Source organism: Pseudoalteromonas sp. SG43-7, assembly GCF_014164295.1.
Taxonomy (GTDB): domain Bacteria; phylum Pseudomonadota; class Gammaproteobacteria; order Enterobacterales; family Alteromonadaceae; genus Pseudoalteromonas; species Pseudoalteromonas rhizosphaerae.
In genome coordinates, this window is sequence record NZ_JACJEY010000044.1 from 1 (window position 1) to 41397 (window position 41397).

At 40.9% G+C, this 41397-nt stretch carries 38 protein-coding genes and 10 tRNA genes; 29 read left to right on the forward strand and 19 right to left on the reverse strand.

Annotation, left to right across the window (positions count from 1 at the left end):
* Positions 1-46: 46 nt before the first annotated feature.
* From H5200_RS17100 to lolB, 16 genes are all read right to left on the reverse strand, one after another.
* Positions 47-121: transfer RNA gene (locus H5200_RS17100), tRNA-Gln, on the reverse strand.
* A gap of 38 nt (positions 122-159) precedes the next feature.
* A tRNA-Leu gene (locus H5200_RS17105) sits at positions 160-244 on the reverse strand.
* An 85-nt stretch (positions 245-329) separates the two neighbouring features.
* A tRNA-Gln gene (locus H5200_RS17110) sits at positions 330-404 on the reverse strand.
* Between the two features lie 40 nt (positions 405-444).
* A tRNA-Leu gene (locus H5200_RS17115) sits at positions 445-529 on the reverse strand.
* Between the two features lie 84 nt (positions 530-613).
* Positions 614-688 (reverse strand) — tRNA-Gln (locus tag H5200_RS17120).
* A 40-nt stretch (positions 689-728) separates the two neighbouring features.
* A tRNA-Leu gene (locus H5200_RS17125) sits at positions 729-813 on the reverse strand.
* Positions 814-908: 95 nt separating this feature from the next.
* Positions 909-985, reverse strand: a tRNA-Met gene (locus H5200_RS17130).
* A 5-nt stretch (positions 986-990) separates the two neighbouring features.
* A tRNA-Gln gene (locus tag H5200_RS17135) sits at positions 991-1065 on the reverse strand.
* A 38-nt stretch (positions 1066-1103) separates the two neighbouring features.
* Positions 1104-1188: transfer RNA gene (locus H5200_RS17140), tRNA-Leu, on the reverse strand.
* 63 nt (positions 1189-1251) lie between these two features.
* Positions 1252-1328 (reverse strand) — tRNA-Met (locus tag H5200_RS17145).
* Positions 1329-1606: 278 nt separating this feature from the next.
* Positions 1607-2698 (reverse strand): redox-regulated ATPase YchF, encoded by a 1092-nt coding sequence (gene ychF, locus H5200_RS17150; protein ID WP_145240629.1) that lies wholly within the window; start codon positions 2696-2698, stop codon positions 1607-1609.
* Between the two features lie 34 nt (positions 2699-2732).
* On the reverse strand, positions 2733-3317 hold the full coding sequence (pth, locus tag H5200_RS17155) for an aminoacyl-tRNA hydrolase (RefSeq protein WP_182761972.1): 585 nt from the start codon (positions 3315-3317) through the stop codon (positions 2733-2735).
* Between the two features lie 17 nt (positions 3318-3334).
* The gene (locus tag H5200_RS17160; RefSeq protein ID WP_145240633.1) at positions 3335-3940 is read right to left on the reverse strand and encodes a 50S ribosomal protein L25/general stress protein Ctc; all 606 of its coding nucleotides are present in this window, start codon (positions 3938-3940) and stop codon (positions 3335-3337) included.
* A 160-nt stretch (positions 3941-4100) separates the two neighbouring features.
* Positions 4101-5048 carry a ribose-phosphate pyrophosphokinase gene (locus tag H5200_RS17165; RefSeq protein ID WP_145240635.1) on the reverse strand — a complete coding sequence of 316 codons (948 nt, stop codon included), beginning with the start codon at positions 5046-5048 and terminating at the stop codon, positions 4101-4103.
* A 100-nt stretch (positions 5049-5148) separates the two neighbouring features.
* Positions 5149-6006, reverse strand: a complete 858-nt coding sequence (gene ispE / locus H5200_RS17170; RefSeq protein WP_257325560.1) for a 4-(cytidine 5'-diphospho)-2-C-methyl-D-erythritol kinase — start codon at positions 6004-6006, stop codon at positions 5149-5151.
* 1 nt (position 6007) lies between these two features.
* Positions 6008-6595, reverse strand: a complete 588-nt coding sequence (gene lolB / locus H5200_RS17175) for a lipoprotein insertase outer membrane protein LolB (RefSeq protein ID WP_149980714.1) — start codon at positions 6593-6595, stop codon at positions 6008-6010.
* 83 nt (positions 6596-6678) lie between these two features.
* Between lolB and hemA the strand changes: the two genes are divergently transcribed.
* The 13 genes from hemA to H5200_RS17240 all read left to right on the forward strand — a co-directional run bounded on the left by hemA (position 6679) and on the right by H5200_RS17240 (position 18739).
* Positions 6679-7935 carry a glutamyl-tRNA reductase gene (hemA, locus tag H5200_RS17180; protein WP_182719176.1) on the forward strand — a complete coding sequence of 419 codons (1257 nt, stop codon included), beginning with the start codon at positions 6679-6681 and terminating at the stop codon, positions 7933-7935.
* Between the two features lie 7 nt (positions 7936-7942).
* Complete coding sequence (gene prfA / locus H5200_RS17185; RefSeq protein WP_145240641.1) at positions 7943-9028, forward strand: peptide chain release factor 1; 1086 nt, start codon at positions 7943-7945, stop codon at positions 9026-9028.
* Positions 9029-9030: 2 nt separating this feature from the next.
* On the forward strand, positions 9031-9873 hold the full coding sequence (gene prmC, locus H5200_RS17190) for a peptide chain release factor N(5)-glutamine methyltransferase (RefSeq protein ID WP_182719177.1): 843 nt from the start codon (positions 9031-9033) through the stop codon (positions 9871-9873).
* Positions 9874-9923: 50 nt separating this feature from the next.
* Positions 9924-11465: a response regulator gene (locus H5200_RS17195; RefSeq protein WP_182761974.1), complete on the forward strand. Its 1542-nt coding sequence runs from the start codon at positions 9924-9926 to the stop codon at positions 11463-11465.
* Positions 11466-11575: 110 nt separating this feature from the next.
* On the forward strand, positions 11576-11950 hold the full coding sequence (locus H5200_RS17200; protein ID WP_145240645.1) for a SirB2 family protein: 375 nt from the start codon (positions 11576-11578) through the stop codon (positions 11948-11950).
* A 124-nt stretch (positions 11951-12074) separates the two neighbouring features.
* Positions 12075-12902, forward strand: coding sequence for a tetratricopeptide repeat protein (locus tag H5200_RS17205; RefSeq protein WP_145240647.1), 828 nt, complete (start codon positions 12075-12077; stop codon positions 12900-12902).
* Between the two features lie 16 nt (positions 12903-12918).
* Complete coding sequence (locus H5200_RS17210; protein WP_145240649.1) at positions 12919-14172, forward strand: DUF819 domain-containing protein; 1254 nt, start codon at positions 12919-12921, stop codon at positions 14170-14172.
* A gap of 9 nt (positions 14173-14181) precedes the next feature.
* Positions 14182-15036, forward strand: coding sequence for a 3-deoxy-8-phosphooctulonate synthase (gene kdsA / locus H5200_RS17215; protein WP_145240651.1), 855 nt, complete (start codon positions 14182-14184; stop codon positions 15034-15036).
* 119 nt (positions 15037-15155) lie between these two features.
* The gene (locus H5200_RS17220) at positions 15156-16052 is read left to right on the forward strand and encodes a transcriptional regulator GcvA (protein ID WP_145240653.1); all 897 of its coding nucleotides are present in this window, start codon (positions 15156-15158) and stop codon (positions 16050-16052) included.
* A 1-nt stretch (position 16053) separates the two neighbouring features.
* Positions 16054-16692 (forward strand): alpha/beta family hydrolase, encoded by a 639-nt coding sequence (locus tag H5200_RS17225; protein ID WP_182761976.1) that lies wholly within the window; start codon positions 16054-16056, stop codon positions 16690-16692.
* Positions 16693-16716: 24 nt separating this feature from the next.
* Positions 16717-17085, forward strand: coding sequence for a DUF423 domain-containing protein (locus H5200_RS17230; RefSeq protein ID WP_179959144.1), 369 nt, complete (start codon positions 16717-16719; stop codon positions 17083-17085).
* 38 nt (positions 17086-17123) lie between these two features.
* Positions 17124-18209, forward strand: a complete 1086-nt coding sequence (gene rlmM / locus H5200_RS17235) for a 23S rRNA (cytidine(2498)-2'-O)-methyltransferase RlmM (protein ID WP_182740340.1) — start codon at positions 17124-17126, stop codon at positions 18207-18209.
* A 176-nt stretch (positions 18210-18385) separates the two neighbouring features.
* Complete coding sequence (locus tag H5200_RS17240) at positions 18386-18739, forward strand: YkgJ family cysteine cluster protein (RefSeq protein ID WP_145240659.1); 354 nt, start codon at positions 18386-18388, stop codon at positions 18737-18739.
* A 58-nt stretch (positions 18740-18797) separates the two neighbouring features.
* Here H5200_RS17240 and cysZ read toward each other — a convergent pair whose 3' ends face one another.
* On the reverse strand, positions 18798-19508 hold the full coding sequence (gene cysZ / locus H5200_RS17245) for a sulfate transporter CysZ (protein ID WP_220493291.1): 711 nt from the start codon (positions 19506-19508) through the stop codon (positions 18798-18800).
* 275 nt (positions 19509-19783) lie between these two features.
* Between cysZ and H5200_RS17250 the strand changes: the two genes are divergently transcribed.
* Both H5200_RS17250 and H5200_RS17255 read left to right on the forward strand, forming a co-directional pair.
* Positions 19784-20257, forward strand: a complete 474-nt coding sequence (locus tag H5200_RS17250) for a nuclear transport factor 2 family protein (protein ID WP_259398179.1) — start codon at positions 19784-19786, stop codon at positions 20255-20257.
* A 102-nt stretch (positions 20258-20359) separates the two neighbouring features.
* Positions 20360-20980: a sulfotransferase gene (locus tag H5200_RS17255; protein ID WP_182761978.1), complete on the forward strand. Its 621-nt coding sequence runs from the start codon at positions 20360-20362 to the stop codon at positions 20978-20980.
* Here H5200_RS17255 and H5200_RS17260 read toward each other — a convergent pair.
* Positions 20971-22362 (reverse strand): hypothetical protein, encoded by a 1392-nt coding sequence (locus H5200_RS17260; RefSeq protein WP_182761979.1) that lies wholly within the window; start codon positions 22360-22362, stop codon positions 20971-20973. The genes H5200_RS17255 and H5200_RS17260 overlap by 10 nt on opposite strands.
* 298 nt (positions 22363-22660) lie before the next feature.
* On the opposite strand from H5200_RS17260, the gene H5200_RS17265 reads away from it, so the two are divergent.
* The 14 genes from H5200_RS17265 (at position 22661) to msrB (ending at position 38962) form a co-directional block, all read left to right on the forward strand.
* The gene (locus H5200_RS17265) at positions 22661-23122 is read left to right on the forward strand and encodes an N-acetyltransferase (protein WP_182719186.1); all 462 of its coding nucleotides are present in this window, start codon (positions 22661-22663) and stop codon (positions 23120-23122) included.
* Between the two features lie 357 nt (positions 23123-23479).
* Positions 23480-25393, forward strand: coding sequence for a biosynthetic arginine decarboxylase (gene speA, locus H5200_RS17270; protein ID WP_149980707.1), 1914 nt, complete (start codon positions 23480-23482; stop codon positions 25391-25393).
* 1 nt (position 25394) lies between these two features.
* On the forward strand, positions 25395-26318 hold the full coding sequence (gene speB, locus H5200_RS17275) for an agmatinase (RefSeq protein WP_182761981.1): 924 nt from the start codon (positions 25395-25397) through the stop codon (positions 26316-26318).
* A gap of 277 nt (positions 26319-26595) precedes the next feature.
* Complete coding sequence (locus tag H5200_RS17280) at positions 26596-26799, forward strand: DUF1656 domain-containing protein (protein WP_182761983.1); 204 nt, start codon at positions 26596-26598, stop codon at positions 26797-26799.
* 5 nt (positions 26800-26804) lie between these two features.
* On the forward strand, positions 26805-27665 hold the full coding sequence (locus H5200_RS17285) for an HlyD family secretion protein (protein ID WP_182761986.1): 861 nt from the start codon (positions 26805-26807) through the stop codon (positions 27663-27665).
* Positions 27666-27674: 9 nt separating this feature from the next.
* Positions 27675-29711 (forward strand): FUSC family protein, encoded by a 2037-nt coding sequence (locus H5200_RS17290; RefSeq protein WP_182761988.1) that lies wholly within the window; start codon positions 27675-27677, stop codon positions 29709-29711.
* Between the two features lie 75 nt (positions 29712-29786).
* Complete coding sequence (locus H5200_RS17295; RefSeq protein WP_149980702.1) at positions 29787-30518, forward strand: RNA methyltransferase; 732 nt, start codon at positions 29787-29789, stop codon at positions 30516-30518.
* Positions 30519-30598: 80 nt separating this feature from the next.
* The gene (locus tag H5200_RS17300) at positions 30599-33994 is read left to right on the forward strand and encodes a chromosome segregation SMC family protein (RefSeq protein WP_182719189.1); all 3396 of its coding nucleotides are present in this window, start codon (positions 30599-30601) and stop codon (positions 33992-33994) included.
* 40 nt (positions 33995-34034) lie between these two features.
* Entirely contained in the window at positions 34035-34787 is a 753-nt protein-coding gene (gene zipA, locus H5200_RS17305; protein ID WP_149980700.1) for a cell division protein ZipA, read from the forward strand.
* Between the two features lie 93 nt (positions 34788-34880).
* The gene (gene ligA, locus H5200_RS17310) at positions 34881-36902 is read left to right on the forward strand and encodes an NAD-dependent DNA ligase LigA (RefSeq protein WP_182761990.1); all 2022 of its coding nucleotides are present in this window, start codon (positions 34881-34883) and stop codon (positions 36900-36902) included.
* On the forward strand, positions 36895-37239 hold the full coding sequence (locus tag H5200_RS17315; protein ID WP_145240691.1) for a DUF3392 family protein: 345 nt from the start codon (positions 36895-36897) through the stop codon (positions 37237-37239). The genes ligA and H5200_RS17315 overlap by 8 nt, the downstream gene beginning before the upstream one ends.
* Positions 37236-37739, forward strand: a complete 504-nt coding sequence (locus tag H5200_RS17320; protein WP_182761992.1) for a DUF2919 domain-containing protein — start codon at positions 37236-37238, stop codon at positions 37737-37739. Before H5200_RS17315 ends, H5200_RS17320 begins: the two co-directional genes overlap by 4 nt.
* Before the next feature lie 28 nt (positions 37740-37767).
* Positions 37768-38208 (forward strand): hypothetical protein, encoded by a 441-nt coding sequence (locus tag H5200_RS17325; protein ID WP_149980697.1) that lies wholly within the window; start codon positions 37768-37770, stop codon positions 38206-38208.
* Between the two features lie 313 nt (positions 38209-38521).
* Positions 38522-38962 carry a peptide-methionine (R)-S-oxide reductase MsrB gene (gene msrB, locus H5200_RS17330; protein WP_145240697.1) on the forward strand — a complete coding sequence of 147 codons (441 nt, stop codon included), beginning with the start codon at positions 38522-38524 and terminating at the stop codon, positions 38960-38962.
* A 156-nt stretch (positions 38963-39118) separates the two neighbouring features.
* Here msrB and H5200_RS17335 read toward each other — a convergent pair whose 3' ends face one another.
* The gene (locus H5200_RS17335; protein WP_182719191.1) at positions 39119-40780 is read right to left on the reverse strand and encodes a tetratricopeptide repeat-containing response regulator; all 1662 of its coding nucleotides are present in this window, start codon (positions 40778-40780) and stop codon (positions 39119-39121) included.
* Positions 40781-41397: the final 617 nt, after the last annotated feature.

Below are 41397 nucleotides of genomic sequence, written 5' to 3' on the forward strand. Positions count from 1 at the left end.
AGATAAAAGATAAAAGATAAAAGATAGAGAAGGGAGTTGATAAAGTTGGCTGGGATACCAGGATTTGAACCTGGGAATGCCAGGATCAAAACCTGGTGCCTTACCGCTTGGCGATATCCCAACTTTAAATTTTATTAGTTTTAGTTCTAGGTAAGAACATGGTGCGGAAGGAGAGACTTGAACTCTCACATCCTAAGATACTGGAACCTAAATCCAGCGCGTCTACCAATTCCGCCACTCCCGCATAGTCTGTATAATTATATACGTTTTTGCTGTTTATACTCGTAGCTAGAGTTATTCTTTAACAACATTCTTTGGTAGAAGAATGTTGGCTGGGATACCAGGATTTGAACCTGGGAATGCCAGGATCAAAACCTGGTGCCTTACCGCTTGGCGATATCCCAACAAAGAAACAGTTGATAGTTTTAATTCTTATCAAGAAAATGGTGCGGAAGGAGAGACTTGAACTCTCACATCCTAAGATACTGGAACCTAAATCCAGCGCGTCTACCAATTCCGCCACTCCCGCATAGTCCGTATAATTATATACGTTTTTGCTGTTTATACTCGTAGCTAGAGTTATTCTTTAACAACACTCTTTGGTAGAAGAAGTTGGCTGGGATACCAGGATTTGAACCTGGGAATGCCAGGATCAAAACCTGGTGCCTTACCGCTTGGCGATATCCCAACAAAGAATCAATTGATAGTTTTAGTTCTTATCAAGAACATGGTGCGGAAGGAGAGACTTGAACTCTCACATCCTAAGATACTGGAACCTAAATCCAGCGCGTCTACCAATTCCGCCACTCCCGCATTATCACTTTGAATTAATCAAAGAAATGGTAGTTATTTTAAACTCTTCATTGAGTTGCAATTTAACTCTTGCAGAGCCACTTCTAAAAAAGAAATGGTGGCTAAGACGGGATTTGAACCTGTGACCCCATCATTATGAGTGATGTGCTCTAACCAGCTGAGCTACTTAGCCATTGTTGGCTGGGATACCAGGATTTGAACCTGGGAATGCCAGGATCAAAACCTGGTGCCTTACCGCTTGGCGATATCCCAACAATAACAATTGATAATTTTAATTCTTATCAAGAACATGGTGCGGAAGGAGAGACTTGAACTCTCACATCCTAAGATACTGGAACCTAAATCCAGCGCGTCTACCAATTCCGCCACTCCCGCATACGTTGTGTAATAAAACACTAGGTAGTTATTTTAAACTCTTCATTGAGCAACAAAAAATAATGGTGGCTAAGACGGGATTTGAACCTGTGACCCCATCATTATGAGTGATGTGCTCTAACCAGCTGAGCTACTTAGCCATCTTTTTTGTTAGCACTTCATCGCTGAGTGCGGGGCGTATTATGCTGATATGACCCAAATCCGTCAACACCTTTTTTGCAAAAAAACACGTATCTTGGTTTGTTTGCGGGAAAAATAGGCTAACAGGCTAAATTTTAATAAAAATGGTGTTTTTTTAACTGCTTTATTGTGACTTATTCACAACAGCTGATATTTAATGATAGTGCAAAAATAAAAAAGGCTCGTAAAAACGAGCCTTTAAAAATCACTAAAGGTGATAGGTCACACTGGGATGGTGTTAAACATTGAACAAGAAGTTCATTACATCGCCATCTTTAACTATGTATTCTTTGCCTTCTTGGCGCATCTTACCTGCTTCTTTTGCACCACTTTCACCTTTATAGGCGATGTAGTCATCAAAAGCGATGGTCTGTGCACGGATAAAGCCACGCTCAAAGTCAGTGTGGATTTTACCTGCAGCTTGTGGCGCAGTTGCACCTACTGGGATTGTCCATGCACGTACTTCTTTTACACCTGCAGTAAAGTAGGTTTGTAAATGAAGTAACTCATAACCACCACGGATCACTAGATTCAAACCTGGCTCATCCAGACCAAGATCGGCCATAAACTCAAGTTTATCTTCTTCATCTAATTCCGAAAGCTCAGATTCAATCGCGGCGCATACAGGCACAACAACAGCATCTTCAGCAGCAGCAATTTCGCGTACACGGTCAAGATATGGGTTATTTTCAAAACCATCTTCAGCTACGTTAGCAATATACATAGTTGGTTTGATTGTTAAGAAGTTAACAGAGCTAATAGCCGCTTTTTCTTCTTTAGTTAATGCTAAAGAACGTAAAGTTAAGCCTTCATCAAGGTGTACTTTTACTTTTTCAAGTACGGCATTTTGTTCTTTTGCGTCTTTATCGCCACCTTTGGCTTTTTTCGCGTTACGGAAAAGGGCTTTTTCAGCGCTATCCATATCAGCAAGTACTAACTCGGTGTTGATCACATCAATATCATCAGCAGGATCAATGGTACCTGCAACGTGAATGATGTTGTCATCTTCAAAGCAGCGTACTACGTGGCCAATTGCATCGGTTTCACGAATGTTAGCTAAAAACTGGTTACCAAGACCTTCCCCTTTCGATGCGCCTTTTACAAGACCTGCAATATCCACAAATTCCATACTCGTTGTAAGAATACGTTGTGGTTTTACAATCTTTGCAAGTTCGTCTAGACGAGGATCTGGCACCGGTACCACGCCCGTATTTGGCTCGATGGTACAAAAAGGAAAGTTAGCGGCTTCAATACCCGCTTTGGTTAATGCATTGAAAAGTGTTGATTTACCAACATTAGGCAAACCGACGATGCCACATTTGAAACCCATAGTTAAGATACCTTGTTTAGATCCGCTTAACCAATTATGGCTTAAACGAATGTAGTCTGTTTTGTGCTTTTAACACACCGTCTTTTGCAAGTATTTCCATACAACGAACTGCTTCATCTACTGCGGCATCCATTTTCTCTTGGTCTTCTTTGGCTGCTTTTCCAAGCACCCATCCGGTCACCATTTCACGGTGTCCTGGATGACCTATGCCAACGCGCAAACGCATGAAATTTTTTTGATTTGCCATCTTTGCAATAATGTCTTTTAAACCATTATGGCCACCGTGTCCGCCACCTTTTTTTAATTTGGCAACACCGGGTTCTAAATCCATTTCGTCATGGGCAACTAGGATGCTCTCAACAGGAATTTTGAAAAAGTTGGCTAAACTACCGACAGCTTTACCACTTAAATTCATATAAGTAGTAGGGATCAGTAATTTGAATTCTTGACCTTGGATGATCACTTTGCCGGTAAGGCCGTGATACTTAGGATCGTGTTTTAGCGTACAGTTGTAGCGTGCAGCGAGTTGCTCGATGAACCAAGCACCTGCATTGTGGCGTGTGTTTGCGTATTCGGGGCCTGGATTAGCCAGGCCCACAAGCATTTGAATAGAATTCAAGGTGCAAACCTTAAAATTTATTCTGCAGCTTCGTCTTCAACTGGCGCAGCTTTGTTAGCTTTGATAGTTACGATAGACTGGTCGTGATCAGCACCTTTCGCTAAATCAACAGATGAAACACCTGCTGGAAGTTTAACGTCAGAGATGTGTATTGAGTCACCAGCAACTAGGCCAGCTACGTCAACTTCTACGAATTCAGGAAGTGACTTAGGAAGACACGTGATTTCGATTTCTGTTAATTGGTGAACTACAGTGTTACCCGCTTTAGTTACCGCTTCTTCACCGATGAAGTGAACTGGTACTTTAGTGTTAAGTTTGTGAGTAGCATCTACACGTTGGAAATCAAGGTGAGTGATTTTAGGCTTGAACGGGTGACGTTGGATATCTTTAAGGATAGCTTCAACTTTTTCACCAGCGATATCAAGAGTAAGGATGTGAGTGTAAAAACCTTCACTTTCTTGTGCTTTGATAATATCTTTGTGTTCAAAAGTAAGTGATGCAGCTTCTTTGTCAGCACCGTAAAGGATCGCAGGGATTTTATCTTCACGACGTAGGCGGCGGCTCGCACCTGTACCCGTAGCTGTGCGTAATTCTGCATTAAATGTATATGTTTCGTTAGACATGATGTCTCCAATAATTAAATAGTGTAGGGCCTTTGCGACCAAGGTCCCTAGCCAAAAGGCGCGCTATCATACCACCGCGACTAATTAAAAGAAACACGATACATAAAAAAAGCGCCAACGAGGCGCTTTATTACATCAGGATATTTTAACTAAACCAAGTTTAGTGTTCGAACATCGCTGAAATAGATTCTTCATTGCTGATACGGCGAATTGTTTCAGCTAGCATGTCTGCAAGTGTTAACACTTTAATTTTATCAATTGCTTTTAATTCAGCAGACAGTGGAATTGAGTCAGTTACAATCACTTCATCAATTACTGAGTTACGAATGTTTTCTAATGCTTGGCCAGAAAGTACAGGGTGAGTAGCGTAAGCGAATACTCGCTTAGCACCGTGTTCTTTAAGTGCTTCAGCTGCTTTACATAAGGTACCGCCAGTATCGATCATATCATCAACGATGATACAGTCACGGCCTTCAACGTCACCAATAATGTGCATTACTTGAGAAACATTCGCTTGTGGGCGACGCTTATCAATAATGGCAAGATCGGTATCGTTTAATAACTTAGCAATAGCACGGGCACGAACTACACCGCCGATATCAGGTGATACAACAACAACATCATCAAATTGACGCTCTTTCATATCTTCAAGTAGCACTGGGCTACCGAACACATTATCAACTGGTACATCAAAGAAGCCTTGGATTTGCTCAGCGTGTAAATCAACCGTTAGAACTCGGTCAACACCTACACTTGATAAGAAATCAGCAACAACTTTTGCTGTGATTGGTACGCGAGCAGAGCGCACGCGGCGATCTTGACGTGCATAACCAAAATAAGGAATGACGGCTGTTATACGACCTGCAGATGCACGACGTAAGGCATCAACCATTACAATAAGCTCCATCAAGTTATCGTTAGTAGGGGCACAGGTTGATTGCACAATAAAAACATCCGAGCCACGAACATTTTCATTAATTTGAACACTGATCTCACCGTCGCTAAAACGGCCAACAACAGCATCGCCAACTTCAATATATAAACGTTTTGCAACTTTTTGAGCTAACTCAGGTGTTGCGTTACCAGCGAAGAGCTTCATGTCAGGCACGGTAGGGTTCCTCAGGCACTGAATTTTTGGACTAATAAGCGATAAAAAAAGTATAGCTTATTAACTTAAACTTTATTTACTTGTACATTACTTCATTGCTTCAATGTATAGCGTCCAACTGCGTATGAGCAGGAGAGATATTAACGCTGCTGGCAATAAAACCGTCCCAGTTATGGGGGAGATTTTCAAGAACATGTTGCGCTTCTTTTTGCGTGGCAAATTCAACAAAACAGCATGAACCTGTGCCAGTCATCTTCGACGGAGCGTATTTTAGCAACCACTGGAGGGTCTTTTCAACCTCAGGGCAGAGCTTTTTAACTAAAGGCTCGCAATCGTTGGCTAATGTTTGTTGTTGCCAGTGGCCTTTTAGCTTCGGTGTATTGCGTTTTAAATCTGGGTGAGTAAAAATTTTCGCGGTGCTGACATGTTCACTTGGATGCACTACACAATACCATTTTGACGGCAGCTCTACATTCACTAACTTCTCGCCAATGCCTTGAGCTAGGGCGCTTTTGCCGTTAATGAACACCGGCACATCTGCGCCTAACTGCACGCCAAGCGCTGCTAATTCAGATAGTGATAACTGGCATTGCCATAATTTATTAAGCGCTAAAAGTGTGCTGGCCGCATCTGAAGAACCACCACCAACGCCGCCTCCCATTGGTAATATTTTAGTTAAATTTATTTTTGCGCCAAAAAGGGAATTTGTGTGTTTTTGTAATAAAACGGCCGCTTTATAGATCAAATTATCTTTTAGGGGGATATCGGTGGTGTCACCAGTGACTTCAATTTCAGTTGTTTCAGTCAAAGTAAATGTGAGTTGATCGCCATAATTTAAAAAAGTAAATAAGGTTTCCAGTTCATGATAGCCATCTTCACGACGGCCATTAATGTGTAAAAATAAATTGAGCTTGGCAGGAGCCAATAACGAAAATGAAGTCATAGTGTGCGTAGTCATGTTAGTTAAAGTGCCACTCGTAAAGTTGAATTTTTATTTTAATATCTTGGTGTTTTAACGTGAGCTTTTTAGGTAACCAAAATCCGGCGTATTGTTGGTAATCAGCGTAGCTTATTTGCCATTGATCGCCATCGGGTGCGTGCCAAGTTACATTTTTTGCTCGGCCTAGTTCATCAACTTGCAAACTTGGATCGTCAACAGTGCCTTTTAACCAATTATCGGCGCTGTCCATCGGTATATTAAAACCAGTGAGCCTAGCAAGCAGGCGCGATGCATTAATGTCATGGTAAATGTGATCATCGTATTCAAGTTCAGCGCCGTTAGTATTTTGTGTTAATGCTAAAACACGGGTACCGATAAAACTCGTTAGAATAAGTTGGTTTAACTGTTCTTGTTGTTGCCAATTTAAGTTTGCTGATTGGCGTTCATCTGGACTAATAAAAGCCAGTTTTCCTTCAACTTGCCAATTGGTTTGTTGTGATAATTGCGACTTCCAATCGTCATAAAGAGCTGTTTGAGGGCTAATTTGCTGCGCACAACCACTTAAAAATAAAAAAAATATGAGTAAAATCAAATATAGTCGAATCAAATGTCGTTCCTTACTTTCCATATTCCGCTGATTTTTGGTAAAATTATCGTCTTTCGAGCACGGCTTAGCAATATTTGGCACATATGACCATAGTAGCACTTGGTATTAATCATAAAACCGCATCTGTAGAATTACGCGAAAAGGTTGCCTTTTCGCCTGAGCAATTGTCAGAAGCATTACAGCAACTGAGCGATCACGATCAGTTTAATGAAGCGGTTATTGTGTCCACATGTAACCGAACAGAAATCTATTGTAGCCTCGCTCAGCAAAATTCCCAAATACTGTTGCAATGGTTAGCTAGTTTCCACGGTTTGGATGAATACGAACTGAGCAGTAATGTATATTGTCATCAAGATAATGATGCTATCAATCATTTAATGCGTGTGTCATGTGGCCTAGATTCTCTGGTGCTAGGTGAACCGCAAATTCTTGGTCAAATAAAGCAAGCTTATAATAGCGCCAAAAATCACAATTCGGTGAGTGTGGTATTTGACCGGTTATTTCAAAAAACCTTTTCGGTAGCAAAACAAGTAAGAACGGAAACCGATATAGGCGCCAGTGCGGTGTCTGTTGCTTATGCTGCGGTTAATTTAGCTAAACATATATATGGCAAGTTAGATAAAACCAAAGTGCTATTAATTGGTGCCGGGGAAACAATTGAGCTGGTAGCGAAACATCTATATCAAAATGAACCACAACAGATCACCGTGGCGAATCGCACCATAGAGCGTGCACGCCTACTGGCAGAAGATGTTAATGCCGACGTTATTGCGTTAGCGCAGTTACCTGAACGCTTACATCAGGCGGATATAGTGATCAGTTCGACAGCAAGTACTTTGCCAATTATTGGTAAAGGGGTAGTTGAACAAGCGCTAAAACAACGCCGTAATAAGCCAATGTTATTTATTGATATTGCAGTACCGCGCGATATTGAAAGCCAAGTTGGTGAATTAGATGCGGCCTATTTGTATTCGGTTGATGACTTACAGGCAATAGTAAGCGAAAATATCGCTTCAAGAGAACAAGCCGCCGATGAAGCGCAAGTGATTATTACCCAGCGCTGTGCGGAATTTGTGATGTGGATGCGTTCACTCGACTCTGTCGATCTGATCCGTTCTTATCGCCAAGATGTACACGATATTAAGTCTGAGCTGGTTGATAAGGCAATAAGCCAATTAAATACCGGTAAAGACGCAGAAAAAATTATTTTAGAGCTGGCCAACAAGTTAACCAACCGCCTAATGCACGCGCCTACCCGTGCAATTCAAGATGCGGCTAAAAAAGGTGAAGTTGCTCAGTTAAGCCAATTAAAGAAAATGTTAGGTATTGATCAGGAATAGCAGTTACATGAAAGAGTCCGTTTATCGTAAGTTAGAAACCTTAGTAGAGCGTTATGAAGAAGTACAAGCGCTGCTAAGTGATCCGTCAGTTATTAGCGACCAAAATCGTTTTCGTGCGCTTTCAAAAGAATATTCTGAGTTGGAAGAAATTGTTAAAGCATTTTTAGGCTATCAGCAAACACAAGATGATGTTGCTACAGCAGAAGAAATGCTAAAGGATTCGGATCCTGATATGCGTGAGATGGCGCAAGAAGAATACAAAGAAGCCAAAGCGCAAATCCTTGCTATCGAAGATCAAATACAAGTGTTGATGCTACCAAAAGATCCGCGCGACAATAATAATGTGTTTTTAGAAGTACGTGCCGGCACGGGAGGCGATGAAGCGGCCATTTTTGCTGGTGATTTATTCCGTATGTATACCCGTTATGCTGAAACTAAAAAATGGAAAGTAGAGATTGTGAGCACCAATGAAGGTGAGCACGGTGGTTACAAAGAAGTCATTGCTAACATTAGTGGTGAAGGCGTGTACGGGCAATTGAAGTTTGAATCAGGTGCTCACCGGGTACAACGTGTGCCAGAAACTGAATCGCAAGGACGAGTACATACCTCTGCGTGTACTGTTGCGGTAATGGCTGAAGTGCCAGAAGCTGAAGCGATTCAAATTAATACCGCTGATATTAAAGTTGATACGTTCCGTGCCTCAGGTGCCGGTGGTCAGCACGTTAATAAAACTGACTCGGCAATTCGTATTACCCACTTACCAACAGGTGTAGTAGTTGAGTGTCAAGATGAACGTTCACAGCATAAAAATCGCGCGAAAGCGATGTCAGTGCTTGCTGCACGTTTACAACAAGCGGAAGATGAAAAACGCCACGCGGCTGAAGCATCAGAGCGTCGTAACTTAGTCGGTAGCGGTGACCGTTCGGAACGTATTCGTACTTATAACTATCCGCAAGGACGTATTACAGATCACCGTATCAATCTCACTTTATACCGTTTAAATGAGGTAGTTGCCGGCGACTTAGGTTGTGTGATTGAGCCGCTAATGCAAGAGCATCAGGCTGATTTACTAGCCGCTATGGGTGATGAGTAATCGTGACCGACACGATTGAAAGTGCTGTTTCGCGTGCTACTTTGCTGCTGCAAAGTAGCAGCGATAGTGCTAAATTAGACGCTCAAGTATTATTGCTCGACGTATTACAAAAACCACGTAGCTACTTATTTAGCTGGCCAGAACAAAAGTTAACACCGCAACAACAACAGCTATTTGAAAGTTATTGTCAACGTCGCTTAACAGGTGAGCCAGTGGCTCATATAACGGGCACGCGTGAATTTTGGAGTTTGCCACTGCAGGTTAATCCCACTACGCTGATCCCTCGCCCAGATACCGAAACACTGGTTGAATATACGCTCAGTTTGCCTTTACCTGTGGCCGCTAAAGTGCTTGATTTAGGCACTGGGACTGGTGCAATTGCGCTTGCACTTGCCAGCGAAATGCCACTTTGGCAAATCACAGGGGTTGATAGGGTTACTGATGCTGTAGCGCTTGCGAATACAAATAAGCAGCGGTTAGGCTTTATTAATGTAGACTTTGTGCAAAGTGATTGGTTTAGCCAAGTTACAGCACAACAGTTTGATCTAATAGTTAGTAATCCGCCGTATATCGAATATGATGATATTCACTTAAATCAAGGTGACGTACGTTTTGAACCACTTTCTGCGTTAGTTGCCGATGATGACGGTATGGCTGATATAAAGTATATTATTACTCAAGCACGCAATTTTTTAACGTCAAATGGTTACCTTGTCATTGAGCATGGTTATCAACAAAGTACTAAAGTGCATAGTTTTTTTGCACAAATGGCGTATACAAATATACTTACAGTTAAAGACTTAGCAAATAACGATCGTGTAACGCTCGCACAGTGGCCGGGATAATTATAAAAATTACAGTGCGAGAGCAAAATAAACGCCTTTGAGGACTCAGTATGATGGATGATTTTTTGTTTTCGGATGAACCACAAGAAGTAGAAAGTGAAGTAGTTAAGGGGACATGGAAAGTCATCATTGTTGATGATGAGCCTGAGGTTCATGCTGTCACGAAATTGGCATTAAGTGATTTTGAGTTTCAAGACAAGCGTTTAGAGTTTATTAGTGCATACTCAGGGGCTGAGGCTAAAGTACAAATAGATAATAATCCCGATGCTGCAATCGTACTGCTCGATGTAGTGATGGAAACCGACGATGCAGGCTTAAAAGTCGCGCAATATATTCGTGAAGTCGCTAAAAATAATCATATCCGTATTATCCTTCGTACTGGTCAACCCGGCCAAGCGCCAGAGCGCCAAGTCATTGTTAGTTATGATATCAATGACTACAAATCAAAAACTGAACTTACCGCACAAAAACTATTTACTGTAGTGATGTCGAGCTTACGTTCTTATCGCGATATTTTATCGATTGAACAATCTCGTCAAGGGCTTGAAAAAATCATTAAAGCATCTCGAGATATTTTTTCAGCGCACTCACTTGATCATTTTATTGAAGGGGTGATGCAACAATTAACATCGTTGCTCGGCACTGTTGATCAAGCAATGTACGCCACCAGTTTAGTGGCAGGTAACCCACAAGATAATCAGCATAAATTAGTGGTATTTTCTGGGCGAGGCGATTTTGAACGCAGCGAAGGTAAAGCAATTGAAGAGGTATTAAATACCGAGCAGCTATCAGCATGTAAACAAGCATTTAGAGATAAAAACATTGTTTATAAAGACAATTATTTGTTTGCATACTGTTGCAGCGAACATAATCATAATTCAATGCTTTTTATATCCGGTATTCCACACGACTTATCGGATACACAGCGCCATTTGATTGAAATATTTTCGCAAAATGTACAGTTAGCGTATGAGAATGTGCAATTACAATCCGAGGTCGAAGCAACTCAGCAAGAATTAGTGCTTCGTTTAAGCGAAGCTCTGGAGCAGCGTTCAAACGAAACGGGCAATCATGTTAAGCGGGTTTCGCATATATGTCATACTTTAGCACTGGCGTATGGTTTATCGAAACGTGAGGCTGACTTAGTTCGTTTAGCGTCGCCACTTCATGATGTTGGAAAAGTGGGTATTCCTGATGCTATTTTAAATAAGCCGGGTAAATTGACCTCCGAAGAGTGGGAAATCATGAAAACGCACACTCAAAAAGGTTACCTTATCTTACAAGGCTCTCGTCGAGAAATCGTTAATGCGGGTGCTCAAATTGCACGTGATCACCATGAAAAATGGGATGGTTCAGGTTACCCACAAGGAAGGCAAGGACAAGACATTCATATCTTTGGCCGTATAGTGGCGCTTGCAGATGTGTACGATGCGCTGCGCCATAAACGTTGTTACAAAGAAGCGTGGACGCTTGATGATGTCGTTAATGAAATCAATCAGCAAAAAGGCAAACATTTTGAGCCTAAACTGGTCGATGCATTTAACGACAACCTAGCGGAGCTTGAAGAAATTTTAACCCGTTTTCCAGATTAAAAAATAATACCCAGTGCATTGAACTGGTGAGTTATTTAACGCATTAGAATGAGTATGTTTAATAACATTGGTACAATTTCTTTTTAACATTAATGAGTAGTTAGGGGCATATGGATTATTTAGCAGTCAAACACACACACATGGCAATTGCAGTTTTAAGCATTGTTCTATTTTATGTACGTTCATTTTCTCGCCTCGGCAGTGGTGCAATCGCTAAAAATAAATTGGTATTTATTGGTAGTCACGCAACCGATACGTTTTTACTTATTTCAGCTTTCGCGCTGATGGCAATTGCAAAAATTAATCCACTAGAACAAACCTGGCTGCTTGAAAAGATTATTCTTGTAGTGGCGTACATTGTACTGGGTATTATTGCCAGTAAACAGCAAAAAACCAGTATAAAAATTGTGTTTTTAGTTGTTACGACTGCGGTCATTGCCTTCATTGGTAAGCTGGCGGTTGCCAAAACAGCGTTTATTTTGTAACTAAACGTGTTCAAAGGCTGCACTAAACAGTCTTTGAACGTTAATCTAGCGCGCTACGTTGGTATCTGTGTAAAAAAATAGGTAAACTAGTCATTCATTTTCTATTAAAGATGTTGCCGTATTAATGACCACCCCTTGGTTTGAAGATCAAAATGAATCCTATCAAGATGAGGCTTTTGACACATTCGTTCCCCAAGCGTTGTATCGTTGTATAAGCGCTGAAGCGAAGTGGGATCCTCAAGCTGATTTAAGTGATAGCTTTGCCACACTGAGCGACTTTGAAAATCAAGTCACCGAACTATGCCAACAATACCCTGATATTCACGAACGGTTTGATGCGTTGGTTGACATGTTTTTTACTCAGTGGTTATTTAGCGTATCCAGTTTAAAAGTCCCAGAATACACCTTAAATAGTTTTAGCTATATGCTGAGTATGCGCAGTGGTTCTGAAACAACACTGGGTATTTTATTATGCCATTTGCTGAACCATGCAGGTTTTGATGCAAATGTAACGATTAATAATAGTGAAATAAATGTCCATGTTGCTATTAGCGATGAGGAAGGTTATTTACTTGAGCCGAGTTCAGGTCAACAAAGTTGGTATATTATTCCTGAAAACGCCAGTGAAGAAAATGGTGATGAGCAAGAGCCGCTTGAGCTCATTTTTGACGAAGAAGTGTATAAGCTTTATCTAGCACAACAAAAGTGGGCCTTTATTAGCAGTAATAAATTTGGTCATGCTTTGAGCTGTGTTGAGATGCTGATGGAGCTAATAGGCGATGATCCGTACGAAAGACGCGACAGAGGCTATTTACTTAACCAGCTTGATTGTCCGAAAATGGCACGTGACGACTTACAATTTTTTATCGATGAGTGTCCAGATGATCCTGCAATTGATATTATTCAGCATCAACTTGAAGAACTCGAAGATAATCACAAAACTCACCATTAACTTTTAAGGAATTTACATGGCTGACGCCCATACTGCCCTGATCACCAATGACGCGGTTGTCTTTGGTTTATTAGCAGTAATATTAGGCTTTATTTTTAAAACATCGAACAGTCAAAATAGCGCACTGAAAAAGTTTTACAAATATGTCCCAGCATTATTACTGTGCTATTTTTTACCTTCACTATTGAATACTTTTGGCATTGTTGATGGTCATTCATCTAATGTGTACTTTGTAGCATCACGTTACTTGCTTCCGGCGTGCTTAATTTTACTGACCATTAGTATTGATTTACGTGCCATTATTAATCTTGGTCCGAAAGCATTAATTATGTTTTTAACCGGTACTGCGGGTATTGTGATCGGCGGCCCGTTGGCCATTTTGATCATGAGCGCAGTGTATCCAGAAGCAGTTGGTGGTCATGGCCCTGATGCAGTATGGCGTGGCATGACCACGATTGCTGGAAGCTGGATTGGTGGTGGTGCAAACCAAGCATCGATGAAAGAAATGTTTGAAGTTGGCGGAGATATATTCTCAGCAATGGTTACGGTAGATGTGATTGTCGCTAATTTATGGATGGCAGTATTACTGTTAATGGCTGCCAACCATAAAGCCATTGATGCGAAAACAGGCGCGGATACTAGCGCGATTGAAGAGTTAAAAAATCGCGTTGAAAAATACCAAGCCGAGCACGCACGTCTGCCAACACTCAATGATTATATGCTGATCATTGCAATTGCATTTGGTATTACCGGTCTGGCGCATTTTTGTGCAGACTTTTTAGGACCTTACTTTGGCGCTAACTTTCCATGGGCACAAGAATATAGCTTAAACAGTAAGTTCTTTTGGTTAATTGTTATTTCGACGACCATAGGTATTGCATTGTCGTTTACTAAAGTACGTCATATTGAAGCCTTTGGCGCATCTAAAGTAGCCTCCAGCTTTTTATATATTTTAGTGGCATCAATTGGCCTTCATATGAATATTACGGCTATATTTGAATCACCTATGTATTTCGTTATTGGCTTAATTTGGATGCTTACCCATGCCAGTTTAATGTTAATTGTGGCAAAAATAATTAAAGCGCCGCTATTTTATATGGCCGTTGGCTCACAAGCGAATGTGGGCGGTGCGGCATCGGCACCAGTAGTTGCTTCGGCATTTCACCCATCGCTTGCGCCAGTTGGGGTATTATTAGCCGTTCTGGGCTATGGCGTAGGCACGTATATGGCATATATTTGTGGTTTAATGATGCAAGCAGTTGCACCTTAAGGAATAAAAATGAACAACCATTTAATTAAAATTAATGATATTGAACTGGCAAACGAAAAACCGTTTGTATTGTTCGGTGGCATGAATGTACTTGAGTCTCGTGATTTAGCAATGCGTATCGCTGAGCATTATGTAGAAGTGACCACTAAGCTTAATATTCCTTATGTGTTTAAAGCGTCATTCGATAAAGCAAACCGTTCATCAATTAATTCATACCGTGGTCCAGGCATGGAAGAAGGCTTAAGGATTTTTGAAGAAATCAAAAAAACGTTTAATGTTCCTTTGATCACTGACGTCCATGAGCCGCATCAAGCAGCGCCTGTGGCAGAAGTGGTTGATGTGATCCAATTACCAGCATTTTTGGCGCGCCAAACAGATTTAGTGGTCGCAATGGCGAAAACGGGCGCAATTATTAATGTTAAAAAGCCACAATTTTTAGCCCCGCACGAAATGCGCCACATCATTACTAAATTTAATGAAGCGGGTAATAACAATGTTGTATTGTGCGAGCGTGGCTCAAGCTTTGGTTATAATAACTTAGTCGTTGATATGCTGGGTATGGATGACATGAAACCAATGGCTCCGGTTATTTTTGATGCCACTCATGCTTTACAACGTCCAGGTGGGCGCAGTGATTCTGCCGATGGTCGTCGTGCACAAGCGGCAGAACTTGCTCGCAGCGGCATGGCATTAGGGTTAGCGGGTTTATTTATTGAAGCGCATCCTAATCCTAATGAAGCTAAATGTGATGGCCCATGTGCACTTGCATTAAGTAAGTTGGAAGGCTATTTAAGTCAAATGAAAGCCGTGGATGATTTAGTTAAAAGCTTTGGCCCATTGGATACCAGCGCCAGCGACTTGTAATCGCAAAGCGTGATAAGAAAAGCGACGAAAGTCGCTTTTTTTATGTCTTGAATATACACTTCCTTGGCATGTGTATATAATCTTATCCATAAGAAAAACTAATTCTAAGTTTGATCACTATGTCTCGACGTGTTCCGCCACTAAACGCATTAAAAGCATTTGAAGCTGCTGCTCGGCATTTGAGTTTTACTAAAGCGGCTGAAGAGTTATACGTCACACAGGCGGCGGTAAGTCATCAAATAAAAACTTTAGAAGAGCATCTTGGCTTAAAACTATTTTTGCGAAAAAACCGTTCTTTATTACTCACCGAAGAAGGCCAAGGTTACTTTTTAGATATTAAAGAAATATTTACTCAGCTAATTGATGCTACCGAAAAGCTATTAGCCCGTGGTGCAAAAGGCTCATTAACCGTGAGTTTAACGCCCAGCTTTGCTATTCAATGGTTAGTGCCACGCTTGAGCTTATTTAACGAACTGCACCCTGAGATAGATGTACGAATAAAAGCCCAAGATCAAGACGAAAACTCACTCACCGATGATGTTGATGTGGCTATTTATTATGGCCGTGGTCATTGGAGTGGCGTGCAAACGCATAAACTGCATACCGAATACTTAGTACCTTTGTGTAGCCCCATGCTATTAACAGGGCCAAAGCCGCTGGATCAGCCAAGTGATTTGGCAAACCATACTTTATTACACGATACCACCCGTAAGAACTGGAAAACGTGGATGAAAACCGCCGGTGTACGTAATGTGCAAGTAAACCAAGGACCAATATTCAGTCACTCATCAATGGTGCTGCAAGCAGCTGTGCATGGTCAAGGGGTTGCTATTGGTAACAGTGTGCTTGCTAAACCTGATATTGATGCAGGACGTTTAGTTATTCCGTTTAACCACAGTTTAGAAAGTAAAAATGCGTACTATTTAGTAAGTCGTGAAACGCAATCTGAATTAGGAAAAATAGTATCGTTTAAGCAGTGGATGCTGAGTTTAGTCGAACAAGAGCAAGAGTATTAATATGACTATCGAATGGATTAAAAGTGACCAACAACCCGCTTTGGCACAATTTATTTTTGCCCATGGTGCTGGAGCCGCTAGTGATTCAGAATTTATGCAGAAAATGGCAAGCTTGCTGGCAGAGCAAGGTATTGATGTTGGCTTATTTGACTTTGAATATATGCAAATAGCCAAGCAAACCAATAAGCGTCGCCCGCCAGATCGTGCGCCTAAATTACTGCAATACTTTGAGCATATATTAACCTTTGTACAGCCAAGCTTACCGTTATTTATTGGTGGCAAGTCAATGGGCGGGCGGATGGCATCAATGCTTGTCAGTGAAGAGCGAGTAACAATGCCAATAATTTCAGGCGTATTGGCATTTGGCTATCCATTTCATCCACCAGGCAAGCCTGATAAATTACGCATTGATCATTTTGGTAAAATACCATGCCCGTTTATAGTGCTCCAAGGCGAGCGCGATACATTTGGTACCCGTGACGAATTAACACAGCTACAACTGGATAAACGCCCAGAGTTTGTGTGGCTAGCTGATGGCGATCATTCCTTAAAACCACGCAAACGCAGTGGCTTTACAGAGTTAGGTAATGTGCAAACTGCCGCTGAGCACGCGGCTAGTTTTATTAAACAGCATATTTAAAGGCATCTTTAGCAGGAAAAAATCATGATTAAACTATTTTTAATGACTGGCAGTTTATTTTGCATGCTATCAGTGGTGTTGGGCGCCTTTGCGGCTCATGGTTTAAAAAGCCGTGTTTCTGAATATGCTATTGGCGTATTTAAAACTGCGGCAGAGTATCAGATGGTGCATGGCCTTGCGTTAATTGCGATTGCCATTTTAATAAAATGGGGAATTAACCTCACATCGGCTGGTTGGTTTATTATTGCTGGTATTTTGTTGTTTAGTGGCAGTTTATATTTATTAGCAATCACCGGTTATAAGTGGCTTGGCCCCATCACACCCGTTGGTGGTTTATGTTTTATTATTGGTTGGACTATTTTATTAGTGCAAGTAGCACGGTTTAAATTTTAATAGAGAATATCGCTCAAAAGAGCAATTAAAGGGTTTTTATGTCAAGTGTAGTGATTTACTGCCGTAGTGGTTTTGAAAATGATGCCGCTGCAGAAATAACATTTCATGCCGCAGAGCAAGGTTTTGCTGGGTATGTAAAAGCAAAGCCAAATACCGGCTATGTTATTTACGAATGTTTTGAAGCGCAGCATAGTGATGAAATCATCAAAAAGGTTGATTTCAAAAATATGGTATTTGCCCGTCAGTGGTTTGCCGGCACTTTACTTGAAAACATGCCCGTCGAAGATCGTGTTGGCGAAATAGTAAAAGCAGCGGTCGATTTTCCACTTTGCTCAGAGCTACGGGTAGAAACACCCGATACCAATGAAGGCAAAGAGTTGTTAACTTTCTGCAAAAAAATCTCTACCCCACTTAAAAAGGCTTTAGAGAAACAAAACACCGTGTTACGCGAACCTAAAGCCAATCGCCCCGTAATGCACATCATGTTTTTAACTAATAACACCGCGTTTGTCGGTCATTCATATAGTTATAATAATTCCCCATTTTTTATGGGAATATTACGACTAAGAATGCCAAGTGATGCACCGAGTCGCTCGACCTTAAAACTGGATGAAGCGTTTAATGTGTTTATTGCGGAAAAAGATCGTGAAGCGCGGGTTCAAGCCGGTATGCGCAGTGTTGACTTAGGTGCCTGCCCAGGTGGTTGGACGTATCAACTAGTGCGTCGCGGTATGTTTGTTAGCGCCATTGATAACGGCCCAATGAATGATGATTTAATGCAAACAGGTCAAGTTAAGCACTTCCGTGTTGATGGTTTTAAATACCGCCCTGAGAAAAGAAATATTACTTGGTTAGTATGCGATATGGTAGAAAAACCAACCAAAGTAACCAGTCTTATGATTGATTGGGCGGTCAACGCATACGCGAAAGAACTTATCTTTAACTTAAAGCTGCCAATGAAAAAGCGCTTTGACAGTGTGTATGAGTGCTTAACGATGATCAAAGAAGAGCTTAATAAATACGGTATAAGCTATGAATTACAAGCTAAGCATTTATATCATGACAGAGAAGAGATCACAGTACATTTGAACGTCACTAAAGTGCCACAAAGTCTATATAGTTAATAAGCTTGCAAAGTTTAGATATATAAAAGCACAGCATTAGCTGTGCTTTTACGTTATGGCGTAAGTCTGCACTAACATAGCATTGCAAGTTACAGCATATAACGCGTAATATAGGGGTTATGGAGAATTAGTTAAGTTGCGGCATGAGTGCACTGCATTATAAAAGGTAAATATAAATGTACAAAAACCAAAAAGTAATCTTGCGATTACGCGCTAACATTCCATCGTTTGAATGTGTTGAAGGTTGTCATGATTGTTGCGGTCCAGTGACAACATCATCTGAAGAAATGTCTCGATTACCGGTAAAAAGCGATGCAGAGCACGAAGCGGCATTAAATGAATTTAATTGTGTACACTTAGGTCCAAAGGGATGCACTGTATATGATGAACGGCCATTAATTTGTCGTTTGTTTGGCACAACTCCAAGGATGCCATGCCCAAATGATCGCGCTCCAGAGCAGCCAGTTGATCCTAAAATTGAGCGCGAAGTGCATCATTTCATCGCTAATACACGGCAAGTTTTAGTGTAAATAGTGCTGCAAATAGGGGACTTAATAATGGCTTATATTGTCGTCCCCTCTGAGCGTTTTATTCGCGATACTTAGGGCGGTATTGATCAACCCACAAGCGAGTTGCGCCGCACACAGCGACTGGCATAACAATTAAATTCACGATAGGAATGGCTGTAAGCAACAATACGGCTAAGCCGAATCCATACGAGAGAGTTTGTTTTTGTTTTAAGTCTTCTTTCATTTCTTTAAAGCAAATTTTGTGATTATCAAACGGATAATCTTTGTATTGCACGGCATACATCCAACAGGTAAACATCACCCATAACACTTGGCCGATAACAGGTAATATCCACAGTAAGATAAAAAAGCCAATGGCACGTGGTAGGTAATAGCACAACTTAGTCCACTCACGGCCAAGCATTCGTGGCACATCTTTCACTATCTCCGCTAAGCCATCATCATTAATTTTTTGACCTGTTAAATACAGCTCTACTTTTTCACTGAGTAAGCCGTTAAAGGGCGCGGCGATGAAATTAGTGATCACCGAAAACAGCATACTGTAGCTAAATAAAATCACTAATACTGCAATAGGCCACATCAGCCACTCCAGCCAACTTAACCACGTTGGTAATAGATCATTTAAATAAGCAAACCCATCGGTAAGCCAGCCATATAAAAAGAATAATGAGCTACCAAAAAGCACGATATTGATTAATAAAGGAATAAATACAAATCGCTTCAAGCCTTTTTGGGTAATTAATTTGAAGCCCGAAAAAAAATATTCCATACCTTGTGTAAACTGCACGCTAAAACCTCTGATCATATCGACATTGCCCTCAGTATAAATTGCTCAGATATTTTGAACAGTATTTTTGCGTAACAAAGTGTTTAATATCTAATGAGCAATAGAGTGTATGGTCTAAAAAGCATTATCTTTATATTGATAGAAAAATCGGAGTTACTGATTGAATCGCAACAAACACTGGGATATGGTTTATATATCAACAATAATAAATTAAACGAGAGATGTTATCGGCTCGTTTATTACGCAGGAAGCTTTAAATGACTATGAAAAAGTTATATCTGTTTGCATTGTTACTAATGCCGCTGGTAAGTCAGGCTGATGTTACTGATTTGCAAAGTAAAATGATGCGTTTAGATACAGCACTTTTTGATTCTTTTAATCATTGTAATAACCCAGTACAACTTGCTAAGCACGCGAGCTACTTCGCAGAAGGTGTTGAGTTTTATCATGATAACGGTGGAGTTACCTGGGATCGCAATTCCATGATAGCTAATACTAAACAATATGCATGTGGCAAGTATACGCGGGAGTTGGTCAGCGGCACGTTTGAAGTGTTTACCATTAAAGATTTTGGTGTGATGACCAAAGGAACTCACATATTCTGTCAAAATGGCGGCAATAAATGTGACGGTAAAGCTGATTTTGTGATGCTTTGGCATGACTTAGGCGACAAATTAGAAATTACTCGAGTATTGAGTTATGGGCACCGTAGTAATATGGATAATAAATAAGGGAGCTTGCGGTTAAACTACCGCTTAACTATGTTGTTGCTCTGTGGGTGATGCTGTCATTTAGGTATATACTAGCAGCCTTTTAAAAATGAGTGACGTTAGATGTCTAAGATATTTATTATCGGTCTGCCTCGAACCGGCACCACGAGCATCAGTGTTGCGTTGTTAGAAATGGGCTTGTTGGTTGCGCATACCGCGTTTACTAAAAAAGCGTTTGAAATAGCTGATGCTATATCTGACGCACCGTGTTTTAGTGACTATATGCATTTAGACGGGTTATTTCCTGGTGCTAAGTTTATTTATTTAAACCGAGACCTAAAAGCATGGTTGCCATCCATCACGATGCTGCTTGAAAAAATGGCGCCACATCTTGATCTTAAAACAGGGCACTTTAGCCCGGTTCTAAAGCGCAGCTTTCATCAAACGTTTCCCTCTATTTACCCGTTGAGTGAGCGCGATTTGGCTGCTTGTTATACTAAACATCAGCAGGCGGTATTTAAGTATTTTAAAGATCGTGATGATTTTTTATCGCTTGATGTGAGCGAACCTGGCGGCCTGTTGAAGCTAAAACAGTTTTTGGGAATGTCGCCAGATGGCGATACTGACTTTGCGAAATTAAATGTTGGCCGTAATGTGGCAAACTGGCGTGAGTATAAACACCCTAATAAGGTGAATGCCAACTTAGCCGGAGCAGAGCACCGTAAGTTCTTTAATTACGGTTGATTTTCAGCTGATTGTGGCTCTTCACTATCTACTGAACTACGAATGTTGCCACTGCTGTAAAAGGTAAGATCACCGATTAATTCAGGAACTAGTCGCTCGCTATTATAATCATAAATTTTATTCATTTGTGTTACGTGGAATGCGCCTTCTATCCGAGCAATATTATTTATTGCCCATGCCTCAACTGAATCTGAGCGAGTAAACTGCTCGGGCATTTTTTCTTTATCATCAAGTAGTGTTTGCCATAATTCGTTTTGGATCTGTGCGGGACTCCCTGTGAATTGCTCTAGCGCATCGTTTATCCAGCCCATGCCAATGTCGTTATAGGCGTTTAGGATATTGTTATAAAGCTCACGTCTATTAGAGTCAGAGCTAATATTATCTTGCTGTGCAACAAACTTACCATTATCCATTTGGTAATACTGCTTATTGGCTTGATAATTAGTTTGCTGTGCAAGGTAACTAAATAAGTTAGGTTCTTGGTCTTTATCAACTTCATTGAGCATTGCCAATACATCATCCGTTTGATGGTTTTTAACTAAGCTCATCATGTCGATGATACCACTGCTTTGTGTAAGCGTACTGTCAGATAAGTGGTCATTTAACTGCATAAGTTGATCTTCGCTGAGGTTTTTTTCTATTAATAAATTGGTGTAGTCATTTGCCAATTCATATTTTGCACTGTTAGCCTTATAGTTTGATTTAAACCAGTTTATGGCTTCAGGCATACTGATCATTTCGACTCTTTCATTACCATGCTCATTTTCACCTAATGGTGACACCGGCTTCTTATAATCATTCCCTTGTTGTAATAATTTATCCATTGTTGCAAGGGTACTGCTCAAGGCATCATCTGACAGTTTGCTTAAAGATGAAATTAACTGTGCACTGTTGTTGTTGTTTTCTGTGCCAAAGTGATAGCTAGATGTTGTAACAACAAATTGACTAAATACAGCAAGCTCTTCATCACTCATTTTTTGCACCAAATCAAGTAGTTCTTGTGTTGGTTTTAGGTGTTGGAACATAAATTTATGTTCACCTTCAAGCCGGTCTACTTGATCTAAAAAAGCATTTATATCATCGGGATCTGTAAAGTCACCATAGCGATAGGTCGGCTCTTTAATCGGTTCACCTATGTTAATGGTGGTGCTAGAGGTGACTCTATAACGGTTCATACCAATATAAGAAGAGGGGGTGTAATCTTGATTAAGTTTGCGGCCTTTAAATGGATCATAAAGGGGCGTACTTGCTGCGTCTTCGAGCGTTGAAAAGTGATCTTGTGGTTCGACAAGAGAAGCGGCGGCTTTAAACTCCGTGGCGCGATTGGCCGACACCGTTTGCAAAGCTATTTGCTGCGCTTGACCAAGATTGGGGAGTTTCATTGTTATTCCTTTAACGTTAACTTAGTTATTTATCGACGCAGGGCGTTAAAACTTTAGTCGTTAATCTATTTTTTAACCCGTACTTTTATAAAAGGCGCTAACGTTTAACACCACAGCAAACTATTATTTTGACGTGCTTGCTACTTTTTAGAAAATAGCTAAGTGTTGTTATTTTGACATACGACAAAGTTGTGACTAATAAGATAGCAAATAAATGAAAAATCCAAAGTTCTGGGTTGTTCATTTGCAACAATTCGGTATAGTTTGTTATCAAACAATAAATATAATTAGAGCTTTTATGCAGTTAGTCGACTTAACCCCTGATGATCCGGATGTGATTAATGTTTTTTCTGATATCGATAGGCTTATAAATTCTCTGTACCCAGTAGCCACGGCACAATCGCTGTCGGTGAGTGAGCTTGGTCAAGCTAATGTTTACGCCATTGGCTTAAAAAGCGAGGAGGGTATTGTTGCATGTGGTGCGATTGTCAGACAGTTTGACACAGTACCTTATGGTGAAATTCGCCGTCTGTATGTCAAACCAAGTCATCGTGGTAAAGGCTTGTCTCGGCGTATAATGCAAATTTTATTGCATCATGCTGGCGAAGAAGAGATCCCTTTGATCCGGTTAGAAACAGGCCCGAAACAGGCTGAATCGATTAGTCTGTATGAAAATTTAGGTTTTCAACGCTGTGCAAGTTTTGGTAATTATACCGATAATCCACATAGCTTGTTTATGGAGTTAGGGCTCAGTCAATAAGGCTAATTAGTGACTAGAAACTGGCTACGCTTTGTGTTTTAGTTTTTGAGTACTTCATCGATTTTATCTCCTACACAACTACGGCTTATACACGGATATAAGTCGTAAATGGACTTGGTCAGCGCCAATTTTATCATTGAGAGTCACGTTTTCGGCTAACTTTTTTATATATATTCCCTTTTAAGCCTTCTATTTTTTATACTAAATATGCCAGTGCCCAACAAATAAAAGGGCCGTTGTTATCGACACTAAAACTCACTCGTTACGAGCAAAAATACTTGTTGGACTTGATAAGCTATTTTTCCTTTAATGCGCGCAACAGCCGCAAGGCATTCATCAAATAAAAGAGAAAGATAAATGAAAGAGACAACATCACTAGAACAAGCTCGCACGAGTTACAATGTTCGTCATTGGAGCCAAGGTTTTTTTGGTATTAATGATCAAGGTGATGTGTATGTTGCGCCCAAGGCTGATGCCCCAGAGCAAACCATCGCACTTATTGATATTGCAAAACAACTTGAAGATAAAGGCTTGAGTTTACCTGCGTTGGTTCGTTTTCCACAAATTTTGCATCATCGCGTGCACAGCTTATGTGCTGCATTTAATACTGCGATTGAAAGCTATGGTTATCCAAAAGATTACTTGCTTGTTTATCCAATTAAAGTAAACCAACAGCGCGAAGTGGTCGAAGAAATTGTGGCAAGCCAAGCGAACGTAGAAAAGAAACAACTTGGTTTAGAGGCGGGCAGCAAGCCTGAGCTATTAACAGTATTGGCATTAGCTGAAAAAACCAGTGCAGTGATTGTCTGTAATGGCTACAAAGACAAAGAATATGTGCGCTTAGCATTAATTGGCGAAAAGTTAGGCCATAAAGTGTACATCGTACTTGAGAAACTCTCTGAGCTGGACATGGTACTTAGCCAAGCTAAAGAGCTGAACGTAAAACCGCGTATTGGTATTCGCGTGCGCTTAGCGTCGCAGGGTAAAGGAAAATGGCAAGCTAGCGGCGGTGAAAAATCAAAATTTGGTTTATCCGCTTCACAAGTATTACATGTTGTTAATCGTTTAAAAGAGACTGATCAACTTGATTTAGTTCAGTTGGTGCATTTTCACTTAGGCTCGCAAATGGCGAACATTCGCGATGTGCGTTTAGGTGTTAGCGAAGCGGCGCGTTTTTATTGTGAACTACGCAAACTCGGTGCACAAATTGAATGTTTAGATGTCGGTGGTGGTTTAGCGGTTGATTACGACGGCACTCGGAGCCAGTCTCACAACTCGATGAACTATAGCTTAGCTGAGTATGCAAATAATATTGTCTACACCATTGGTGATATTTGTAAGCAGTACGAGCAACCATTCCCGACTATTATTTCTGAGTCTGGACGTGCATTAACAGCGCATCATGCTGTGCTTATCTCCAATGTAATTGGCACTGAAAGCTATGAGCCGGAAGAAATTCAGGCGCCAACAGATGACGCCCCATTATTATTAAACAATATGTGGACATCATGGCAACAATTACATGTGCTGACAGACGACCGTGCATTAATTGAGATATATCATGATAGCCAAGGTGATTTAGCTGAAGCACATAACCAGTTTGCGATGGGATTATTAGATTTAACTCAACGCGCCTGGGCTGAGCAAATAAATTTACGTGTGTGTTATGAGCTTAATAAACACATGGATAACAAAAACCGTTTTCATCGCCCGATAATAGATGAACTTAATGCCCGTTTGGCGGATAAGTTTTTTGTTAATTTCTCATTGTTTCAGTCATTGCCTGATGCGTGGGGGATCGACCAAGTGTTTCCGGTATTGCCATTAAGTGGCTTAACTGAGGCACCACAAAGACGCGCAGTATTGTTAGATATTACCTGTGACTCTGACGGTGCACTAGATCACTATGTAGATGGGCAAGGCATTGAGAGCACCTTACCAGTGCCGGCATTTAGTGCTGAAAAACCCTATTTAATGGGCTTTTTCTTAGTGGGTGCATACCAAGAAATTTTAGGTGACATGCATAACCTATTTGGCGACACCCACAGTGCAATGGTACACATGGATGAGCAAGGCGACGCAAGCATTGTAGAAATAAACCAAGGTGACACTGTAGCTGACATGATGCGCTATGTTCACCTTGATGTAGAAGGTTTTCAATCATCGTACGCACAGCTGGTGGCTGCAAAATTACCAGCAGACGAGCAGCAAAGTGTACTTGATGAATTGCAAGCAGGTTTAGACGGTTATACTTATTTAGAAGAGCTTTAATATGACCACTTTGTTTGATCATCCAGATCACTCATTGTATTCTAATGGCATGACGTTCTTACGTCAGCCAATGGTACAAAATATTACTGACATCAATGCTGATGTTGTGGTGTTAGGTTTGCCATTTGATATGGCAACCTCAGGACGTCCAGGTGCGCGTTTAGGCCCTGATGCGATTCGTCGTGCATCAGTGCATTTAGCATGGGAAGAAACAAAATACCCATGGACGTTCAAATTGTTCGAACGCCTAAAACTGGCTGATGCTGGAGATTTTACTTACCCTGTCGGTGACGCTGAATACTTTACCGCTAAGCTTGAACAAGCTGCTGCGGGTATTTTAAGCCAAGGTAAAGCAATTTTAGGTTTAGGGGGCGATCACTTTGTAACTTTACCGTTGTTACGTGCGCACGCTAAGCGCTTTGGTAAAATGGCGTTGGTGCATTTTGATGCCCATACTGATACTTATAGCAATGGCTCACGCTACGACCACGGCACCATGTTTTACCATGCGCCGATAGAAGGGCTGATTGATGTTGATCATAGTATCCAAATTGGTATTCGTACTGATTTTGATCAAAGCAAACACGAGTTTGCAGTGATTGATGCGATGGCGGCCAATGATTTATCGGCGCAAACGATTGCTGAGCAGATTAAAGCGAGAGTAGGTGATTTACCTGTGTATATCACTTTTGACATTGATTGCTTAGATCCGGCGTTTGCCCCTGGTACTGGAACACCGGTATGTGGTGGATTAACATCAGATAAAGTACTTAAGATATTACGTGCCCTTAAAGGCATTAATATGATTGGTATGGATGTTGTTGAAGTATCACCTTCGTACGACCAAAGTGAACTTACTGCGATTGCCGCAGCCACCATTGCCAGTGAGCTACTGCATTTGTGGACCTATAAAAATAAATACTGAGCAATAGCTCCAGTAGTAATCCCTCAAAACGTGCTTTAGGCACGTTTTTTATTTACCAGATCCTTATTATCCTCAATATTTTGCTTAAAGCTTAACTTATAATATAACGCGACTGATTAATTTGCTGAGTATGGTGTAACGATTACCGCTATTAACAGCATGTTAAGTAAGATAATGTGATAATTAGCTGCTACTATATTGATAGACACTGTCGCAAAAATTTTACTTGTGATGCTTTTTAGTTTGTTGTCAAAGTACATATAACAGGGGATTGATTATGCACCACACTGTAGTTATTGGCGGCTTAGAATTTAGCCCGTTAGTGATTTATTTCCCAATGGCATTTATTTTAACCGCTTTGACTCGCTTTATTTTACATCGTTTGGATTGGCATGATCGCATCTGGAAAGTGGCCTGGTTTGAAGTGTCTTTATTTATGTGTTTTCTCGCCTTGAGTGTCTTTTTATTAAGTGGAAGATAAATAGAATGGTTAGATATTTACGTATTATGCTCACTATTTTAGTTGTTATCGCGGCTATTTTTGCAGGCCGTTGGGTATGGACTGATTATATGCACACACCTTGGACACGCGATGGTCGCATTCGAGCTGATATTGTTACTATTGTGCCAGATGTATCAGGCTGGGTAACAAAATTAAATGTCAAAGATGGGCAGCAAGTTGCAAAAGGTGAACTGCTTTTTAGTGTTGACCAACAACGTTACCAGGCGGCTTATGATAAAAGTAAAGCAAATACTAACAATAGTTTATATAGCTGGGAACTGGCTAAACATAAGTATGAACGACGTAAAGCATTAAATACTCAACAAGCTATCAGTGAGGAAAGCTTAGAAGCGACCCGCATTAGTACTGAAATTGCCAAAGCAAATTACGACTTAGCTAAAGCGGATCAAACGGTGGCGCAATTAAATTTATCTCGCACGCAAGTTACGGCTCCAGTTGCCGGGCAAATTATTAATTTAAATCTACGCCAAGGCAATTATGTTGCACAGGGCATGCCTGTGTTCGCTATTGTTCAATCAGATTCATTTTATGTAACAGGCTATTTTGAGGAAACCAAAATCCCACTGATCCACACCAATCAAAAAGCGACAATAGAATTACTGAGCGATACAAAGCCATTAACCGGCCAGGTAGTTAGTATTGGTAAAGCAATCGCGAATATCAATACGCAAAGTAATAACCAACTTTTACCTCAAGTGCAGCAGACATTTAATTGGGTACGTTTATCGCAGCGTATTCCAGTTGATATTAAGCTAGATGCTTTGCCAGAAGGGATCCAGCTAAGCGCAGGTATGACAGCGACTATTCACCTTGCTACGGAATAGGTATTAGTTTTGCATCTTGTTTTAAATAATCTTCTATGCCCCAAAGAACAGGCTATCAAGTTTGCATTAAAAGGGGTGATTGCCATGGCAATGTCGTTGACAATTGCCATTTATTTAAATCTAGATCGACCTTATTGGGCACTTGTTTCTGCGGTGTTTTTACAGATCCGCCCTGAAAGTGGCCTCGTTATTGAAAAAGCGCTTTGTCAGATTGTAGGCACTTTGGTGGGTGGCCTATTTGGTATTTTAGTGCTCACTCAGCTCAGTGCTTACCCTTATTTAGCGCTGGGTGGATTGGCTTTTTGGCTCGGTTTAAACTCTGCATTGTCAGCTATGGTGCGCCAAGCAAATTTTGTTTACGCATTTGCTATGGCCGGCGTAACGGCTGCTATCATTATTTTGTTAGTGATGGTAAATCCTGCAACAGTCAGTAGTGAAAGTATCTTCTCGGTGGCGCAATCACGAGTAAGTGAAATTATAGTCGGTTCAGTATGCGCAGGGTTAGTGAGCCATCTATTATGGCCTGTTAAGGTCAAGCAGCTCTTACAAACGCAGGCAAAGTCTGTCATTAATCAAACGTTACATTATTTGGTAACTGAGCTTGATAAAGCGGGCTCTTCTGAAAACCGTCATCAGCAAATAGATCGCATAATGGCAACGCTTGGCAGTATTAGTGAAGACTCAAGTGCAGTTCGCTACGAAGGGCCAAAAGGTCCAGGGCGTTCAAGGGCTGCCAATCAAATCGCACAAAAAGTTTTATCTCTTCTTGCCTTAGTACAAATAATGGGGCGCTTACAGCGTAATCATCCTGAGCAAATCACACCAAAGATTACTCAGTTAATCAAGCAATTAAAAGATATGTTTACGCTAATAGAAAAATCAGACTGTTTTGAATACTGTGCTAAAGAAGTAAAACAGTTGCGGCGCGCATTAACTGATCACCGGGCGCAACAAACCTGTGAGCTGCCATTTGAATCACATATTTTAAATGTCAGTTTAGATATCGCGAATGAATTAACAATTTTATTGCGGGCATATAAAGCATTAGAGCAACGAGATAAAACACTGCTTAATGCTCCGAGCATGTTGACATACCGAGATCCATTAGCAGGTATTATTGTTGGTTTTCGAACCAGCTTGGTATTTTCAATCGGGGCATTTATTTGGGTTAATACTGGATCATCCGCTGCATTATTGATCATGATTTTACCCGTTATTTTTTCGATTATGTTGGCTCGTATCCCGCTGGCAATTTTACAAATAGTTATGAAGCGATTGTTAGTTGGTGTTGTGGTAGCCTCGTTTGTGGCTATTTTTTATGCTTTAAATTTATTATCACAAAGTGGTGGGCAACTTGAAATATTATTGTTGGTGTTAGCTGGGCCATATTTTATTGGCTTATTGTTACTAGGCGATCAGCAAACGTTACCTTACGGGCTAGGGTTCTGTATTCCATTTACGATTTTAGTTAAGCCCAGCACTGACATGAGCCTTGCGTTTTCAATCAATTATACGCTCAGCTCAGCTTTGGCTATTTTTCTTGGAGTATGTATTTTATTTTGGATTTTCCAACTATTTACAGGTCCGAGTGTGCAGTTGTTAGTGCATCGCGTGTTTAAAGCAACCTATAAAGATTTATCAGAAATTCATCAACATAGATCACCCGCTCTTTGGTATAACCGACGTATGGCTGATCGGTTACTGCGTTTAACCAATTATGATCAAGGCTCAGAATCACGTGCTATTACTGATCTTGCTTTAACTGGGCTTAATCTAGGTCATGCGTCGGTGCGTTTACACTCAATTTGCCAACAGGCAGTGGGTGATAATCAGCTTAAATATTTACAAAGGTGGCAAAGCTCACTGGCTAGAGCCTTTTTGCTGGCTACAAAAGGCCAGTGCGATGATACGTTTACAATGGCTTGTGATGAGCTTTACAACGAACTGATGATACATGTGAGTGATACATATCAGCTTGAAGCCATTAAAGGTATGTTTATCCGTATTAATATGACTTTTGAACGCAGCGCAAACAGCATTAATTGATCCTGTGAGGTTTTTTCAAGTTCAGAACTCGATGTTAAATCTGCTATACTGTGCCCATCATTTTATGGGGCTGTTATGATTTCAAAAAACCAACTCAAGTTAATTCGTGCATTAGGTCAAAAAAAGTACCGAAAGCAACATAATCAATACCTTGTGCAAGGTGAAAAAAACGTACTTGAGTTATTGGCAAGTGGTTTAACAATTATTGATATATTTGCGACAGCAGCCTTTATTGCGCAGTTCCAGCAGCAGTTTACTCACGTAAACATGATTGAAGCCGATGAAGATGTGTTAACTAAAGCAAGTACTTTAGTGAGTAATAATGCAGCTATTGCGATAGTTGACATGCCAACAGCGAGTGCACCGCAGGCAAGCGGTTTAATCTTAGCCCTTGATGGCGTATCTGATCCAGGCAACTTAGGTACCATTATCAGAGTAGCTGATTGGTATGGGATCAAGCATATTGTCACCAGCACAGATAGTGCCGATGCTTATAACCCTAAAACTATTAGCGCCACTATGGGCTCGTTTGTTAGAGTCTCAGTGAGTCAAGTTGAGTTGCCTGCGTACTTAAGTGGTTTAAACTTACCTATTTATGGCGCTTTTTTAGATGGAAAAAGCGTGCATAAAACTCAATTTACAGGCCAAGGTGTTTTGTTAATGGGTAGTGAGTCTCATGGAATACGTCAAGCTTGCGCAGCATTGGTAACAGATAAAATAACCATCCCCGCTTTTGGTGGTGCAGAATCTCTCAATGTAGCCATGGCAACGGGTATTATTTTAGATAATTTTAAACGCCAAGCTTAATCCCTGTACTTACTTTTATCGTCAAGAACGGTTAAATTAAATACTCAAGCTATAACAATAACAATCGGTAAACCAATTAGATGCGTTTGAGCACCATAAAATTAGCGGGTTTTAAATCTTTTGTAGAGCCCACTAAAATTCCATTCCCAGATCAAATGACCTGTGTCGTTGGCCCAAACGGCTGCGGCAAGTCTAATGTCATCGATGCTGTGCGTTGGGTGCTTGGCGAAAGCTCTGCTAAAAATCTGCGTGGCGATGCCATGACCGATGTTATTTTTAATGGCTCAACCAATCGCAAACCTATTTCTCAAGCGTCGGTTGAGTTGATTTTTGATAATACCCAAGGGCACTTACCGAATACTTTTGCCGATCGAAATCAAGTGGCTATTAAACGTTTGGTAACACGCGACGGGCAATCGCTGTATTTTCTCAATGGCAGTAAATGCCGCAAACGAGATATTACCGATATATTTTTAGGCACAGGTCTTGGTCCGCGTAGTTATGCGATTATCGAGCAGGGCATGATCTCGCGTTTAATTGAGAGTAAACCGGCAGATTTACGGGTGTTTTTAGAAGAAGCAGCAGGCGTTTCAAAATACAAAGAGCGCCGTCGTGAAACGCAAACCCGGATCAAAAGTACCCGCGAAAACCTTGAACGCTTACTCGATGTTCGCCAAGAGCTGCAAGCACAAGTTGATAAACTGGCAGTACAGTCAGTTGAAGCAAAAAAATACCGCGAGTTAAAAACCCAAGAGCGCACTTTAAAAGGGCAACTAGCGGTCTTAAAATGGCAAAAGCTACATCAGCAACAAGTGACTAAAGCCGACACAATGGCCAAGCTGAATGAGCAAATTAGCTTTTTTAAAACTGCTCATTCAGGTCATGACGATGTACTAGCAAGCCTTGAAAACCAAGTGCAATTGCAACTTGAAAAACTCAATGATGCGCAGCAAGCCCAGCACCAAACGCACACTGAATTGACTCGTGCTGAGCAACAGCAAATAAACTTAAAACAACAACAACAAGCGTTTAGTCACAATCTGATCAAACAGCAACAGTTGCAGTTACAAAATCAGCAGCTGCAACAACAACAAAAAGACCATACTGATGAGCTACAAAATGCGTTACAAGAGGCAATTGAACATACTTTAATATGTACAGAACAAGTCACTGAGATGGCCGACGCGGTGGCACAGTTGCACAGTGCCAAGCAGCGCAGTGCTACTGATTGGCAACGAGTTAATGAACAGTTTCAGGCTATTAATACGCAATATAGCAAGCAACAAAATATAGCCGATCAACAGCTGCAAAATTTGCACTATATTAAAAACCAGCAAACGGCATTAGAAAGCGAATTAATAGAGCTGGCAGAAAACCCAATTGCTGAACAAGTAGCGCAGCAGCAGCAGTTAATGCAGTCACTAACGCAAGAGTTAGCAGCAAAACAAACTGCCTTAAACAAAGTAAATAGTAATAATCAACAAGCTCAAAGCGTGTTACGCACCTGCCAAGATGCACATCAAACACTAGCACAACAACAAAACGAGAATAAAGCCAAAATAGCAGGCTTGAATACAATACTCGCAGATACTCCAGCGCAAGGTAGTGGCGATGTTTTGGCACAGTTAGTTGTACGTACTGGATTTGAGCATGTGGTTGAACAAGCATTACAAGGGCTTGAACAATTAAATGTGACATCTATAGCAACACCTAACGGAGTATGGCCAACTACCGACACCGCACCGCAAAGCTCATTAGCGGTGTTTATAGAGCAAGGGGTTTACCCTGATTTATTACATCGCATTAAGTATAAAAATGATTTTGAACATAATGATTTAGCGGATGAGTATTGGCTTGCAGTGATTGATCGCCAAGGTAATATTCAGGGCCGCAATTGGTATCAACAAGCCAGTAAAAGTGCAGAAAATTCGTTGCTGATCAAACATAAACAGTTGGCCGAAGCAACGCAGTTAGCATCTCAACTCAGTGACGAACTAGCTATACAAAGCAATAAGCTTACAGAACAACAGCGAGTCTGTGAGCAATTGAAGGCACAAAGCGAAGAGTTAAAAGCAGCGGTACATCAGCTTGCTCAACAAGTGGCCTCAGGAAGCACTCGTCGCGATATGCTCAAAGAGCAATTACAGCAGTTTCAGAATCAACAACATAAATTACAAGCGAAGCTACAGCAGTTAAACGTTGAACACACGAGCATAGAGAATAAAGTGGCTGAACAACAGCAACATATAGCAAGTGTGGCAAAACAGCGTGATGAAATAAGTGTTGCGCTTAATGATGCTCAAGTGCAGCAGCAACACACTGATGAGCAATATAAACAGGCAAACGCTCAGCTTGAACACTATAAAACGCTTGCCCATCAGGCGACACTAAGTGAGCAAAAAGCGCGCAGTGAATGTCAACTCAGTGACACTAAATTACAGCATGCAACGACCGCCAGCGAAACCGCCAGTGAAGCTGTCAGTGAGTTAACCGCGCAAATTGAAGAGTTGGTGATCCCATTAGAAGAGGTCGCAGAGCAAATAATATTATTGTTGGAGCAACATCAACAAAGTGACATTGAACTCAAAAATTTGCAAAGTGCATTGACGGAAGCTAAAACAGCTCTTGTAGATAAACAAACAACGCTTAAAGCGTCGCAGGGGGAGCTGGTACTTTTACAAGAACAATTACAACAACTTGCCCTCGAAGAGCAGAGCTTATTAATTAAAGCACAGGCAGCTCTTGAACCTCTGGGTGAGTTACAGCAAAACTTGAAAGAAGTATTGGCACAGCTCCCTGAAAACGCCAGTATAAACACTTATCAAGGACAGCTTAATAAAGTAGGACAAAGTTTAAGTGACTTGGGCGCGGTGAACTTAGCGGCGATTGATGAGTTTGAACAAGCGCAGCAGCGTAGCCAGTATTTAGATCGTCAAGTCGAGGATTTAAGCAAAGCATTGACGACACTTGAAGGTGCAATTGGAAAAATTGATCGCGAAACCAAAACGCGTTTTAAAATGACTTTTGATCAAGTAAATCACGATTTTGGTCAGTTATTTCCTAAAGTATTTGGCGGCGGCAGTGCATATCTTGAATTAACCAGTGATGACTTACTGGAAAGTGGTGTTAGTATAATGGCACGCCCACCGGGCAAGAAAAATTCAACAATTCACCTTTTAAGTGGTGGAGAAAAAGCGCTGACCGCATTATCATTGGTATTTTCAATATTCAGGCTCAATCCAGCTCCGTTCTGTATGCTGGATGAAGTTGATGCACCATTGGATGATGCGAATGTTGGGCGATTTTGCCGATTAGTGGAAGAAATGTCACAATCGGTGCAATTTATTTATATCAGTCATAATAAAATTGCCATGGAAATGGCTGGCAGGTTGACGGGTGTAACAATGGCTGAACCGGGCGTTTCGCGTGTGGTCGCTGTAGATATTGAACAAGCGGTGCAAATGGCACATGCATAAATATTAATATTTGAGTAGATAAATAATAAAAGGTGAGGGGATGGCCGAACAATTAAGATGGGTTTTAATCATTATCAGTGTAATTGTCATTGGTGGATTATTAATACATGGCCTATGGTCAGTTCGTAAAAAAGATGCACCCGTTGCGACTAATGATGAGCGGGTTGAGCCTGCAGATCAAGCGCCTACTGAGCGTCAAAGCGTAGCTGAGCCAGCATCTCATACTGAGCGTGATGAACCGCAGTTTGGGGATTTAAGTTTCAGTGCTGATGAAAAGCAACCACACTCTTTTGCAGCGTCAGATGACGAACCTGCCGCTGAGGTTGATGATGTGACTACTGCAACAGATGCAAGCGTAGAGGATGAAGCTGAGCAACCGGCTGCAAGTGATTTTATCATTGTGCATATTCAAATGCCTGAAGGCTTGAGTATGGAAGGCAGCAAATTATTGCCAGCAGTAAACACACTTGGCTTTAAGTACTCTGAAGAAGGCTTTTTTAATCGCCATTTAGATCCTGCTGGTCATGGTCCAGTGCTGTTTCGGTTAGTGAACATGTACAACCCTGGTACTTTTGACATAGATAATATGGAACAATTTAGCACCGCTGGAATTAGCTTGTTTATGACCTTGCCGTGTGATGGTGACGGGCTTGCTGCATTTAATATGTTGCACAGTGCGGCTAAAAAGTTAGCAGATGAATTTGGCGCCGTTATTTTAGACTCACAACGAGAAGAAATGACCGTTGATAGTGTGCGCAATTATGTTGAAAAAGTGAGACGCTTTTCAGCTTAATCACCTGCAATATACAGTTAATTAATTAAGAATTTTATAAGCCACTTGGCGATAACTCGTTTAAGTGGCTTTTTTATGTTTTTTGAGGTCAGTATGTCCACTTTAGTGTTAGCGCAAATAACGCAACTTCGTCAGCAGTTAGAAGATCACAATCATAATTATTATGTACTTGATAACCCAAGCATTCCTGATGCAGAGTATGATCGTTTATTACAACAATTAAGTGCGCTTGAGGTAGCAAATCCTGAGTACTTGAGTACTGATTCACCGACCCAGAAAGTAGGCGGTGCGGCGCTTGCTAAGTTTGAGCAAGTCACTCATCAAGTGCCGATGTTGTCACTTGATAACGCTTTTAGTGAAGAAGAGTTCAGCGCTTTTAATCGCCGCATTAAAGAACGTTTGATGGATAACAATGAGCTGACCTTTTGCTGTGAACCAAAACTTGACGGTTTAGCGGTGTCGATTTTATACCGTAATGGTGTGTTAGTGCTGGCGGCAACGCGTGGCGACGGGCACACCGGCGAAAATATTACCACTAACGTTAAAACGATTCGTAATGTACCGCTAAAATTACGTGGCGATGACTTTCCCGAGGAAATTGAAATTCGTGGTGAAGTGTTCATGGATAGCGCCGGATTTGACAAACTTAATGCTGAAGCCGAAAAGCGTGGCGACAAAGTATTTGTTAATCCACGTAATGCAGCCGCAGGCAGCTTGCGTCAACTCGATTCAAAAATCACCGCCAAGCGACCTTTGATGTTTTATGCCTACAGTATTGGTGTTGTGACAAATGGTGAATTACCAAGTGATCATTACCAGCAATTGGCTAAGCTAACTGACTGGGGGTTACCACTTTGCCCGGAAACAAAATTAGTCGAAGGCCAGCAAGCTGCTTTGGATTACTATCAAGATATACTTGAGCGCCGCAGCAGCTTGAAGTATGAAATTGATGGTGTGGTGATCAAAATAAATAACAAAGCACTACAAGAGCGGTTAGGTTTTGTAGCGCGAGCTCCGCGTTGGGCGATTGCGTATAAGTTTCCTGCGCAAGAAGAAATCACTCAGCTACTGGATGTTGAATTTCAGGTAGGGCGCACTGGCGCAATTACCCCTGTGGCTCGTTTAGAGCCGGTATTTGTTGGTGGTGTCACGGTTTCAAATGCAACGTTACACAATCGTGATGAAATAGAGCGTTTGGGTGTAAAAATTGGCGATACTGTGATCATTCGCCGTGCTGGTGATGTGATCCCACAAATCACCCAAGTGGTATTAGAGCGCCGTCCAACAGATGCCAAAGAGATTGAGTTTCCGGCTACTTGTCCAATTTGTGACTCCCATGTTGAACGCATTGAAGGCGAAGCCGTAGCGCGCTGTACAGGAGGTCTGGTGTGCCAAGCACAGCGTAAAGAAGCGATCAAACACTTTGCTTCACGCAAAGCACTCGATATCGATGGCCTTGGCGATAAAATTGTTGAACAGCTGGTGGACAGAGAGCTCATTAAAACGCCAGCAGACTTATTCATACTTAAACAAGGACATTTTGAATCGCTTGAGCGCATGGGGCCAAAATCGGCGAAAAACCTAGTAGCTGCACTTGATGATGCAAAACAAACGACGTTGGCTAAGTTTTTATACTCATTAGGTATTCGTGAAGTCGGTGAAGCGACGGCGCAAAATTTAGCTAATCACTTTTTAACGCTAGATAAAGTAACTGCGGCAACAACCGAAGCGTTAGTCGAAGTTAGTGATGTTGGGGAAATTGTAGCCAAGCATGTGCGTGGTTTTTTTGCTGAGCAACATAATTTAGATGTCGTAACTGCCTTGCTGGAGCAGGGTATTCATTGGCCAGAACTCACGCCGCCAAGCGAAGACTCACAACCGTTAGCAGGCTTAACCTATGTGTTAACGGGTACTTTGAACGAGCTTAATCGAAATGATGCAAAAGCACGCTTGCAGCAGTTAGGGGCGAAAGTTTCAGGTAGTGTATCAGCTAAAACCGATGCGTTAATAGCGGGTGAAAAAGCCGGTTCTAAGCTCACGAAAGCACAAGATTTAGGCATTGAAATACTGACCGAAGATGATTTAATTGCATTACTGGCGCAACATAATGGATAGCATTATTACGCTTTTTCAGGATTTAGCACTGACCTTTGGTCAGTGGCTAAAGCCTTACTTATATAATATCGCATTGTTACTGGTGGTGTGTTTGGTGTCTTTGTATGCAAATGAGATTATCAAAACCACGAAACGCTTTGTAGCAAGGCGCCACTTTATACTCAGAGTATGTGCATTTGTACTGGTAACCGGGTTTGGTTTTGGCTTGTTAGTAGTATTTGTCACTCCATTACTAAGCCAGTTACTGATGTTCTTTGGTGTGCGCTGGTTAGGTGTTACAGCCGTGGCTGCATTCATATTACTTGGCGTAGTAGCCGAGAGGAAAAACCAGTTATGAAGCGTTATGGACCAGAGTATTGGGACAAATATGGCACCTATCGCACTCCAATCGCGTTTCATTTGAGTTTACTGGTATTACTTCGTGCCTACTTTATTTGGATCATTGCGGCACTGAGCAGGCGTCCTGAGCTTGATTTAATGTCATTAGTGTTTAGATCTAAAGCTGACTTTTTCTGTGCGTTGGCTATTGGTGCAATAGCCATTATTCCTGCCGTAATTTTTTGTTTGCGCAGGCCACAAAAAAGCGCAGACAGTGCAGCATGGTTAGCGCGAGTGTGGCGTTTTATGCGGTGGCCATTATTAGCATGTGCAGCGATAGATTTAAGCTGGCTGATTATTCAAGCCGCTCATAGTTATTATCAGTTTTCGATGTTTTTAGCGCTGCAAATGGTGACGGTATTGTGGGTATTATTATATTTAGCAAAAAGTCGTTATTTAACGGTGTTTTTTAATGATTGGCCCGATCCTGAAACCGATGAAAAAAGTGCAAGTAAGTAATTCAGGTTAACGTTGCAAGGAGTCTTTGATGCGTAAAATTAATCAATTACTGGCGCTGATCGTCGGCTGTTTCGGTATCGTGTTATTATTGTTGAGTGTATTTACCATGTTATTTCAGCAAGCGTGGTTTGTATTGTTAATAGCTGTATGGCTATTTGTATTTAGCTCATGCTGTTATCGGCTAACACCACTATTTAAAGCACGTAATAGCCTAGATAAGTTTATTCGACGCGAACAACAGCACCTTTTGGTCTTTACCCTTTCAGGTTTTTTTGACCGTACTCACGGCCCACAATGGCTGCTTATTGATAGTATCAAGGAAATACAGTGCCATGATGACCAATTCTTAATTCTCTCCAGCGAACAGCGTCAATGCTCAATAGGCTTACCGGCAACTAAAGCAGAGCTAACACAATACTTTAATACACTATTGACTGAAAATGAAAAAAAATTAATTACCATTGTATGAAACTAAATAGTGATCAACAGGGTATATATAGTATGTAACAGCAAATAGGCTTAGTAAGAATCTGTCATTGGTGTACTGAAGCTATTTAGCTCACTAATAGGCGTTGAGTCTGTTGAGATGGCTGGTTTAACAGTGCAGATAAACGTAGCTAGTGAGTTTAAACATTCCCGTAGCCAGTACCAAAATTATTTTTCACCCCCTACAAAACCATTTTGTGCAGTGCGGATAAATCCAAGCTGACAATGTTATTAGCGCGATACCATGATAATGTGGATAGCAATAAATTAACCCATCTTACTCAATGAGGTCAGTTATGTTGAATTGGAATGATATTCTAAACTTTGCCAATAAAGGCAATCCAGAGCCGAGCCGTAAAGTAGTAAAAACCGAGCAGCAATGGCGTGAACAATTAACCGAAGAAGCCTTTTATGTGACTCGTAATAAAGGCACAGAGCGCCCACACAGCTCAGATAGCTGCACCTTGTTTGAACCTGGTAAGTACGCCTGTGTATGTTGTGATAACTTATTATTTGATGGTGATGAAAAATTTGATAGCGGCACTGGCTGGCCATCATTTACTCAACCCGCGCAACTAAACTCGATTGCTTACAATGGTGACAAGACCCACGGTATGCAAAGAATAGAAACTGTATGTAATGTATGTGATGCGCACTTAGGTCATGTATTCCCAGATGGACCAATGCCAAGTGGTCTGCGTTATTGTATAAACGCGGTCTCATTGAAGAAGGTGTAATTTATTAGCTCGTAATTGACAATAACCAATGCCTTACTGAATTTACATAATCCGATTCCAGTAAGGCTGGATTTTAAAAGTCATATCACCGCTTGTCAGCGATATTTTGAATTCCTCATTCTTATAAACAACACCTTATCTAAACTATTTATTATTCTATTTGGTTTTGCCTGGCTCTTCTAGATTAGCAAGTGTTAGCCCCATACTCGTTGCTTGTTGTACTATTTTATTAAAGCGTTGTTGCTGCTCGTTGTCTAATGTTGTCGTATTGAGTAACGCATAGCATTTTTTTGCCATCATTAGGTTTAACGTTTGGCCATTTTGCTTGGAACTATCAAATAGACACTGCAATAAATTTAAAGCAATACTTGGATTACGAGGCATTACTCTAAATGCTTGTGTGAATGCTTCAAGAGCGGTATTTAATTGACCACGGTTAAACTGTGTAACTGCATGGTTATTCAGCTCTTTAGGGCCCATTTTTATATCACGGCGTTCACTTTGTTGTTGTTGAATATAACGTAAATAAACAGCATCACTCACTGTTGGATGACGTTCACAATGACTAATAATTTGGTTAAATAATGACTGTGCTTTGTGGTGAAACCCCAGTTCATGAAATGCCTTTGCTTTATCAAGTGCGCCGTCTACAGAGCGAATGTGGCTATCGTCATCGTCGAGCTGCTCAATCAACATTTTCGCTTTTTGATGCTCATCTTTCAAATAGTGTAAACGGGCATTTAAAACATCTATTTGCGCCTGATTGTGACTATTTGGAAATTGGCTTTTTAAATCAGCTAAGTATTTATTGGTTTGTCTTGAAATACGTTGAATTTGATCGCTTTGATCTGTTGTTAATGCAAAATCAATACCCGCCCGTGCTGCATTTAAATATACGTCAGGGTGATCGTGAATCGAATGTTTGGCAAAGTTGGCGATGTCTTTTTGTGTAAGGTAATTTTTTTCATAATCATGATTTACCAGCGATACATGGCTAAGTGATTTTTGGCGCTCGATATTGCGTGGAGCTATATCAACGGCTTGGCTTAAAAAATCTTGCGCTAATTCAAATTGGTTTAATTTAATCTCCAGCTTACCAAGTAAATCGAGTGCGACTAATCGTGTTTCATGACGTAGCAGCATCGTTTTTAGCATTCTTTGCGCAAGAATATGCTCGTTATTCGCAATTAATGCTTCAACTAAACCTACCTTTGCCCATGTAAATTTTTGAATATCAAGAACTGATTTAAAGAAAGCTTTTGCGGTATCTGCTCGTTTTAAGCGAAGTAGGGCGTCACCTTTTAAACGCAATAATATTGCACTATAAGCATTGCCTTTTTCATCAAGCGCAGTATTGATTGCTTTTAGCGCTTTAGAGTCATTCCCATCGTCAATGAAATTATATATTGCTTGTAAATGATTTTTACGCAGCAAAATTCGTTCTATACGTGTTTTAAGATCATATATGGTGAATGGCTTGACTAAAAAGTCATCGGGTTGCAGTTCAAGCACGCTGTGTACCAAAGAACCACTGGTTTCAGCTGAAATAAAAATGAACCCAGTAGAGTTTTTTATTAAACGCTTAACGCGTAACTCTTCATATAGCTGATAGCCGTCTTGCTGCTTACTTAAATTAAAAGAGCAAACAATCAGATCAAACTGTTCACTGGTGCACTGCTCTTTAGCCGAATTTGCATGTTCAGCAAAGCGCAGCTGTCGAAAGCCAAGTTTTTCGAGCGACTGTTTCATATAGCTTTGAGCAAGAGGTTGCTCTTCAACTATAAGTATTTTTGCATTAGAAAAAATCTTTGCTGGCATTAGACTTGTGACCACATGAACGTATCAGAGACTATAATAAACAGTCTAGTCGCTGACAAGGGAATTTAAAATTTAATACCGCAGACTTCGTTTATTTGATCAGTTATGAATTTTCAAGCAGCTTGATTATCCAAATTTAGGTAGCGCTAGTTATTGCTTGAGGATTTTTATAGAGATAGGAGACCCTAGCTTTGTAAAGCGCCTAGGTTGATGCTTTTCAAACTTAATTATCCATCAAGGAACACATTAAAAGAGTTTCAGGTTTGGAAAAGAATTAGCGTATTTAGAGGCTTTTTGAATTTTATTTTTAACAGAATTACTAAGAGGTTTTATATGTGGTGGGTGATACTGGACTTGTACCAGTGACCCTCGCCATTATTTGTAAAGGGTGGCGATGCTCTTTTTTTTCAACTGAGCTAATTATCGATTAAAGAATATAACGTAAGGTTTGATTGTGGGTATTAAAAGGTTTTATATGTGGTGGGTGATTCTGGACTTGTACCAGTGACCCTCGCCATTATTGGTGAAGGGTGGCGATGCTCTTTTTTTAAACTGAGCTAATTATCGATTAAAGAATATAAGGTAAGGTTTGATTGATGTTATTAAGAGGTTTTATA

Coding starts and splice junctions, on each gene's coding strand:
- H5200_RS17325 (WP_149980697.1), top strand. CDS start 37,768: ATGCGTAAAATTAATCAATTACTGGCGCTGATCGTCGGCTGTTTCGGT.
- kdsA (WP_145240651.1), top strand. CDS start 14,182: ATGAACAACCATTTAATTAAAATTAATGATATTGAACTGGCAAACGAA.
- rlmM (WP_182740340.1), top strand. CDS start 17,124: ATGTCAAGTGTAGTGATTTACTGCCGTAGTGGTTTTGAAAATGATGCC.
- H5200_RS17210 (WP_145240649.1), top strand. CDS start 12,919: ATGGCTGACGCCCATACTGCCCTGATCACCAATGACGCGGTTGTCTTT.
- H5200_RS17320 (WP_182761992.1), top strand. CDS start 37,236: ATGAAGCGTTATGGACCAGAGTATTGGGACAAATATGGCACCTATCGC.
- H5200_RS17240 (WP_145240659.1), top strand. CDS start 18,386: ATGTACAAAAACCAAAAAGTAATCTTGCGATTACGCGCTAACATTCCA.
- ychF (WP_145240629.1), bottom strand. CDS start 2,698: ATGGGTTTCAAATGTGGCATCGTCGGTTTGCCTAATGTTGGTAAATCA.
- H5200_RS17315 (WP_145240691.1), top strand. CDS start 36,895: ATGGATAGCATTATTACGCTTTTTCAGGATTTAGCACTGACCTTTGGT.
- cysZ (WP_220493291.1), bottom strand. CDS start 19,508: ATGGAATATTTTTTTTCGGGCTTCAAATTAATTACCCAAAAAGGCTTG.
- H5200_RS17280 (WP_182761983.1), top strand. CDS start 26,596: ATGCACCACACTGTAGTTATTGGCGGCTTAGAATTTAGCCCGTTAGTG.
- ispE (WP_257325560.1), bottom strand. CDS start 6,006: ATGACTACGCACACTATGACTTCATTTTCGTTATTGGCTCCTGCCAAG.
- speA (WP_149980707.1), top strand. CDS start 23,480: ATGAAAGAGACAACATCACTAGAACAAGCTCGCACGAGTTACAATGTT.
- hemA (WP_182719176.1), top strand. CDS start 6,679: ATGACCATAGTAGCACTTGGTATTAATCATAAAACCGCATCTGTAGAA.
- H5200_RS17300 (WP_182719189.1), top strand. CDS start 30,599: ATGCGTTTGAGCACCATAAAATTAGCGGGTTTTAAATCTTTTGTAGAG.
- H5200_RS17195 (WP_182761974.1), top strand. CDS start 9,924: ATGATGGATGATTTTTTGTTTTCGGATGAACCACAAGAAGTAGAAAGT.
- H5200_RS17200 (WP_145240645.1), top strand. CDS start 11,576: ATGGATTATTTAGCAGTCAAACACACACACATGGCAATTGCAGTTTTA.
- H5200_RS17265 (WP_182719186.1), top strand. CDS start 22,661: ATGCAGTTAGTCGACTTAACCCCTGATGATCCGGATGTGATTAATGTT.
- H5200_RS17160 (WP_145240633.1), bottom strand. CDS start 3,940: ATGTCTAACGAAACATATACATTTAATGCAGAATTACGCACAGCTACG.
- msrB (WP_145240697.1), top strand. CDS start 38,522: ATGTTGAATTGGAATGATATTCTAAACTTTGCCAATAAAGGCAATCCA.
- prfA (WP_145240641.1), top strand. CDS start 7,943: ATGAAAGAGTCCGTTTATCGTAAGTTAGAAACCTTAGTAGAGCGTTAT.
- H5200_RS17250 (WP_259398179.1), top strand. CDS start 19,784: ATGACTATGAAAAAGTTATATCTGTTTGCATTGTTACTAATGCCGCTG.
- H5200_RS17205 (WP_145240647.1), top strand. CDS start 12,075: ATGACCACCCCTTGGTTTGAAGATCAAAATGAATCCTATCAAGATGAG.
- H5200_RS17225 (WP_182761976.1), top strand. CDS start 16,054: ATGACTATCGAATGGATTAAAAGTGACCAACAACCCGCTTTGGCACAA.
- H5200_RS17335 (WP_182719191.1), bottom strand. CDS start 40,780: ATGCCAGCAAAGATTTTTTCTAATGCAAAAATACTTATAGTTGAAGAG.
- H5200_RS17260 (WP_182761979.1), bottom strand. CDS start 22,362: ATGAAACTCCCCAATCTTGGTCAAGCGCAGCAAATAGCTTTGCAAACG.
- zipA (WP_149980700.1), top strand. CDS start 34,035: ATGGCCGAACAATTAAGATGGGTTTTAATCATTATCAGTGTAATTGTC.
- H5200_RS17230 (WP_179959144.1), top strand. CDS start 16,717: ATGATTAAACTATTTTTAATGACTGGCAGTTTATTTTGCATGCTATCA.
- H5200_RS17285 (WP_182761986.1), top strand. CDS start 26,805: ATGGTTAGATATTTACGTATTATGCTCACTATTTTAGTTGTTATCGCG.
- H5200_RS17255 (WP_182761978.1), top strand. CDS start 20,360: ATGTCTAAGATATTTATTATCGGTCTGCCTCGAACCGGCACCACGAGC.
- H5200_RS17295 (WP_149980702.1), top strand. CDS start 29,787: ATGATTTCAAAAAACCAACTCAAGTTAATTCGTGCATTAGGTCAAAAA.
- H5200_RS17220 (WP_145240653.1), top strand. CDS start 15,156: ATGTCTCGACGTGTTCCGCCACTAAACGCATTAAAAGCATTTGAAGCT.
- speB (WP_182761981.1), top strand. CDS start 25,395: ATGACCACTTTGTTTGATCATCCAGATCACTCATTGTATTCTAATGGC.
- ligA (WP_182761990.1), top strand. CDS start 34,881: ATGTCCACTTTAGTGTTAGCGCAAATAACGCAACTTCGTCAGCAGTTA.